Raw genomic sequence first — 56244 nt, 5'->3', positions numbered from 1 at the left:
ACGCCAAAACCAATTGGAATTGGCGCAAGCTTCCGGCGAATCCGACCTTGCTGATTTTGCCGCAATGGAAGTGCAGGCTTACAGCGACCGCGTCAAGACTTTGCAGCAAAACCTGGATGAAAACATCGCTGAACTCACTGGCCTTGAACACCGTTACGAGGAAATGAAGCATAAAGTGAAAGACATGAAAGTGAAACAGCTGCAATTGATGGGCAAGGAAAATGCAACACGTGCCCATCATCAGATGGATAAAGTACTGAGTCCTGAGCTCGTCGCCGAACGCATCGGTTCATTCGACGACATGGCTTCCTATATCACAACGCTGGGCGCTAAAGTTGAAGAACGCCACGAACGTTCAGCAATGGAACGCCGTCTTGAATCTTTAGAAAAAAATAGCGCAAACCACAAAGAAATTGTTTAAACTGAAATGAGAAGAAGCTTTTCTTCTTCTCATTTTTTCTGATACAAAGAAGGAGGCAAAAGCTATGCAGCATTTTTCAACAAACAGGCAAGCGTTTTTTCTGTTGAGCGCTTTATTATTGATATTCGTAGAAGCTGCCTTCTTTGGAAACGGCAGTGTGTTTTTGATTCTTCTTGGTATCGGAACCATCTATTATGCGTTGCGAAATAACGTGAAATACCGCCGTTCTTATTTTTGGACAGGTGCTTTTCTCATCGGGGTTTCCATCCTGTCGATGTGGAGTTTGCGGCTGATGGTTTTCGGACTGGCCATCTACCTCCTGCTTCGTTTATGGAAAGGCGAAGAGTGGCTGCAGACCGCGCCTCTTTACGGTTCTACTGATAAAGGATTAATCCAAAACAAAGTCATGTCCGCCCAAAGCACACCGATCGAGTCCTATGAATGGAAAGATATTCATGTACAAGGCTTTATCGGCGATATCCTGGTCGATACCACCCATACCGTATTGCCGAAAAAGACCTCATTAGTTTCCATTCGCCAAGGATTCGGGAAAGTCCAGGTTGTCGTGCCTTATGAAGTTCCTGTACGCGTCTTCTATTCGACACTTCTGGGAGAAGCCCGGTTTTTCACTGGAAACAAACAACGGATTGTGAATGGCACAATCCACGCGGAAGACGGCTATCCCGCAGATGAGGGCAGTAAAGTCGAATTGATCATTTCCGTCACTACATGGATGGGAGATGTCGAGGTGATCCGCAGATGAAACAGATTCTGCCCCGTAGCCTGTTTTTCATATTGTTATTCGCATTGATCGTCTTCAGCATCCTTTTTGCATTGCTCGGACTGCCAACGGTCAACAGCTGGTCCGTCTTGTGGGAAGATTTTATCGCTGGTTTGCCTTTGGGCATTTGGCTGCTTGTCTTGATGCTGGCGTTGTCTGTCGGCATCTCGTGGTGGACCGAGTCCTTATCACGGGCAAAAGTTCAGGAGATTGAAGAAATTTTCCAAGCCCTTCTGCGCAATGAAGACAAGACAGTCGTTCAGGCAGCTCAAATGAAAACCCTGCCGCGCAATTTATCCAGCTCCATCTTAAAGCTGCAGAAACTGTTGGAATCACAACGGAAAAGCCTGACACGCATCGCCAATGAACGGGCTGAAACACAGGATCAAATCATACAGGAACGCCTGATCATGGAACGCCAGCGGCTCGCCAGGGAATTGCATGATTCTGTATCGCAGCAGTTATTTGCCGCTTCCATGCTGCTGTCTTCCATGACTGAAAACGAAGATGTGCAGCCCGGCCTATTGCAGACGGAGAAGATGGTCCAGCAGGCACAACTTGAAATGCGTGCACTGCTTTTGCATTTGCGTCCTGCCGCCCTGCATGACAAGAGCCTGCGCCAGGGGCTGTTTGAACTGGTCAGTGAATTAAAGGAAAAAGTTTATTTTACAATCGAGCACAAACTGGAAGAAGTACCTCTACAAAAAGGCGCAGAAGACCACCTTTTCCGCATTGCACAGGAAACTTTATCAAATACACTGCGCCATTCCAAAGCGACCGAAGTCCATATCCTTTTTATTGAGCGCGATAATTTTGCGATTTTGCGCATTCAGGACAATGGCGTCGGTTTTGAAAGCGAACAATCCAAATCAACTTCTTACGGGTTGAAACATATCGAAGAACGCGCCATCGAAATCGGCGCGACCAGCAAAATTGTTTCCGTCCCTTCCGAAGGTACGATTGTAGAAGTAAAAGTTCCGATTGAAAGGAAGAAAGCCCATGATTCGCATCTTATTAGTGGATGACCACGAAATGGTCCGCATCGGTGTCTCAGCTTATCTCCAATCCCAGAAGGATATGGAAGTAGCCGGCGAAGCATCGAATGGCCAGGAAGCGGTTGAAATGGCATTGGAGCTGCGCCCAGACTTGATTTTGATGGACATGGTGATGCCCATCATGAATGGTGCGGAAGCGACAAAAGCCATTGTCGACCAATGGCCAGAAGCAAAGATCATGATCGTCACCAGTTTCCTCGACGACGATAAAGTTTACCCGGCTCTTCAAGCGGGAGCCGTCAGCTACATATTAAAAACTTCCAAAGCTTCACGAATTGCCGACTCCATTCGCGAAACGATGAACGGCACACCGGTTCTCGAACCGGAAGTGATGAGCAAAATGATGAAACAGATGCGCCATGAACGCGTCCTTCACGATGACTTGACCGAACGGGAAATGGAAATCCTTCTGCTGCTTGCAGGCGGCTTGACCAATCAGGAAATCGCGGATCAATTATTCATCGCCCTCAAAACCGTCAAAACCCATGTCAGCAACATCCTGGCCAAGTTGGAAGTCCATGACCGGACGCAAGCAGTCATTTATGCCTTCCAGCATAAGCTGATTTCTCCACCTAAATAAACCATGAATAAAGCCGGACAGCTTTTACGCTGTCCGGCTTCTTTACTTAGAGAAATATAATTTTTCTGCTGTTCTTTCAATGTCTATACTCCAGCGCCCAACTTTTTGAGTCATAGGCCAGCCCGACTATGCGGCAAACAGCACCGCTTCGCCGGTCTTTCTTATGCCCGGCAGAGGTCCGCAGGATGCGGATCATGTAAGCGTTGCGGCAGGAAGTCGCGCCTTTAGCTTACGTTCCTCAAATGGGCGCTTCGCTTTTCTATGTCCAGACTTCAGCGCCCAGCTCTTTGGGGCATAAGCCAACCCAGCTGCGTGGCAAAAAACGCCACACTGCTGGTCTGTCTTATGCCCGGCAGAGGTCCGCAGGATGCGGATCATGTAAGCGTTGCGACAGGAAGTCGCGCCTTTAGCTTACGTTCCTCAAATGGGCGCTTTCGCTTTTCTCATTATGCATTTAATTTGCGCAGTTCCACTCGGCGGATTTTTCCGGAAGCTGTTTTCGGCAGTTCATCCAGAAATTCAATGACACGCGGATACTTGTAAGGCGCCGTAATTTCTTTTACATGATCCTGCAGTTGCTTCGTCAAAGCGTCTTTGTCTTTAAAATTGTCCGGGTTGCGGAGTACCACGTAGGCTTTGACGATATTGCCACGGATTTCATCCGGAGCTGCTACGACGGCACATTCCTGAATGGCTTCATGTTTCATCAATGCATCTTCGACTTCGAAAGGCCCGATCGTATAGCCTGAACTGATGATGATGTCATCACTTCTTCCTTCAAACCAGAAATAGCCATCTTCATCGCGCGTCGCCTGATCGCCTGTCAAATACCAATCGCCGCGGAATGCCGCTTGCGTCCGCTCGGGATCCCGGTAATATTCCCGGAACAAAGCCGGACAATCGCGATGGACCGCGATATCTCCCACTTCTCCGACAGCTGTCGGATGTCCTTCATCATTGATGATGTCAACCGGATTGCCAGGCGTCGGTTTGCCCATCGATCCAGCTTTTACTTCCATATCTTGAAGCGTTCCAACCAGCAAGGTATTTTCCGTCTGGCCGTAGCCGTCACGGACGTTAATATGGAATGCCTGCTGAAAAGCTTCGATGACTTGACGGTTCAATGGTTCCCCCGCAGACACTGCAGACCTTAATGCCGGCAGCTTGTATGATGCTAAATTCTCCACTTTTGCTATGATCCGGTATTCTGTCGGCGTACAGCACAGGACATTAATGTTTTCTTTTTCCAACAATTCAAGGTATTTCAAGGCATCAAACGGCCCATTGTAAACAAAGGCCGTTGCCCCCAATGTAATCGTCGATAAGAACGGACTCCAAATCCACTTCTGCCAGCCTGGAGCGGCAGTTGCCCAAACCACGTCTCCACTTTGGACGCCCAGCCATTTTGTTGCCGCTGTCCGGACATGCGCATAGCCCCATCCATGGACGTGGACCACGCCTTTTGGATTGCCGGTGGTTCCGGATGTATAAGACAGGAAGGCCATATCTTCCCGGTGAGTCGGAACGGCGTCAAAATCCGGTGATTCCTTTTCTGCTAATTCCTCAAAAGACTGCCATCCTTCTTCTTTGCCCCCAACAATCAATTTATTGCTCAGTGCAGCCGCTTCTTCATCAATGGAATTGGTTTCCGCAGTGGTTTTGTAATGCGCCACGATTCCTTTAGCTCCTGAATGATGCATCCGGTAAATCAAATCCTTCTTTCGAAGCATCTCCGAACATGGAATCGCGACAATTCCAGCACGCAGACAAGCTAAATACGTGATATATGCTTCAGGAATCCGCGGAAGGATGATCAGCATCCGATCCCCTTTTTCAATGCCCAGCTTCAGTAAAGCTTGTGCGTATTGATTCATCTTGCCGACCAGTTCTTTATAACTCAGGTCTTCACGATTGCCTTCGCTGTCCAGCCAGCGAATCGCCAACCGGTCGCTTTCTTCTTTATATTTCTCCAATTCCGAAGTGATATTGTACTGCTCCGGAGCAATTAAATCTTTGAAATCCATATGTCAGCCTCCTATCTCTTTTTCTTCATGCCGGTGGAATGATCAGGTAATAGACACTCGCTAAGAAAACAAAGGCTGCCAAGGCTGCCAGATATGCCTTTTTAGCAGTGAAACTTTGCGTGGTTTTAATGATTTTCACACATACCAGATACATCCAGACAACACCAATTGCCAACAGCACATAGACCAATAGATGGCCATTCCCGGCTTCCGCCAAGTAAGGAGCACCGAGCAAGCCAGGCAATAAAGCGACGGGAGCCGCTCTGTTGATGTCCCGCAAAAGCCCTTTTCCGCCAAGTCCCTTGGAACCTGCCCAAAGCAGCAATGCCAAGCCGATTTTCGTGATGAAAGCCATCAACAGGCCAAACAGAATGAAAATTGCCGGCACAATGAAGTTTTGCAGCAGTGCAGAATCGAAACTTGCTATGTATGAGGCATTTGACGCGATTGAAATCGCGCCATAGCCTATGCCGACGATGAGCAGCAGCAGATTGCTCACCCATTGGGTTTTCGGCAATTCTAAAAATGACCGAAAAGATGAATCATTCAAAGCAACCATTTTCCCGACCATTTTGCTCACCCTTTCTTTCATTGTCTACATCCCCCAAGGCATCAATGCCCATATCGCAACAGCAGCAGAAACGACTACCGTAATTCCGGCACCTACCGTACTGTTATAGCGATACGACTTGATATCCTTCCATCCGTGGATGCGTTCAATCAATTCAATATCCGATTGCTTAGTCAATTTACTTTGCAGACCTGGCATGCGGTTCGTGATATAAGAAACGACAATCAGCAGGATAAAGCTGATCGGCACAGCAAGCATGGCACCGGACAAGCCCATACCGTCCGTCACTCCGTGTCCCGTCAAAACGATGCTCGGAAAGACGAAAGGAGACACGATGATGTAGATGGCTCCACCAACAACAGATGCTGCAATGGCTCCGAATTTATTGGCTTCTTTCCACCAAACTCCAACGATAATCAAAGGTGCATTCGTAACCCCTGCTAAACCGAATGCCCAGAGTATACTGACGACCAGGAAAGCTGGCGGTTGGATTGCCAGCAAGATACTGACCAATCCTCCGGCAAAAATTGCGATAAAACCGATTCGCAAACTTAAACGCTGAGGAATATTCGGCTTTAAGGTAGCGATAATGTCCTGTGAAATCAAGGCACCAATAGCCAGCAAGTTTCCGCTCAATGTTGAAAGCCCAGCAGAAATCGCCCCAGCAATAACAAGTGCCGTCACCCATTCCGGGTTGTAGACCAAGTTCAGGATGATCGTCAATTTATCAGCATCTCCATCTGAAATGACTAGGCCCTGAGTGGCGGTGGCATAAACACCAACGAAGCCCATGGCGTATGTGGCAGAGAAAACCAAACCTAGAATAAAGGCGAACCAGACCATCGCCGAACGCGCACTTTTCAGATTAGAAGCTGTGTAAACCCGCATCGCTAAGTGAGGAAGGCCCAAAGCTCCGATTGTCAGTGCCGGAATAATGGAGAAATACCATTTTGGTGAAAACTGGTAATCAAAGAACGTCGGCAAAGATTCGAGCATCGCTGGAACCATATCCGAATAGAACAGCGGCGGGAAATACCAGCCTGTTGCTCCCACTGCTTTCATGATGGCGCCAAGCGGCAAAATGAACATCAAGGCAATGATAACCATCTGAATCGCTGCGTTGTTTGTCGCTCCGGCCATTCCGCCGATTGTGATATAACCGACAATTATAATTCCAAAAACAAAAAGTCCGGTTAAATAAGGAATACCCAATAACGTTTCAAACGTAATGGCAATTCCGATCATCTGGCCGAGTGCATACATGATGGAAACCAAAATCATGAAAAGAGCCGCAATGATGGAAGCTGTCACTCCGTATCTGTCGCGGATAAAATGTGTAGGCGAGAAAGCGCCCATCCGGCGAAGGCTTGTCCCGTAAATAATTGTGATCAACGGTATTGCCAGAATCAGCTGAATCCACAACATGATGAATGGAACCTGGAGTTGGAGGATCAAGGCCGTAATGCCAAGGAAAGTCGCCAGACTCATGTAAGTTGCAGCCATCGCCAATCCGTTAGTAAAAGCTCCGACGTTTCCGCCGCCTGTGTAAAGATCTTTAGCAGATGAACTTTTTCGGTTGGAGACAAATCCCACGATATAGAACAATAAAAATGTTGCTCCCACGACTGCTAACCCTAAAATCGGATTGGATAATTGCCAGTTTTCTGTTTCCATCATCTACACATCCTTTACTTCGTCGGAAACTCCGAGCGCATCGTTTTCACTATCGATCTCATCATCGATGCGGTTACCGATTTTCCCAGCTACAATCGTCAAAAAGAAAACGCCGAACCATCCCATTAAGATCGGCACGATGTACATAACTGGAAAACCAAGCAACATAGCATCTACCGGGAAAATGGAAAAGACTAATCCTACGTTCCCCACTAAAATAAAGGCAGCTGTCATCCAAATGGTGAATTGGACTTCTTTTTTATACGCTTTCATCGTATCCCCCCATTTCATTTTGATTGTTCTAAGTCTCCCTACTGAGCGTTCGCTCAACTGCAGAATGCTGCTCTCCCATCAAATATTATTTAGGTAATAACTCCCTTGATTGTAACCGCTTGCATAAAAACAAGTCAACAGAATTTTTAAATTATTTAAATAACTATATCAGAAGTATTATTACTTTCCTAAAGGCTATTTCAACTCTCTTTCAAAGACTAATAACATATGTATAAACAGCATTAAATATGTATATTCTTGAGATATACAGATTTTTTCTGTATTTCAATATAATTTTTATTGTCTTATAAATAGTTGAATTAATTCCCATTAAATAATAAAACCGAATAATTATGCGGAAAAGCTTTTGAGAATAAAAAAAATCCCGAAGGGCAGCAATGGCCCTTCAGGGTTTTGATAATCAACTTATAGATTTGGTTTGTTGTTTTCCTTATCCATTTTGGCTTCCAGTTTCTCAAGCTGGCGCTTCGCAAATTCGCGGCCGCCAATACCGAAGGAAATGGCGAATGCTACGGCAAGCCCGGCGATGATGAACAAGAATGCCAAGTTCACAATATTGGTTGCGAAATTCAGCTGATCAAGAGTCATGAATACAGCAATGATGATAATTGCGTATTTGACAATGGCTCCAAGGAAGCGGTTGCCGGAAGCCTGCTTGATGTAATTTCCAAGCACGCTGCCCCCAATCAATCCGAGGCCCAGGATAATCAGTGAACTGATAAGCAATGGCAAGTAACCGATGATTGCTTCACCGATGCCGTTCAATACATCCAACTGCAGGACATTCATCGCCTCCACTGTAAAGAAGATGATGATGATCGCCTGCACCACTTTGCCGATGATATTCGCAATATCAAAGCTTGGCGTTTTGGTTTTATCAGGATTCAAGTAAGTCGAAAAACGGTTGATGCCTGTTCCATTCAAGAGGCTGATCAATAGATCGCCTACAAATTTAGCGATCAGGACACCCACCAAGATTAAGATGATCGCTACAAAAATATTCGGGATCATGTTCAATACTTGGTTAAGCATATTGACGATCGGCTCAGATATTGAACGAATATTCAAGGTTTCCAATGCAATCGTCAAGATAGGAATCAATACGATAACGAAAACTACATTTGCCAAAACGTTGGCCAATGTCGATTTATCGCCAGCATCCATTCTCGCTGTCCCTGTCGAAGCACCACCAGTTCTGTTGGTGAATTTGTTGAACCATTTATCGATATTGATCGCTGTCAAAAGGCTGAATACCAGATTTTTAACAAACTTGGCTACAAAGTAGCCGATGACCACAATAACGATGGCCATGAACAGATTTGGCAGGAATGCCAACAATTTGTCCATCATATTCGAGATTGGCTGTGCAACATTGTTCATGTCCAGGGCCTGCAGCACGCTTGGAATAAACAAGATAAAGATGAGGTAATAAAGAATTTTCCCTATAGAATCCAGTTTGCTGTCCGCATCTTCTTTTGTTTTAGCCATATGGCCTTTCACCATAGCTCGGTCTGCCCCTGCTTTTTTTAATCCTTTCGTAAAAATGGCCCGAACGATCGTCGCTACTATCCATGCGATGAGCAGTAATAATAATGCTCCCAGAACGTTTGGAATATAATCGATGATCGTGTTGCCGACTCCTCTGAAAGAATTTCCTACATCATTCATATACTCAACTCCTTTTTGTTTTTATGTATCCTTTCTACTATCCCCTTACCGCCCTCCTGGTAAACTCCTTCTCTAGCTGATCGGCAGCCAAAAGAAAAAACCATCCTTTTAAGGATGGTTTTCAGGAACAACGAAAGGACTTCTAAGAAGCAGGAACCCCTCTTCTATCGCCAATGGTCAAAATCAATATCCCACACAGAAGCAACCCGACTCCCAGCCACGACAGTCCGCTCAGCACTTCTCCGACAACCGCCACCCCTAAAACAGCAGCTGTCAGTGGCTCAGCCAATGACAAAGTGACTGCAGAAGAAGAAGGAATCTGCTTTAATCCAAAAGAAAAAAGCAGATAGGATAGACTGGTTGCACCAATCCCTAAATAGATGATCAGAGAAAAATTGAGCGGTATGGTTATGTAGCTTACATCAAACAGCAATAAAAATGGCAGCAGACAGCAAGCACTCAATGAAAAAATCACAGCGACTGCAGAAACAGTCTCCATCGCCTTGAGAACAGATTTACTTACCAGCGCATAAACTGCAAAAGAAAATCCAGCGCCCAAAGCCATAGCGATGCCCACCGGATCCACCAGTTGCTGGCCTTTATTGGCAAATAACAGCACGCAGCCGGTTAATGCCAGAAGCGTCGCACTTCCCCAGATTCGGTCAGGTTTTCGGTTTAAGGCTATCCACTCGATCAATCCTGTTAGTACAGGTGCGCTTCCGATGGTGACAACGGTGCCGATAGCAATTCCAGTCATCTGGACGGAAGAAAAAAATAAAGGTTGGAAAAGCGCCATACTGATGGCTGCAAGAATAGTGGCAGGCCATGGAATCGTCCGGACCGATAGTTTCCTGGCTACAATTACGAACAACAGTAAAGAAAAACCGCCAATTGCTAAACGAAAAGCGCCGATTGATAGCGGATGGACTGCTCCTTGAAAAAAAGACTGGGCTGTACCTGTGGTTCCCCATAAAATTGCAGCCAGCAAAACCAATAAATACGCCATATAATTCAACATCAACACCCCTATTTTTGAACTTCTTCTTCTAACATACCATGGCATCAATGGTTTGAGATAGCGGTCTTCTTCTATTATAATAAAAGAAAAGAGGAGGAGATCCCATGTATATGACAGTCCAGGAAACTGCCGCATTTTTATCCATGCCTGAAGAACAAGTCAATCGCTACGTATTGGAAGGCCGTATTCGCGCAGTCCATGATGGGGAGCAGTACATGATCAACACCTCTCAGTTCGGAACACATTTCCAACAGCTGGAACAGGCCAAGCAAGCGCTGGAGGAATGGCGAGCCACGCCGATTCCAGACGATGTGGATATCAAGGACGAGGATTAACCAAAAAAAACACCTGATGTGGGATTGGATTCCCGCCTCAGGTGCTTTTTCATCAAATCCCGCTTAGCGTGTAAGCTCTGGCACTAATAAGCTTTTTAATTTTTCTTCGATAAAGCCGCCCCATTTTTCAAATTCCACGAGAAAACCATCATGGCCAAAATCGGTTTCAATGATCTCCCAGCTCGCATCCTTTTGCTCTTCAAGCCAAGGAACCAGCAATTCACTCGGATACAGCAAGTCATGCGTAAATGATAGAGCATAAACCGGAACATCAAGAATGGTTTCTCCGATATCGTGTGTGTTCATTGCTTTCAGCAGCAACAGGTAGCTATTGGCATCAAACCGCCCTGCCAGCTTCTTCCCTTGGTAATTCAAATAAGACTGCACATTGAATTCTTCTCCGGCTTTGCTGCGTCCGAAGCGCTGATTGAACATGCTGCCGCTGCGATAAGTGACCATTCCGGCCATTCGCGCGATTTGAAATCCCTTCAGCTGATCTGAGCTTTCATAATTCCCTTCATTGAAATCCCTATCGTTTTCAATAGCTTGAATTCCAATATGGTTAAAGGCGAGGCCATAATCGCTGTAATAAGGAGTAACAGCCAATGGGAGAATGGCATCCACAAATTCAGGGTACAATTTTCCCCACTCCAAGGTCTTCATGCCTCCGAGCGAACCGCCCAACACTCCTGCAAGATGATTGATGCCTAGTTTCTTTAACGCATTATATTCTGCGCGAACCATATCACGTATCGTCAGGGTCGGGAACTTAGCACGGTATGGCTGCCCTGTTTCTGGATTAATAGACAATGGGCCTGTTGATCCGTGGCTGCCTCCCAACACGTTAAAAGTGATCACTTGAAAAACATCTGTATCCACCGGCTTGCCTGGTCCGATTAACCCTGCCCACCATCCCGGGTTTTCTTCGGATCCTATTGCATATTGATCGCCCGTCAATGCGTGGCAGACCAGCACAGTTGGAGCATTTTCATCTCCATGACGTTCGTATGCCAGCTCTACATGATTTATCGTCTTCGTTGAATCCAGGGTTAATGAGCCAATGGATACTGTCGCCATTCAAATCCCTCCTTAAACGTTTTCCAAAACTGCGGCCTGAATGGCCTGCTCCAAATCGGCGATTAAATCTTCCGGATTTTCCAAACCGACCGATAAGCGGATCAATTCTTCCGTTACACCCGACGATTTCAGCTCTTCATCATTTAACTGCTGATGTGTAGTTGAAGCCGGATGGATGATCAACGACTTGGCATCTCCTACGTTCGCAACATGGGACCAGAGAGCCACACTGTCGATTACTTTGCGGCCCGCCTGCCGTCCGCCTTTGATGCCGAAATTGACAATCGATCCGAAACCGTCATTTTTCAAGTATTTTTTAGCCAATTGATGTGATGGATGATCTTCAAATCCAAGGAAGTTGACCCATTCGATCTGCGGATGCTGCTTCAAGTAGTCTGCAACAATTTGAGCATTGCTGCTGTGTTTCGGAATACGCAGGTGCAAAGTCTCCAGTCCTTGGAGCAAGGCATGTGCACTTTCCGGGCTCAATGAAGGACCGAAGTCACGAAGCAGCTGGACACGCAGTTTTGTCGCAAATGCAGCATCCGGTACATCGATGCCATAACGCAATCCGTGATAGCTTTCATCCGGCTGTGTGTAATTCGGGAAACGTGGATTGTCCCAATTGAATTTTCCTGCATCCACCGCAACACCGCCGATGGTCGTGCCGTGTCCACCAATCCATTTTGTAGCGGAATGAATGACCACATCAGCACCGAACTCGATCGGGTTGCTGCCATATGGTGAAGCAAATGTATTGTCAATCAATAAGGGAAGCCCGTTTTCATGGGCGATTGCCGCTACTTTCTCTACATCAAAAACGTTCAGGCTCGGGTTGCCGATAATTTCTCCGAATACCGCTTTTGTCTTATCGGTGATTGCCGCTCTAAAGTTTTCAGGATTGGTTGCATCAACAAATATGGTTTTAATGCCGTAACGCGGCAACGTATTGGCGAATAAATTATAAGTGCCGCCGTACAGGTTGCTGTCCGCTACGATTTCGTCTCCTGCTTCAGCAATATTTAAAATGGAGAACGCAATTGCCGCCATTCCTGAAGATAATGCGACTGCAGCAGTCCCGCCTTCCAATAACGCCACGCGCTGTTCAAATACATCAACTGTCGGATTCATGATGCGTGAATAGATATTGCCGGTGTCTTTCAGGCCGAAAAGGTCTTGTGCATGCTGCGTATCTTTAAACACATAAGAAGTGGTTTTGTAGATCGGCACCCCTCTCGATCCTGTTGTTGGATCCGCCTGTTGTCCGCCATGCAGCAATAAAGTTTCTGGTTTTAAGTTTGTCATTTTCTATTCCCCCTAATTTTTTTATTCATGAAAATCACCGAAGAGGACAGCAAAAAGCCCCCTTCGCTAAGAAGAGGGCCGTAAATTACGGAGTTACCTCCTCTCATCTGTCAGAACCTATCGTTCGGTTCTGTAGGAATTAGCACCTTTCCAGACATGGTCGTCTGTTGGTTGCCGGGCATCACAGGGCCTATCCCTCCGCCACTCTTGATAAGAGTTATTAAATTTAGTTTTTAGTCTTGTTGAGAAGTATAAAAATTTTAACAAGGTTTGTCAACCCTATTAGTCAAAAAATTTTGAAACCTTGTTTCTTCCCAAACGTTATCTTCTAGTATAGAAGGAGGAATGAATATGCTTGGATGGGTTCTGCTGTTGTTTATCGCAGGCTATGGAATCGGTTGTTTGCACGGTTCCCTCGCAGCACAATTTTTATCTGGGGTGAATGTCAAAAAAGAAGGCGTCAAAAATTCCGGTGCTTCCAATGCCGCCATCGTGCTGGGTTGGAAATACGGTTTGCTGGTTGCTTTGATCGATATTATTAAAGGCTTTGCCGCTGTCGCAGCTTGTCGTTTTCTGCTGGAAAAGGGTGCCTTTTCCCCCGAAATCATTTGGACTTTTCTATTTATAATAGGTGCCGGTGTCGTATTCGGCCATAATTTCCCATTCTATATGAACTTCAATGGCGGCAAAGGCACGGCTTCGGTGATCGGTGTCATGCTGGCACTGGACTGGAAGCTCGGGCTGGTTGGCCTGGCACTGCTCATCGGTGTTTCGCTTGCGACCAATTATTTGGTCATTGGTGTACTGGTCCTTTACGCAGTCTATTTTGTTATCGCTTTCGGTCCTGCCGTCGGACCATGGCCATTGCTGACAGCTTGTGCCTTATTTGCTATGGCCATATGGAAACATAGCGAAAATATTATTCGAATAAAAAATGGAGAAGAGAAGAAAGTTTCCTCCATTTTCAAAAAGAAACCAACAAAACCAGTCTGAAAGCGGTTCCAAACTCATTATTCTCTTCATTTCAAAGATTGTGAAATAAATATCAATAATTCCCTTGACTTTTTTGTTATTTCACCATAAAGTAAGAACCACGAATCGAATAGCATACATCACTTTCTTATCAAGAGAAACCGAGGGACAGGCCCTAAGACGTTTCGGCAGCAGATTTGTTTAAAAGCAAAAACTGTGCCAACTCCTGCAGATGCTCTAAAGCATTTGGAAGATGAGAATTAGATGGTTTCAACAGGAGCCCTCTTTTTTCTTATGGATGAGAAAAAAGAGGGCTCCTTTTCCATTTTCTCAGAAGAATGTGAGACACCGTCGATTTAATAAGATCCATTACAGCATGAGGAGGTTCAATCACCATGATTCAATTCGAAGGCGTCGCCAAGACCTACCAATCCGGGAAACAAGAAATCCATGCCTTGAACGGGATTGATTTGACCGTCGAAACCGGCGAGATTTACGGAGTCATCGGCTTTAGCGGAGCCGGAAAGAGTTCATTGATCCGCACCGTGAACCTGCTTGAACGTCCTTCTGCAGGACGCGTCTTAATCCAAGGGAAAGACATTTCCACTCTATCCAGCAAAGAAATCCGAACCATCCGTAAGGACATCGGCATGATTTTCCAGCATTTCAATCTGTTGAGTTCAAAAACGGTTTACCATAATGTCGCGATGCCATTGCTGCTCGCTAAGACATCGAAAAATGAAATTGATGAACAAGTGAAGCAACTGCTGGACTTTGTCGGACTGGCCGATCAGGCACAAAAATATCCCGACCAGCTGTCAGGCGGACAAAAGCAACGCATCGGCATTGCCCGAGCGCTTGCAACCAACCCTTCCGTTCTGTTATGCGATGAGGCAACATCAGCGCTCGACCCCCAAACGACCAAGTCGATTTTGGACCTATTGCGCAAAATCAATAAAGAATACAATATCACCATCCTGCTCATTACTCATGAGATGGGAGTTATCCGGGAAATTTGCGATAAAGTGGCTGTGCTTGAAGCAGGAAAAGTGATCGAACAAGGCAGCGTCTTCGACATTTTCTCAAATCCGCAGCAGCCGACCACCCAACGGTTTGTCCGTTCTGTCATGAACGATGAACTTCCGGAAACCCTGCTTGCGCAAATCCGCAATGCCCAAAGCGATAACGCGATCTATCGACTGCAGTTTACAGGAAATTCCGTCGGCCAACCGTTCATGTCCCGTGTCTCGCGTGAATTTAAAGTTGACTTGAACGTGCTGTTCGGCAACATCACCGAGTTGCAAGGTGTTCCATATGGCAACTTGATCGTCGAATTTGCCGGCGAACCTAGCGAAATCCAATTGGCTTTGTCCTCTATCCGGAAAAGCAATATTGATATAGAGGAGGTCAATGATTATGTCCGTTAACTACGATCAGATTTTAGAAGCTTTATGGGAAACCATTTACATGACCGGCGCGGCATTCGGCTTTTCCCTATTGATCGGCTTCCCGCTTGGCATCCTGCTGGTGGTCACCCGCAAAGGCCATCTGCTGGAAAATGAACCGGTTTCCAAAGTATTGAATATCGTCATCAACATATTCCGCTCAGTTCCATTCATCATCTTGATGGTTGCCATCATTCCGTTGACTCGCCTGATCGTCGGCACGTCCATCGGAACTGCAGCCGCCATCGTCCCACTGGTCTTTTACGCAGGACCTTATATTGCAAGACTTATCGAAAACTCCTTGTTGGAAGTTGATAAAGGGGTCATCGAGGCAGCTCAAGCCATGGGAGCCACGCCGATGCAGATCATTTTCCGCTTCCTCATTCCTGAGGCTTTGAGTTCACTGGTTCTGGCCTTGACCATTGCGATTGTCGGCCTGATCGGAGCGTCCGCAATGGCAGGCGCTATCGGGGGCGGAGGCCTTGGCGATTTGGCCATCACTTACGGTTACCAACGATTCGATACGCTTGTGATGTTCATCACCGTCGCAATTCTCGTCGTACTCGTACAAGGCGTCCAATCGCTCGGCAATGTATTATCACGAACTGTCAGACGCAATTAAAAAATAAAAATAACCTAGAAAAAAACTGGAGGAATTACTCATGAAAAAAATTACAGCATCCGCATTATTGGCAGTTTCAGCTTTGGTCTTGGCAGCTTGCGGAGACGACAGCAGTTCAGAAGGAAACACGAAAGTGACGCTTGGCATCAGCGGTTCCGATACTACTATCTGGGATTACATTGCTGATAAGGCAGAAAAAGAAGGAATCGATTTGGAGATTCAAACCTTTTCTGATTATGTCGCGCCGAACCTGGCACTTGCCGAAGGCGAACTTGATTTGAATGCATTCCAAACTATTTCTTACTTTGATGAATTCGTCACAGAACACGATATCGACATTGTTCCGATCGGTTCTACGGTAATTGCGCCGATGGGCCTGTATTCCGATAAATATGAGTCGATTGACGAAATTCCTGAAGGCTCCCAAATCGCAATGCCGAACGAAGCCACCAATATGGGCCGTGCCCTGTTGCTGCTTGATGAAGCGGGATTGATCACGCTTTCTGAAGATGCCGGCCTTACCGGAACAGCAGAAGATATCATCGACAATCCAAAAAACATTGAAATCATGCCGATGGTTTCCGGCCATACCCCTCGTGCTTTGCCGGATGTCGCAGGATCGGTCATCAATAATGGTGTCGCAGTTGATGCCGGCTTGAATCCGACAGAAGATCCGATTGCCGGTGAAAGTGATACAGCTACCCCTTATATCAACTTGATTGCCGCAAATGCGGAAGATGCCGATAATGAAGCTTACTTGAAAATCGTTGAATTGTATCAGCAAGAAGACACAGCTGATTTCATCATCGAACATACAAAAGGGGCTCAGATTCCGACTGTCGTGACAGTTGATGAACTGGTCGATTACCAATAAAACAAAACCTAACTTAGGAGGAGTTCCAATGACACTTATCAAGGAAGCAGTCCAATCCATTTCCCAGTCCATCGATTCCAAGAGCGAGATTTACATTGAAACAAGCCAAGCGATCCACGCAAACCCGGAAATCGGCAACCAAGAGATTTTCGCCAGTTCGTTATTGATTAAACGGCTTGAAGACGCTGGATTTAATGTCGATAAAAGTGTCGCCGGGCATTACACTGCTTTTTTTGCCAGCAAGGAAAGCACACTTCCCGGTCCGACAATTGCTTATCTTGCCGAATATGATGCACTTCCTGGAATTGGCCACGCCTGCGGCCACAATATCATTGGAACAACCAGCGTTGCTGCGGCTATCGCACTCGCAGAAACCTTAGAGTCAACCGGCGGCCGTGTGGTTGTTCTTGGAACTCCTGCAGAGGAAGGCGGGCCAAACGGCAGCGCCAAAGGCAGTTTTGTCAAACACGGCCTGCTCGAAGGCATTGATGTTGCTTTGATGCTCCATCCTTCAGGGAATTCAGCTGTCACAGGCCCTTCTCTTGCAGTCGATCCCTTGGAATTCCATTTTTACGGCAAACCAGCCCATGCAGCCGGCTCGCCTGAAGAAGGCATCAATGCGTTGGATGCAGTGCTTCAATTGTTCAACAGCATCAATGCATTGCGCCAACAACTGCCATCTGACGCTCGGGTTCACGGAATCATCACCCATGGCGGCGATGCACCGAACATCATTCCGGAATACGCAGCTGCCCGTTTCTATATCCGCGGAGATTCCTGGAAGAAAACATCGGATACAGCCCGCAAGATCCGGGCGATTGCAGAAGGCGCTGCTCTGGCAACCGGTACGACCGTGAAAATCGAACGGTTCCAGAATGAAGTACGTGATTTGGTCATCACCCCTGCTTTGGATGCAGTTGTCCGCAGCGAACTCGAAGCACAAGGCGAGACGGTGGCAGATTCCCGCATTTCCGGCCTTGGTTCCACCGATGCCGGCAATATCAGCTACGAAGTCCCTACTGCCCATGGCTACATCAAAATCGGCCCTGAAAGTTTGATTGCCCACACCGAAGATTTCCGTGAAGCCGCTAAATCTGAGGATGGTGACAGAGCTTTGATCAAAGGCGCTAAAGCCTTGGCCCATACCGGCTATCGCCTTCTGACAGAAACTGTTCTTCTGGATCAGGTGAAAGCTGCACATGCCGAAGCCGTGAAAGCAAAACAAGAGAAGTAATGGAGCGATGTCCTGAAGGGGCATCGTTTTTTTATTTGTGTCCAGAGTTTTCATCATTTTCCTGCTTCATGCTAAAATATGATTAGCACTTAATTTAGGAGGAATTTTACATGTTGGAAACCTTGATCGAACGGCTGGTCCGTTATGCAAAAATTGATACACAATCTGATTTCAATAGCGAATCCACCCCTTCTACCGCAGGGCAATGGGACCTGCTTCATGAACTGGAAAAGGAAATGAAAACAATCGGACTTACGGACGTCGGCATGGATGAAGCCGGGTATCTGTTCGGTACACTGCCTGCCAATACAGATCGGGAAATTCCGGTCATCGGTTTCCTAGCACATGTTGATACCGCAACAGACTTTACCGGAAAAAACGTCAACCCTCAACGCATCGACAATTATGACGGCCAAGATATCCCGTTGAACGACAGCATTGCGATGACAGTATCGGATTTTCCGGCGCTTAAAAATTACGTCGGCCATACTTTGATTACCACAGACGGGACAACTCTTCTCGGTGCTGACAATAAAGCCGGGGTTGCTGAAATCATGACCGCTATGGAATATTTGAATGCCCATCCTGAAATTGAACACGGAACCATCCGTGTTGCTTTTACACCTGATGAGGAAATTGGACGCGGCCCCCATAAATTTGATGTGGAACGCTTTGATGCTAAGTATGCTTACACCATGGACGGCGGTCCTCTTGGCGAATTACAGTACGAAAGCTTTAATGCCGCAAGCGGCAAGTTGATTGTCCAAGGCAAAAGCGTCCATCCGGGATCTGCAAAAAACAAAATGGTGAATGCCCAAACAATCGCGATTCAATTCCAACAGGAAATGCCGAAAAACGAAGTTCCTGAATTGACCGAGAACTATGAAGGATTCATTCACTTGAACAACTTTATCGGCAATGTGGAAACAGCGGAATTGACTTACATCATCCGTGATTTCGACAAAGAAAAATTTGAAGACAAAAAACGGCATATGCAGGCAGTTGCCGAAAAACTCCAGCAGCAATACGGGGAAGAAGCTGTGCGTTTGGAAATCGAAGATCAATACTATAATATGCGTGAAAAAATCGAACCGGTCATGGAAATCGTCGATAATGCAGAACGTGCAATGACGGCATTGGGCATCAAACCGGATATTGTGCCTGTACGCGGCGGTACAGATGGCTCACAATTGTCCTACATGGGTCTTCCCACTCCGAACATTTTCACAGGTGGAGAGAACTATCATGGGAAATACGAATTCATTTCTGCTGAAAACATGGAAAAAGCAACGCAGGTCATCATTGAAATCGTGAAATCCGCTAAATAAAAACAGCATCAAAAGGGCGTATTGGACTGGATCCCATACGCCTTTTTTGATTTAGTTTTGTTTTTCTAAACTCCAACGCACAGTTGTTTGAACCATAACCCAACCTGGTCATGCTCCGCAGAGCTACAGAGGCGCTTCCGCTTTTCTTTGTCCAGCTTCATCGGCCAACTCCTCGGGACATAAGCTGTTTTGGCTGTGCGGCTGAAAACACGCCGCTTCGCCAATCCATCTTATGCCTGTCGGAGCTAAGCGGCCGAATCAGCTTTTCTTTATTGTCCAGCTCCAGCGCCTAGAACCTCGGGGTCTTAAGTCCGCTTGCCTGTGCGGCTGAAAACATGCCGCTTCGGCAAACTGCCTTAAGCCTGTCGGGGGTCCGCAGGATGCGGATCATATAAGCGTTGCGACAGGAAGTCGCGCATTTAGCTTACGTTCCCCAAACAGGCGCTTCCGCTTTTCTTAGATAATACTTCTTCCGTTTTGCGCCAGTGCGTAATGAATGCCGTGCTGCAAGGTTTGGAAACAGTTGAATTTCGACAGATCGATGGCCGACTCTGTAATGGTCATGCTCATCTTCGCTGAAATCCCTACCAATACCGTTTGTGTCCCGATCATGGCTGCTGTCAATCCGAGTTTTTCAATCAGCATCGCAGCAGGCTGCGTAAAATTGTTGTTTAATCCTGTCAGATCTAAAATCAAATACTTGGCTTTATGCGTCGGCAGGTTCTGCAAGGTTTTCACCAACAGCTCTTCTGCCCGCGCTTCATCATAACTGCCCAATAACGGAACCACTACAATGTCTTCAAGAACCGGGATGAGCGGGGATGAAATCTCTTTGATCATTTCATTTAGTTCCCGCGTTTTTTCATCCACCAACCGTTCCAGCTCATTGATTTTTTCCGCTTCTTTCAGACGGGACAGATGATGGATGTTCTTTTCAATCGTCTCTTCCGAAGGGAAATACTGAATAACGCTTTCTTCAAAACCGTCCAATTGATGATGGACAACTTTATACCAAATATTCTGTTTGAACAATGAGGAGAAAATACCTGCATAATGGGCAGGCAGAAAACTGCCTCCTTGCTCTTTCCCTTGCGCGATGTTAATGGTGTGCTCCCAACTGTTTTTCAGATGCACTTCAAGTGTCTGGGTTTCTTCGTTAAGTTCTTTAATTTCCGCTAATCCCCATCCTGCAGATGCATATGTATTGGTGATCAGGCCTGCAGCCTCTTCTATAGAAACGCCTTTCATGCCCTGGAAATATTCTCCCACTACAAGCCCTTGGCGAAATCCAGTTGATTCCAGTACGACGTTTGCCGCGTCTTTCCCTGAAATCTCTTCTATGGAATCAAAAAACATTTTCATTGCTGATGCAGTCCAAAAAAGAACAGATTCCTGTCCTTCAAATAAGAAACGGCCTTCAGCCAAATCCCATTCAAAATTCAAGCCGCCTACTGTTATTGCTGGTTTTATATCCATTTTGAAGCCCCTTTCGTTCATTGGTTCTATTTTACCACATTGGTTATATAGCTTATGGCCATCATGCTATTTTTTAATCTTCCCTTAAATTTTCTTTCCAATCCAGATAAATATTCTACTAAATCTCCATACTTGCTCATACAATAATACAGGAAACGCCAATAAGCTTCATGTTTTAAAAAATTTCATTAAAGGAATACAGAGAATAACACTAAAAGGAAGAGGTGCTTTACATGTCAGACAAAAAATCATTCGATCAGGAAGACCGCAAAACAAGAGACGGTGCTTCTATGGATAATCCAGAACAGTCAAAAACAGATAAAAAAAGCCTTTCCGAAATGCATGAAGAGGAAATGAATGTCGATACCATTCCGATTGAAGATTTAAAACAGGAACAGCAGGAAGAAAAAAATCCGCGTGCCACGAAGAATAATTCTTCCAGCGAAGAGAAGTTTCCTGAGTAATCAATATGAATTTTCGTAAAAGTGAATGCTTTCAAAAAAGACCGCTGAGGCTATGCTCAGCGGTCTTTTTATGCTATGCTTCTCATTTGAACAGGAGTGAATGAAGATGAAAAACTGGATTTATCCACTTATGGTAGTCATAGCAGCAAGCTGCTACGGTGTGCTTTCGACCATTATCAAAGTGGCTATGAAAAATGGATTTACTGCTGCAGAAGCAGTGACCGCTCAATACTTTATCGGGTTCGCATTAGCGGCTCTTTTATTTTTTGTTACACAACGCAAAATGCCTAGAATTAAAGGTTGGAAGATTTTGGTTCTGTCAGGCAGTTTTACAGCTGCTACCGGGATGGTTTATGCGCATTCGCTTAACTATCTGCCGGCTTCACTTGCTGTAGTTCTGCTGTTCCAATTTACTTGGATCGGCATGTTCCTTGATTGCATTGTCCACCGCAGATGGCTGAAACGGGCAGAAGTCATTTCCTTGATCTTTTTGTTTGCCGGTACCTTATTGGCAGCCGGCATTATCGGAACCGACTTGAGCGGCATTCCTTGGCAAGGATGGGTCTGGGGAATGGCTGCGGCTTTTTGTTTTTCAGCGTTCATGTTTGTCAACGGCAAGAAAATTGAAGGCATGGATACGTCAGCCCGCCTGTTTTATGTATCGCTCTTTGCTGCAATCGTTGTCGGCTTGTTCCAAACCCCTGAAATCGTTTGGAACGGGCAATTGTTCAATGAAGGCCTATGGGTTTACGGATTGTTGCTCGGATTTTTCGGTATCATCATGCCCATCTATTTCTTTTCCGTCGCGGTGCCGCATGTCGGTTCAGGAATTGCGTCCATATTGAGCGCCATGGAATTGCCGGTCGCTGTTATCGCATCGGTTCTTATCCTTAACGAAGTGCTATCACCTCTTCAAATTGTTGGGATTTTCATTATTTTAATCGGCATGGTGCTGCCAAGTGTATTTAATCGCACCCCCAAAATAGTTGAACAGATTTAGGCCTGCTGCCCGGCAGGCTTTTTTCACGTGTTTTTATTCCGTTTGATGTAATTCGCTTTATGTTTAGTTCGGACTCAAAAAGGAATAGATAAGTACAAAGACAAAAGGAGTGGTATGGATGAATCAGGAAGATGTTAAAAAAGCAGCATTGAAGATTTTGGAGGATAGCTATATCGGTACTTTAGCAACAATTAAAGGCAACAAACCCCATTCTCGCTATATGACTTTTTTTAATGATGATTTCACGCTCTATACGGCAACAAGTAAAAAGACACAAAAAGTAGATGAACTGGAAGCGAATCCGCATGCCCATATTCTTTTAGGCTATGACGGCGAAGGGGTCGGCGATACCTTCCTGGAAATCGAAGGCAGCATGTCCCTGAACGACGATCGCGAAATGATCGACAAAGTATGGAATGAGCATCTGGAAGGCTGGTTTGAAGGGCCCGACGATCCAAACTTGATTATTTTAGCCATCAAACCTGACCGTGTCCGTTTAATGAATAAAAAAGGACAAGAGCCGCAAGTGCTGGAATTGTAAATAAAAAACGGCTCAATTGTTTGAGCCGTTTTTTATGTTTGAAGAATTTCTCGAAGCCCTTCTTTGTTGAATAACAGATCTTCGAGTGTATATTCATCTAGGACACTCAGATAAGCGTGAAGAGCTTTGCCCAGAACACCGCGCAGACCGCAAATCGGCGAAATCGGGCAGCGGTTAGTCGCTGAATCAAAACATTCCACCAAATTGAAATCGTCTTCCATTCGCCTCACTACAGTTCCAACATTGATGTTTTGTGGAAGGTCGGCAAGGCGGATGCCGCCCCCTCTTCCTCTGACCGTCTGAATAAAACCGGCTTTGCCCAGTTCAAAGGTAACTTTCGTTAGATGGTTTTTTGATATATTATATGCTTCAGAAATTTCCTGTATCGTCGTCAGTTTATCTGGTTCCTTGGTGCCTAAATAAATCAAAACGCGTAATGAGAAGTCTGTATACATGGTCAATCTCATTCTTTTCACCTCTTCTGCATGTTCATTATAACGGCTTTTCAAGAAGTCTCAAAGTAATTGAACCTAATAGAATCTATCTGGAAAAGGAGTAGATCATTATGCTATCAGAAGAAACCCGCACAATTGTTAAATCCACTGTCCCCGTACTGGAGGAACATGGAGTAGCAATTACGACAAGGTTCTACAAGAACCTTTTTGAAGCCCATCCTGAATTGCTGAATATCTTTAACCATGCCAATCAAGCACAAGGCCGTCAGCAGACAGCACTGGCCAAAGCTGTTTATGCAGCTGCTGTCCATATCGATAACCTGGAAGAAATTCTTCCGGCAGTTGTCCAGATTGCCCATAAACATGTTTCTCTCGGTGTCTTGCCCGAACATTATCCAATTGTCGGTGAGTATTTGCTGAAAGCGATGAAGGAAGTTTTGGGTGATGCTGCAACTGATGAAATCATTGATGCTTGGGCAGAAGCTTACGGCGCCATTGCTGATGCTTTTATCGGTGTTGAAAAAGAGATGTATCAGCAAACCGCGGAACAGGAAAACGGTTGGAATTTCTTCAAGGATTTTATTGTCGCCCGGAAAGTGAAGGAAAGCGAAGTCATTACTTCCTTCTATTTGAAACCGGCTGACGGATCCAATGTGCCCCCTTACACACCCGGCCAATACATTTCTGTGCGGTTGGCGATGCCTGGTGAAGAATTTTTAGTGATTCGCCAGTACAGCCTATCACAAGCACCAAAGCCGGATGAATTCCGTATTTCCGTTAAACGCGAAAACGACAACGATCCGAATGGAGTTGTCTCCAACTACTTGCACAGCAGCATCAACGAGGGCGATCGCATTGAAGTGAGTGCACCTGCCGGCGTCTTCGTCCTCGATGCGACGAAGACATCACCCGTTGCATTTATCAGTGGTGGTGTAGGGATTACACCAATGATGAGTATGTTCGAAACTGTGGCAAATTCGACGCCTGCACGTCCAACCACGTTCCTTCATGGCGCACGGAATCCATTGCAGCAAGCATTTGATGACGATATCCAAGCATATGCCATGATGATGGACGATGCCCGTTACAAAACCGTCTACTCTGATGAGCCAAATGGTTTTATTACCCGGGAAATGCTCGAGGAATACGTCGATCCGGCAAGTGACGTCTATGTCTGCGGACCGGCGCCATTCATGGAAATCATGATTCGGGAACTGCACGGCATGGGCATTCCGGAAGAGCAGATCCATTATGAGTTCTTCGGCCCTGCAATGGATTTGAATACTAATAGTTAATGAAGATTCAGTGGCCTGGCTTATGCTGGGCTTTTTTTGTGTTTTCCAGAGGCTGAAGTTATTTCATAAAGTATTTCAATCGTTATGGAAAGTATTTTAATGCAATTAGAAAGTATTTCTGCCCAAATAGAAAGTATTTTTGGGAAATCGGAAAGTATAGCCAATAAATAGAAACGACCAATCCTTTTATGTAATTAAATATGAACAAATTCCTCTTCTCTCTTATGTCCGTCAAATCTACACGGGCGCTTCCACTTTTCCGTGTTGTGACTTTTCTGTGAAGTTAAATGTGTCTAAATTTTAAAGGTGTATTTTAAATATATCTTTAAAAAGGATATGGGCGTATAGTCAAGATATAGAAAACAAAAGGAGAGATTGAGCATGTTATCACAAGAGACAAGAACAATCATTAAATCCACAGTACCGGTATTGGAACAGCACGGAACAGCAATCACTACTGTATTCTACAAAAATATGTTTGAAGCGCATCCTGAACTTTTAAATATCTTTAATCACGCTAACCAGAAAAAAGGGCGTCAACAGGCTGCATTGGCAAACACGGTTTATGCCGCAGCCGTCCATATCGACAATTTGGAAGCCATTCTTCCAGCAGTTGTGCAAATCGCCAACAAACACGTAAGTTTAGGAATAAAACCTGAACATTATCCAATCGTCGGTGAATATTTGTTGAAAGCGATCAAAGAAGTATTGGGAGATGCCGCAACTGATGACATCATCAATGCCTGGGCAGAGGCTTACGGCGTCATCGCAGATGCCTTTATCGGCGTTGAAAAAGACATGTATGAAAAAATGGAAACGCAAGAAAACGGCTGGAGCTTCTTTAAAGAGTTCACTATTGTCCGCAAAGAGAAAGAAAGTGAAAACATCACTTCTTTCTATTTGAAGCCAGCTGATGGAAAAAATGTTCCGGCTTATCAGCCAGGCCAATACATCTCTGTCCGCATGTCCATTCCGGGTGAAGAGTATTTGTTCAACCGCCAGTACAGCCTTTCGCAAGCTGCACGGGAAGATGAGTTCCGCATTTCCGTGAAACGCGATGCGGACAACGATCCGAATGGCCGTGTATCCGTCTATCTCCACGACGAATTGAATGTCGGCGATTGCTTTGAAGTCAGCGCGCCTGCTGGAGAATTCGTCCTTGATACTAAAAAAGATACGCCGGTAGCATTTGTCAGCGGCGGTGTCGGCATCACACCGATGATGAGCATGTTCGAAACTGTGGCTACATTGACTCCCGAGCGTCCAACTGCTTTCCTTCATGCAGCGCGCAATGAAACCTTGCATGCTTTCGATAAAGATATCCAAAAATACGTTGCAGCTATGGATAATGCGAGCTATAAAACGCTTTATTCCGATCAGCCCCAAGGCTATATTACACGAGCGCTATTAGAAGAATATGTCGACATCACAGGCGATGTCTATGTATGCGGTCCCGTGCCTTTCATGGAAGCCATGATCCAAGAACTTCGGTCACTTGGCATGAAAGAAGAACAGATCCACTTTGAATTCTTCGGTCCAGCCGTAGCTTTGCAAACAGCATAATTCAACAACAAGCTGTCCGTTCATTCATCGGACAGCTTGTATATTCAAATTAAAAGGACCTGTCAAATTGACAGGTCCTTTTAACGATTATTTTATTGTTTTCATTTCATTTTGCGCAGCAGGTAAAGAAGATAAGGGGTTCCGATCAATGCCACGACCAAGCCGCTCGGAATGTCTTTCGGCGCAATCAGGATGCGTCCGACAAAGTCAGCCGTCACCAGCAGCAGACCACCAAGCAAGCCCGAAGCAAGCATCAGCGGCAAATGCCTGAAACCAACCAGGCGCCGGGCAATATGCGGAGCCACCAGCCCTACAAAGCCGATGGTGCCGACAATCGATACAGCAACCGTTGAAATGGCGACCCCGATAATCAGTGCCCACACGCGTGTAGACCGGATGTTTAGTCCCAGGCCAGCTGCAACATCATCACCAAAAGTCAGTGTATCCAGACTGCGCGTCAGATAAATGGCCGGCCACACGAAAATGGCCAACAAAATCAACGCGAATTGGACATCTTCCCACCCCTTGCCGTACGTACTTCCTGACAGCCATACCAATGCACTGGCCACTGCTAATTTCGCTTTGACAATAAAGACTTGTGTCGCTGCCGAGCCGAAAGCGGAAATGGCGATGCCCATCAAGGCAACCAGCATTGGCTGGAAATTATTCTTCCAGGCTGTTACAAGAATGATGCCAAGCGCCAGTGCCGCTCCGACAGTTGCACCAAGTGGCATGAATTCAGGCGGAATGGCTGGAAAAATGACCAATAGCAGCATCGCTCCGGCCCCTGCCATGGACGTAACCCCGAGCACACTGGCATCAGCCAATGGATTTCGCAGCACGCCTTGCAGTATGACGCCAGTGATTGCCAGCATCACTCCTACAATAAAGGAAGTCAAAACACGCGGCACCCGGAAATTCCAGACAACCGGCTCCATCCAGGCGAATGTCCAGGCAGAACCGTTAAAGCTTAAAGCCAATACGGTAATCCCTAAAATAATTACTACCAAAATCGGTACAATGAACTTCAAGCGGATTGGCTTCGTGGTGCCGCCCATTTGCCGCTCTCCGCGCTTCATCGATTTGGCCGTGCGCCATGCCAAATACAAAAGCCAAGGGCCACCGACCAATGCAGTCATCGCCCCTACCGGCACTTCCTGTCCAGGCTGGATCAATCTTCCCAACACGTCAGCACCGATTAAAAAGACACTGCCCCAAATAAAGGAATGGATGAAGATCTGGAGATGCCCGCGTATGCCCATCATCCGGACAATGTGAGGCGCCATCAGGCCGATAAAACCAATCGGCCCCACTACACTGACTGTCGCAGCCGCCAATACGATGGCGACGCCCCATGAGACAAGTTTCACCAACCGGACATTTTGCCCAAGGGAAGACGCAATGTCTTCTCCCAGCGATAAAATATCCATTGGTTTAGCCAACAACAACGCACCAATAAACATCAGCAGAATCACTGGTGCCGCAAATTTGACGCCTTCCCAATTCAATTGGACCAAGGTTCCTGAACCCCATAAGAACAAGCCATTAGTTTGATTTTCAAATAATAATTGAAGCGCTCCTGTAATCGAAGCAAAAAGCAGCGAGATGATCATCCCGGTCAACGCCACACGCACCGGTTCCATTTGTTTGCCGGCAAGTCCGACAACCATTAAAGAAGAGAGTACCGCCCCTAATAGAGCCGTGATGAACGGAAATCCACCGACCAAACCCGGAAAAAAAATGGTGGAAATAACAACAAAGAAAAATGCTCCGGCATTGATGCCCAATGTCCCCGGAGACGCCAATGGATTGTTCGTCAAGGTTTGAAGAACCGCTCCTGACACAGCTAAAGCTCCCCCAGCAAGCAAGCCGATGACAAGGCGCGGAAGCCGGAACGAGACCACAATGTCCTGAATTCTTCCCTCTGTCCAAACGCCTGTCAGCAATTCCTTAACGGTGTAATCAGCCTGTCCTTGTGTCAAATGGATAATAGACAGCGCAATAAGCAGGAAAAAGCCCGCTGTCAGAGAGACAGTGGACTTGTTCATTAATCTTCGGAGCATTAGTCAGTCACCAATACATCAGTGATTTGGTTCATCAATGTTTCAGCAGACAACGGTCCTCCATAAAGCCACGTATCCGCGCCTAAATCATACGTACGGCCTTCTTTGACAAAGGCAAGATTTTCCCAGACCGGGTTTCCTTTAAGCTGGTTTTCATAAATATTGTCTGTGTCAGGAACTGTATAGAGGTAGTTGGCATCTTCGTATTTCACCAATCCTTCTACATTGAATGTGCTGGAACCAAAGACTTCAAATTGATCCGGCTGATGGACATTATTCAGACCGATACGCTCTAAAATAATGGAAGCCATTGAGTTAGGCGTAAAGACACGAATTTCAGGAGCCTGTGCTCCGCTGTAGGCAAGCGTTAAAATAACATCTTTTGTTTTTAAGTTCGCCGCTTCAATTTCAGCAGCCTTTTCTTCATATTGCGCTTCCAGGTCAGTCAAAACCTGTTCGCCCTCGGCTGTCTTTCCTACCGCTTTAGCGATTTCAAGGAAAGTCGTTTCCATTTCCTGATACAGATCAATGCTTTCATCTTCAGGATAAGGATTGAAAATGACAGTTGGAGCAATCGTCTCCAATTGTTCGATCATTGCATCGTGGCGGAAGCTTACACCAATTATCAAGTCCGGTTCCAATGCAGCGATGGCTTCCAGATTCGGTTCCTGCCGCCCACCGACATCGACAACGGTTTCATCCAATTGCGGTTCGATGTTTACGTAATCCCCGTATTCCGCAATATCGGCCATTCCCGCCGGCTGGACACCGACTGCCAATAAATCTTCCGCATACGTCCATTCAAGAACAACTACTTTTTTAGCTGGCGCATCCAACGTCACTTCACCGTTGGTTCCTTGAATCGTCACTGGCTCCGCTTCTTTCGATGGCGTTGCTGTTTCTTCTTCAGTTGATGAACAAGCTGCTAATATAAGTATAAGAAATGCTGCTATGACCAGTAATAATCGCTGTTTCATTTTGTAATCCCCCAAGCGTTTTGATAACGATTCTCAATACGTCTTTATTCTAGGTCTATCTGTCACATTTGTAAAGTGTTTTCTAGCAAACGTAGTGAAAATTGTTCTCATTTGATAAGAATTTATGCTATAGTAACGGTAACGAAAATCCTATCAATGAGATTACAGCACTAGATATGGAGGAATTCTGCAATGACAACAGCGGTCAAAACCAACGATTTATCAATTGGCTATACCGATAATCTGCTTTTTGAAAATTTGAATTTATCGATTCCGCGCGGCGAGATTTCGGTATTTGTCGGCAGCAACGGCTGCGGCAAGTCAACGCTTCTTCGCTCGATTGCGCGTTTACTTAAACCTCAAGAAGGTTCTATATTATTGGAAGGCAAAGAAGTGCACAACATGTCTTCACGAGAAGTTGCGAAGAAGATGGGCATCCTTCCCCAATCACCGGTTTCACCGGAAGGTCTGACAGTACATGATTTGGTCAAACAAGGCCGTTACCCACATCAGTCGTGGCTAAAACGCTGGACTGAAGAAGATACGGAAAAAGTTGAAGCCGCTATGAAAGCGACTCGCGTCGATGAATTCCGCGACAAGCCAGTTGATGAATTGTCGGGTGGCCAGCGCCAGCGTGCTTGGATCGCGATGACGCTTGCACAGGACACAGAGATTATTCTATTGGACGAGCCGACTACTTATTTGGACATGACACATCAAATTGAAATTCTGGATTTGCTGTTCGAGCTGAATGAAACGCAGGGGCGCACCATTATTATGGTTCTTCATGACTTGAACCTGGCTTCCCGTTATGCGCATAATATTATCGCCATTAAAGACGGCGAAGTGTTCGGGCAGGGCACACCAGAAAACGTCATCAATTGTGACTTGGTGCGTTCGGTCTTCGGAATGGAATGCCAAGTATCCAAAGACCCATTATTCGGCACTCCCCACTGTGTTCCGTTCGGCAGAGGACGCTGCATCGTTCCTGAAATCCGGCAAGCATTGAGCAGTGCCCAATAATGGAGAAACTCGATCTTTTTCAAGTTCATCTCCGACCGAATGCTACTGGATTTATGACTTTATCTGAAGGTATGGAAAATCGTTCTCTTGAACTGATCGCAAAAGTTCGCCAAGAATCCGGAGCACCCACTGAAGCCGTAGCAACGTCTGTCTTCATGCGGCGCTTCGGTTTTTTCATGTCCGCTCAGCTCTATTTATTGGCACATCAGCAAGTATGGGCAGGCCCGCTCGATGAAATCCATTTGACTGACGCCGAATATGGCATTGCTTTCGAACTGGATGGGAAGTGGATGAGGCAGCGCCAGGAAGGCGACCTCGAAATGGTGTTAAAGGAATATGGATGGCCAGTTGTAGAGCAGTTCCGAAAAATCGGACCTGTTTCTAAACTGATTCTGTGGGAGAACATCTGGGGATATGTTATCTGGATGTATGGCATGGAAGATTCAGCACAGGCACAACAGGATCTCCAGGATTTATTGGCGGATTCATTTTGGCAGCCCGAAATGCGCAAATCGCATTTCAAGCAGTTTTTGGACGGACACAGTCTGGAACAGTCACAAGCCGAGTACAAACGTGTCACATGCTGCCTCTACAAAGAGTTGCCCGAAACAGACAAATGCCCTTATTGCCCTTTACGAAAATAAACGCCCTGCTGTTGAGCAGGGCGTTTCAGACTGTAGACAAAGTCTATTCAAAATGAATAACAGTGTACACCTCCAACCGGAGTGGCCACTTCGCTTTCCGTGGGCTCAGCTTCAGCCTTCTCGTCACTGGCGTTCCTGCGGGGTCTTCAGCTTTCGTCGCTGCGCTGCTCCCACAGGAGTCTTCGTGGCCAACCCGGTTGGAAGCGTCCCGCTTCAAAAAAGGGAGAGCAAGCTAGCCAGTCACATAAAAAATAGCTCAAATGAAACGAATCATCACATGACTGAAAGATCCGAAGCGCAAGGCGGCGACTCCTGCGGGATAGCGAAGTGTCGAAATCCACTCGGACCCGAGTCCGAGTTAGTTCGGCGCGAGCCCGCGGAAAGCGTCCGCCTGGAGCGCAGGATCTGGTGTAAACAAGATAAAATGAATAATTATTCTTTAAAAGATATCACTATTCTTTTGTCTACAAGCTGAAACGTCCTACTGTTGAGCAGGGCGTTTTCCTTTTGTATCTTTCAAGTCCTTATTTCAGAAACTCCAGCCGATTGCCGAACGGATCGAAAATAAAAAAACGTTCGACTCCGGGAATGCTGTCGTCTTCCCTCACTTCAACATCGTTTGCTGTCAAATAATCTTTCAGCTCAACGTAGCCGCTTACACGGAATGCAGGATGTGCTTTTTTTGCTGGCGCAAAAGGTTCTTCAACGCCCACATGCAATTGCTGCTCGCCGAACTGGAACCATACTCCGCCTCTTCCTTTAAGAGGCTCCGGTTTTTCAATTTCCAGCATGCCCAGAATGCCAGCGTAGAATTCTCTGGCGGCCGTTTCTTCGCCTGCAGGCGCCGCGACTTGTACGTGATCGATTCGTAAAATAGAAAATCCCATCTTATCACTCCCTCTCCACAAGTTTAGCTAATTTAATTTAAAAAGAATATGCAATTGTTTTTAAGATTTGCCATAAGATAATCCTATCACTTTGCAAACGATCTCATTTTGCCGTAGCATGAAAAATAAAGAGGTGATCCAGATGACACTTCCCCAACAAGCCCGCTATGCATTGAGCAACCAATCAGTAGCAGTGGACCGCCCCCTGCAACAACCGCTCAGCCAAGACATCCCGGCTATGATCGAAGAATTGAAAACTTGGTGCGGAACCGATAATGCCGGAGTAGCAGTATCTTTTTTCTTTCGCCAGTATTCCTTGTTTATCACTGCCCAATTCGGGCTGATTCATCAGTATGGCGGTTATTTTTCGGTTCCTTGGCGCGAACTGCAATTTGATCGTGTCCATAACTACGGTTTGCCGCTTTTGCAGACACATGTACAATCATCAGATTTCCAAATGATTGCACCACATGAAAGACATCAAGCATTTCACGAAATTCTCTACCGGCAAGTCGATGAGTTGCTGAATGAATTCAAGACATACATAAAAATATCCCCCATCACTTGCTGGGAGAATGTGCTGGGCTCAGTTCTATGGTTTTATGCCGGAATGGAGTCCCGGGATCCACGAAAAGCTGCCGAAGATATGGATTGGCTATTGGATTCCGCAAATTGGAAACCCGTCAAAACTTCTTATATGGCCAAGCTCCTTGGTGATAAATCGTTGCAGCAAGCCGTTTCCAAGCCCCTTCGCAAAACGTGCTGCTTATATAAAGAATTGCCGTCTTTTGATACCTGTACATTTTGTCCAAAACCTAATTAAAACACCTCAGCAAAATGCTGAGGTGTTTTAATTAGACTTCAAATACTTCATGAAGGATTTTACCGGGGTCGTTGTTGATCAAATTTTTATATACGCAGCTGGTCGGTTTCTTTTGCAGCGCTTTTGAAAATGATTTGGCATGTTCTGCTTCCCCAACCACATGGATTTCTTCCCATTTGCGTTCTTTCTTCAATTTCTCGATTTTGCTGCCCATGTCTTTGTAAAAGCGTTCGAGATTCTCTTTTAAGCGATGGTCCAACTCATCAACTGGGCTTCCGCCGCCGCTGCCGCCAATAACCGGACTGTTGCCGCCAGCTGCACCGCCGCCAGTCGAACCAGCTCCTGATCTTCCCTGAATACGGCCGGAACTGCGTACGCCTTTCTGTTCTGTCCATACTTCTAGTCCAGCATCAAACTCATAGAAGAATTCTTCGTTGATGATCCCCATTGAAGTATCAATTACACGGATTCCCTTAAAGCTGGGCAAAATGATGCCCGCGTAAGGATACGCTTTATACATATATCGAAGCTCTTCTAAAACTGGCTTAGTTTCCCAATGAAAACTTGTTTTAACTGGAACTTGCACATAGTGCACGGACCAGAGATCATTATGCGGTGATGCAAAAATAACGACACCCTTTTGGAGGTCGTTTTGGTTGTCCAAAATTTCCTTCTCCACTTTTTTTCTTAAGGTTTTATAAGCCTGCATTTCTTTTTCATCATTGGATGCTTTTAAATATTCGTCTAATCGTTTTAATCCATTTTTCAGATGGATTTTCCAAGCCCCGTTTTGGGCATTCAAATCAGCTGGATTGGTATTCAGATAAACACTTAACACGCAACGGTCTGGACATTCAAAACTTTTCAATTCCTGGATTTCGTCGTATAAAGTCATTCATTCATCATCCTCCTTATATTCCATGCTTGTTACTTGATTACCCTGAAGAACTTTATTTAAACGAATCTTCTGAATGATTATCAGAACAACGTTTAAAATCTTCGAGCAGTGGTAAATAGAAAGTACGACAAAAAACTATAAGGGAGTGTGTAATAGAATGGAAAACATCAACAAACAAGTTGAAGACAAATTAAAGAACACAGATGACAAGAAAAAAGAGCAGATCTTAGCTGACTTCTCCGTATTCATCAATTACTTAGGTGATAAGGTGGAAATTGGTGAGAAGATGGGCTTGAGTGAAGAACGCATCGCCCAGTTGGCCGAGAAAGTAGCTGGATATTTAGCTAAAAAAGAAGATCCGAAAAACAGTGAAGAATATTTATTGCAGCGCTTATGGCAGGTTGGCGATAAAGAACAGCAGCATATGCTCGCACACATGCTTGTGAAATTGGCGAAAGAGCAAAACTAAATCATAAAAAGGCCTTCCTCAATGGGAAGGCCTTTTTTCATAGAGTTTGAACATCAACAAGTAAACAAAACCGCTGGCAAGCGCAAGCAAGCCCAGCACACCAAACGTCCATGCAAAACCGAACCAGGCCGTCATCGGAATCGATAAAGGTGCAATCATCCGGCCAATTGTATACCGCAGACTCGCCGCTGCGAAATATTGGCCCCGCATGTCCTCTGGCGCCAATTTGGAAATGAAGTTCTGCTGCAGCCCGACCACCATCAATTCCGCAAAAGTAAAGACAGCCATCGCAACCACGAACATCCAGAACCAAGAAGTTAACGGGAACAGCCACATTGCCAATCCGTAGAATGCAGCCGAAGTGAAGAACACCCATTTCTCAGGGAACTTGGTCATCCACCGTGTGATAATCACCGTCAACAACGCCACAAACAATCCATTTTCAGCTAATAAAATACCAAAGGAAGTTTCTCCTGTGACGGACCACTCACGCCCAAAAAGTGAAGCCACCGTCTGGCTGTCGATCGTTTCTTTCAAGTAGACTGGAATCAGCAAGTCCAATTGCATAAAGGTCTGGGCTCCTAAAACTCCTGCGATGATGAACAATAAAAACAACCGGTCTTTAAAGATCAGTCCATACTCTTTAAATTGTTTCGAAATTGCTCCGACCCACCCTGTTGCCGTTTGGGATTGCCATTTTTCCACCATTGCCTGCGACAAAGTTTCTTTTGTCAATAACCTCAGCACTAGGCCTAACATCATCGAAATGGCTGTAACGGCCAACAACAATTCAAAACGGTAAGAAAAGAACAGCACGGCGCCGAAAAGCGGACCTACTACAACCGCAATATTCAAGGTTGTATAGAAAATGGCAAAAACATCACTGCGGTATTTTTCCGGTACAACATCCGCAATCATGGCTTGGCTAGCCGGCCAATAAAGAGATCCGCACATTCCAGCAAGCGTAAATGCCACAAATCCGAGTTCTGGAGATTGCAGCCAAGGTGAATTGGCAAATGCGAAAATCAGAAACGACAATCCTTGAGCGACGGAAGCCACCACCAGCATACGCCGGCGTCCAAAGCGATCCGCGCAATAGCCGCCCACCAGGTTTGCCGCCACAGAAAACACTTGGGAAATCACCAGCAGCAAACCCGCTGTCCCTTTGCCGAACTCTTCCGCAAAATATATCGCTAAAAACGGGAATACCATCCAATAACTTGTATTCATGAAAAATTCGCCTACAAGGCGAACTTTTAAACTTCGATCCCAATCCTTCAATCTCATTCCCGTTTCCCCACGTTCGTCTTTATGTCACCACTGTTTTGACAGAGGTGCTGTTACATCAGCTCCAATAATCGGTAGCTCAAGCAAATATCGATCATCAAGTCTTTTCGCTCTTTGGCGAATTGAATGGAGATCCGTTCTTTGTCGCGCTCAATAATTTTTCCCGCACCGAAAACACGATGCCGGACTTGGACTCCTTCACGCAAGTCATCTTCTGAATCGATGGCATTCGGATTATCCGGTACTTTTACTTTAATCGGTGTTTTGACAGCTGTGCGCTGTGGGCTCACTTGCCGTTTTTCAGGGATGATCAAGTTACGCACTTCCCCCACAAACCGAGATTCGCTGTCGTAGCTGATCAGTTCCAAATGATTTTTAGCCCTCGTCATTCCCACGTAAAACAGACGGCGCGCTTCTTCCAACGTATCAGGTGTTTCCGCATCTTCTTCTGTCGGAATGACGCCTTCCACTAAATCAATCATGTATACCCGTTCAAACTCCAAACCTTTAGAGCTATGGAAAGTCGACAAGGTCAGCATATCGTCGGTTTTTTCAACCTTAGCCTGCTGCGTCACCTGCTCCAATTGTTTCAAACGTTTCGCAAAAGCTGTCATGGATTCAAGCGGTTCTGCAATTTGTTCCAATGTCGTTAAAATCTGTGCCAAGTATGTCATTTTCATACCGAATTTTTCGGCTCGGCTTGCCAGCATCTGGTCATAGCCCATTTCGCTTCGAATCGTTCGGATAACTTTCAATGGCTTCATGCCATTCAGCGCAGCGAACCATTTTTTCTGCTCAGCCAAAATGCGTAACTGGTAATCTTTCAAAGTGATGGTCAAATTGATTTCATCAAAAGCATTCTTGCCTGTCGGTTTCATGCGGCTAAGCATCTTCAGCTGGCTGCCTGACCAGTAGGCATTGGTTTTCGAAGCGACTTTAGAATAGATGTCAATGCGTTCGGGCTTTAAGCTGAAGCGCATAAAATTCAGCATGTCTTCCACAATCCAATGAGAGAAAAAGCGGTTATCGGCATCTTTCATGTAAAAAGGGATACCTAAGCGTTCAAGCTCGCTCATCAGCAGCGTAGAAGATGAGTTGTTGCGGTAAAGAATGGCTACATCTCCGTAATCACTTAATTCCTTGAGCTCTTTCATCAGGTATTTGAACTGGGCCTCTTCAGAACTCAACCGCTTTAACACAATGGGATCGCCTTCGGGTTGCTTAGTGAACATATTTTTGTCATGGCGTTTTTTATTGGTTTTGATAAATTGGTTGGCGGTGTGGACAATGTTCTGGGAAGACCGGTAATTGCGTTCCATTTTCATAATATAAGCATCGGGATAAACTGTTCGGAACTTCAACAGATATGTCGGTTCGGCAGCTCTCCATGTATAAATGGACTGGTCATCATCGGCGACGACACAAAGGTTTTTATGGTGGGCCACCAGTTTTTCCACGATGGCATGCTGAATTAACGAAGTATCTTGGCTTTCATCCGTCATGACGTAATCCCAGCGATTCTGGTATTTTGCCAATAAGGTTTTATCCTTATCAAGTGCCTCAAAAGCCAGCGATAACATATCGTCAAAATCAACTAACCTTACGTCATAGTTTTCTTTAAAGGCTTCGTATGTTTTTAGAATTTCGATGGCTCCTGGAAAAGGTTCCTTCAGTTTGGCCCACTGTTTTCTGGGAAGCATTTTGTTTTTGACAAAACTGATAAAGGAAATCAATTCCTCCAATTGATCATCAGTGATCGGCTCGTCATTTTCAGTTTGGTACATTTCACGAAGCAACTTTTTCTTATGAAGGCCATTCGTTTCACTGCCTTCTATCATGACGTACCGTGACCCTGAAAAATAATCACGGGTAATCTGAAACGCTAAGCTATGGATCGTCGAAAAATCAATCGGCTGCAAAGTAGGGAAAAACCGTTTATACCGCTCGAGCATGTCATTTGCTGAGGCTTTACTGAAAGTAATGGCTTTGATCCGGTGCGGCGATACCCGTTTTTCTTCGATGAGGTAACCGATACGCATAATCATTGTCGTTGTCTTGCCAGATCCCGGGCAAGCGAGCAATAGCAACGGCCCTTCTGTTCGCTCTACCGCTTTTCGTTGTATCTTATTTAATTGGACTCCAAGTTCCTGTTTTTTGCGTTCAAAGAATTGGCTCATTGTAAGAGACTCCTTCATTTTTCAATACCCTTATATTAACACAAAAACGGACCCCAATTAACGGGTCCGTTTCTCTTCAAGCAGATGAAATACAATGTTTTTTTTAGTTTTAATGCCCGGCAAAACTGGACAGGCACTTCCGCTTTTCTTCATTGTCCAGACTCCGGCAGCCAGTCCCTCGAGTCGCTTCAGCCTTTCCAGCAATGGCACAGAACGCCATTACCGGCAAGGCTTCCAGCGCTTGTCGGGACTACACGGCTGCCTGCGCTTTTCTATTAAATAAAGTTCTTTTCGTCTGGTTTGCTGATTGGATCTGCGTTTCGTTTGTCTTTTCTGAATGCCGGGTCTTCGTAATGGCGGTCATCCAGTTCAACAGCCTTTTCTTCCCGTTCTTCTTCTATGACACGGGGTCCTTCTGATTCGAGCTTGTCTTCTTGAATTGCGGTTTTCTCATTTTCCGGCAGTTCAAACGCATCCTGTGCATCTGTATCGACGAAGAGCAGTAATTTGCCATTCTGCACGTCGCGGTAATAATGTTCGGATTCATTTTCATCAATGCCCATATCTGAAAATGCTTGATGGACTTTTTGATCACCAGTTAAGAATGTGGCAAATCGGTCTGCCCATCCACCTTCAGAGGCGTGGGCCTCTACATCTGACTTTCCTCTGACCAGCGACAATTGATTGTCGGATTTAGCCATAATATACATATCTTTTTCCAGATAACCGTCTTTTTTCAGTTCCTCGATTTTCTGGAGAACATTTTCTTCCGTATCATACGTTTCGATAATTCGATTTGGCATCATCATCGCTCCTTTAAGGGGTTACTGTATTTTACCCTCACTCAAGGAGTGCGAAACAATGCCTACTTTCCGGAAAGAATCTCACAAACCCGTCCGACTTGTCCGTCTTCCAGACGCACTTTGATGCCATGCGGATGAGTTGCCGAGTTGGTCAATAAATCTTTGACCACACCACGTGTTTTTTTACCAGAACGCTGATCCTGCTTTAAAATCACATTCACTTCAATCCCTGGTTTTACATCACTTCTTTTTTTACCGTCCATATCTATCCCTCCTTGCTTTCTTCTATCATACGCTATTCCTAACAGCTGAACAAAATTCTTCAAATCAAAACCAATAATGGCCATCAATCTTTTGCTCTGCCGTCACCCGCTCTTTGCGCCCTCAAACTTCCAAAAATCCATAATAAAAAGGCGGGGAATATCCCCCGCCTTCAAGCATTCCAGCGATTATAAACGATCGCGGTCTGTACGGTCTGTACGGTTTTTGCGCGTTAACTCATCATCCGTCAAATTGGTATCTTCATCGATATCCGCTTCTTCACGGCGTACAGTTTCATTGACAGTTTCCGTGTCCTGGACTTTGCGCTTGCCTACCACAATCTCTTCAGCAACTACGTCTTTTTTCGTTACTTCGACGCGTTCTTCTGTTACTGGAATGTGGATGTTTTCGCCTTCTTGATAAGCGTCTCCAGTTAAACCGGAATCTTTATCAAACGAATTTCCTGTCGTTTCTTCATTTACAGGCCGGCGTTCTACATAGACTTCTTCGCGTTCTACAGGCACTTCGATTGTTTGATTTTCTTCAACAACGTGTTTGCCGACATTTACTTCACCGGTTTGTACACGCTCTTTGTCAACATTCAAACGCTCTTCATGCAAGCGAAGTTTCTCTTCTTCCGTGCCTGTGCGGTTAAGGTCTGTATCTGTACGGTTCAAATCACGATTTGTGTCATCAAATCGGTCTGTGCGGTTGACGTCGTCCACCGTACGATCTGATCCTAATCCGAAGCCTGTGCCTGAATCTCTTCCGACACCTGCAGTTTCTGAGGTGCCACTGCTGAATTTATCGTCTTTTTTATTGTAGTAAACATCATTTTCTTCATTTGTGTCGACTGTTAAGCCGTCTCTTCCTACTGCCTCATCGTCTTTATGAGTTCTGGCTGATCCTAATCCAGAAGCTCCGGCAGCTCCAGCTGCGCCCATTGTGCCAGCTGCACCGCTTGTAGACGTATTGTCGTATGGTGCTTTGCCTTCATAGTTCGCGCCGTATTCACGGTCTACAAATAATAAGATTTTGCCGTTCTGTACTTCTTTGTAATAACGGTCAGCTTCTGCTTCATCTACACCCATTCCTGAGAATGCCTGGCGTGTAGGTTCATCACCTGACAAGAAGCCCATGAACTTATCCATCCAGTTTCCTTCAGATGATTTGTAATCTACATCTGTGCGTCCCCGGACCATTGAAATTTGATCTTTGTCCCGTGCCATTACGTACATATCTTCTTCGCGGGAACCTTGTGCTTTCAGTTCCTCGATTTTTCTTAATACTTCCGTTTCGCTGTCGAACGTTCCCATAAATTTATTGTTGGCCATTTTCTATTCCTCCAATTTTTTATGCGTATTTTGAAAATGCTTGCTTAGTTTAGAAAATACCCGACAGGACTTTTCTTAAACATGTTGATATTTAAGAATTTAATTTCCGTAAACTTTTTCTCTTAGTCGATTTGTCTGTTCCAGTGGCGATGGGCGGTAATCACTTCAACGAAAGATGAAGCAAATTCGGATCCAGCAGTTGCTGCGACTACCCCCGGCTGGTTTTCGATATGTGCTGCTTCCAGCCATTGCTGGCCATCGTGTGTAGCACCAATCGGTTTGTAATGATCAAATGCTTCACCGATATAGCGTGCTGCTTCCTTGGCGAATTTTCTGCTGACATCCGGACCGCCTACTGCATAAATGGCATCATACAGCACCGGATCTGTGGTATTGAAAGTATGGTCGGCGGTGATTCCCTTGCCGCCCGTACCTTTCAGTTCGCCTTGCATTTCACTGACCACTTCGTACTGCACACCTTTCGCCTGCAGCTCTTTAAGGACATTCAACACTTCTTCTTCGTTAAAGCCATTATCAATCAGTACACCCACTTTACGAGTCGCCGGAGATTTTACTGTATTTTCCAGGCTAAGTGCCGGCGAGGCCTTTGTGACATTCGAACCTCCGCTTGCCGGAGGTGCAACTCCAATGTTTTTGGCCACTGCCTGTGCCATTTCCAAGTTGACGTTAGTGAACATCTCAACAGCACCTTCACGAATCCAAGATTCCTGGCATTTTCCAAGTTCAAAACTGAACGCCTCAATAATATGCTCTTTCTCTGGGGAAGTCATACTGTTCCAGAACATTGTGGCTTGAGAAAAATGATCGTTAAAACTTTCACTGCGCGCACGTACTTTGCGTCCATCCACTTTCTCCTGATAATGAGAATAGCCGCCTTCCGCTTCGCTTACTGGAGCAGGTGTACTGTTGGTGAATGAACTTTTTTGATAAGAAACCCGTCCCTTATTGATCGTTTGGCGTCCGACACCATCCCGTTGGTTATTATGGAAAGGGCAAACCGGCCGATTGATCGGAAGTTCATGGAAATTCGGACCGTTCAACCGAAGGAGTTGAGTGTCTGTATAGGAGAACAGACGTCCTTGAAGCAACGGATCGTTTGAAAAATCAATTCCCGGCACTACATGTCCAGGATGGAATGCCACTTGTTCAGTTTCCGCAAAGACATTATCCACATTGCGGTTCAGCGTCATTTTACCGATGATTTGGATTGGAATTTCTTCCTGCGGCCACAATTTCGTAGCATCCAGCAAATCAAAATCAAACTTGTATTCATCGTCCTCAGGTACAATCTGAACACCCAACTCCCATTCTGGGAAATCCCCTTGCTCAATGGAATCGTATAAGTCCCGGCGATTGAAATCCGGATCTTTTCCGGCGATTTTCTGTGCTTCGTCCCATACGAGCGAATGAGTGCCCAGTGTTGATTTCCAATTGAATTTGACAAAATGCGACTTGCCTTCTGCATTGACGAAACGGAAAGCATGTACACCAAAGCCGTCCATCATACGGAAACTGCGCGGAATCGCGCGATCAGACATCAGCCACATCATCATATGAGCCGTTTCCTGATTATTGATGACGAAATCCCATAAGGTATCATGTGCACTGGCTGCCTGCGGCATTTCGTTATGCGGCTCCGGTTTCACAGCGTGGACAAAGTCTGGAAACTTGATGGCATCCTGGATAAAGAACACCGGCATGTTATTGCCGACCAAATCATAATTTCCTTCTTCTGTGTAAAACTTCGTCGCAAACCCTCTTACGTCCCTGACGGTTTCTGCAGAGCCCTTTGACCCGGCAACAGTGGAAAACCGTACGAAAACAGGCGTTTTCTTGCCTTTTTCAGAAAGGAACTTGGCTTTCGTCAAATGCTCTAAGGAATCATATGCTTCAAAGACACCATGGGCTGCATAGCCTCTAGCATGAACTACGCGCTCAGGAATGCGTTCATGGTCAAAATGCGTCATTTTTTCCCGGAAATGGAAATCCTCCATCAAAGTGGGGCCCCGTTCTCCAGCCTTCAATGAAAACTCGTCTTCGGCCATTTTCAGCCCCTGATTGGTCGTCAGGCTTTTTCCGGAATCATCTGTCCGATATTGCTCCAATTGTTCATCTTTGCTGTTTTCATTCACTTCAGGACTTTTCGCCATTTTGCCACTCCTTTTGTTTTTATATTCTTTCTTTTACTACCCTGTCTTCTTTCGCAGCACACCTCAATTTAGATTTTCTCCAATAAAAAACTCCACAAGCTTGGAGAGCCTGCGGAGTTCCTTATTAAAAAATGCTTAAATCCCATTCTTTTGATATTTGCCGCAGCATCATCGTTCCTGCTGCACTGTTTCCCTGCACATCAATCGCGGGGCCATAGACACCAATTCCCGCTCCTGCACGGAATTCATAAGTCTGTGAATGAAGTTTGGGAGGAACAGCAGCCATAATGCCTCCTGATACACCACTTTTTGCCGGAATCCCGACATGCGCTGCAAAATTCCCAGAAGAGTTGTACATGCCGCATGTCACCATTAGCACCTTCGCCACTTGAGCAATTTCTTCCGAAAAATGTTTTACTTTCGTGATTGGATTGTATCCGTCATAAGCGATGATCAAGCCGATCAGCGCCAAATCCTTGGTGCTCACTTTAATGGCGCATTGGCGAATATAAATATCCAACGCTTCTTCCACTTCAAGATCCAGAAATTTAGCTTCCTTCAAATAATAAGCGAGTGCCCGGTTACGGTGGGATGATTGCCATTCCGAATCGTACACTTCCTTATCCAATTCCAACGGATGGCCGACCAGTTCTTCCAGAAAATGCAGGAGATACTCATATTTCTTTTGGCTTGTTTGTCCCGGAAGCAAGGCTGATATCGTAATAGCTCCCGCATTGATAAACGGATTGAAGGGCTTGTTCGGCCGGTGGATTTCAAATGGGATAATCGAGTTGAATGCTTCTCCGGTCGGTTCGACATCCACCCGTTCCAGTACAAATTCCAAACCGTAATGGCAGCTCAATGCGATGAATGTCAATGCTTTTGAAATGCTCTGGAGGGTAAATTCTTTATCCGTATCCCCCGCGCAATAATAGTTTCCTTCATCATCAACCATGCAGATCCCCAGTTGGCTCGGATCTTCTTTCCCTAGTGCCGGTATGTATTGGGCAGTCGTCCCCAATACAGCATGGCCTTTGTTTTCTTGAACCCAAGCTTCTAATTGTTCTTGAATATGCGGATTGGTTTGCATTGCCATCCCTCCTTAAGTTACTTTCTTCCTATCATGAATGAAAGCAACAGCCTTTGTCAAAAGCCACTGGCCTGCATAGAGAACACGTCAACCAATAGATGTGTCCTTAACCAAAGACAAACTGCACCTCAAGTGATGGTTCACTCAAGGTGCAGTTTGTCATAAAAGATTTTATTAAAGCTTATCGTACCATTCTTTAGCGGCTTCCACTTCAGGCATCGTCAATTGATGGCCAAAGTCTTCCCAATGCAATTGGACGTCCGCCCCTGCGCCAGCCAATAATTTTTCCAGGTCTGTTGACTCTTCTGCCGGACAGATCGGGTCGTTGGTGCCTGCCGCAATAAACACCGGTACACCCGTTAAATTCGGCAATTCGGCATCACGATTCGGCACCATCGGGTGATGCAAAATAGCCCCTTTCAGCGAATCCGCATACGTAAACAGCAAGTTTGCTGCAATATTGGCACCATTTGAATAGCCGATGGCAATAACGTTGCGGCGATTAAAACCATGTTCTTCAGACGCTTGACCAATAAATTCATGCAGTTCTTCTGTACGGATTTTTAAATCCTCCATATCGAAGACACCCTCTGACAAGCGTTTGAAAAAGCGCGGCATGCCGTTTTCCGACACATTTCCACGAACACTCAATACAGCCGCTTCCGGATCAATATGAGCGGCAATGGCCAATAAGTCGTTTTCGTTTCCACCTGTTCCGTGAAGCATAAGAAAAGTCGGTTTTTCAGGATTGCTGCCTTGTTGAAAAATATGTTTCATTAGTTGAGAACCTCCAATTATAATGTCGATAAGTCGAAATGAAGAAGCAAATTTCTGTAGTTTGAAACGTATTAGCATTTAGTTTACTTAAGAGTTCTATGCCTTTTTTCTATTCCCTAATTAATTTAACCAGAAACTTATCTCGAATTCAAGATAATAATACCATAAATCTTTTCTTCCTTCAAAAGAAAAGGCCCATAGCACGAATGTGCATGGGCCTCTTGCTGTTATCAGGCTTCAGACTGCAGCATGTCCTCTAAATTTTCTTTGGAGAATAAATAGTTCTCATTGCAGAAATGGCATTGTGCTTCCGCTTGGCCGTCGGTCACGATCATATCTTCGATTTCTGCAGCGCCCAAGCCTTGAATCGCTCTGGAAATCCGGTCTCTTGAGCATTGGCACTGAAATTGGACAGGCATTTCTTCGAGCACTTTAACATTGCCTGCACCCAATACTTCATTTAAGATATCTTCCGGCGTCATTCCCTGCCGCACCATATTGGAAATGGTCGGAATGGTTTTCAGACGCTCCTCGATATCCGTGATGACTTTTTCTTCTGTCCCGGGAAGCAATTGGATGATGAATCCGCCAGAAGCTTGGATGGTGTTGTCAGGATTGACGATAACGCCAACACCGACAGAAGAAGGTATCTGCTCAGAAGTAACGATATAATGGGTAAAATCCTCGCCGAGTTCACCGGACACCAAAGGAACTTGCCCTACAAATGGCTGAAGCAAGCCAATATCTTTGGAAACTGCCAACGTGCCTTCCGTACCGACCGCTCTTCTGACATCCAGTTTGCCTTGCTCGTTCAAATCAAAATGGGTCAAAGGATTGGATACGTATCCACGGACTTCCCCTTTGGCGTTTGCATCCACCAGAATTGTTCCGATTGGACCTCCTCCATTTATTCGGATCGTCAATTTTTCTTCGCCTTTCATCATGGCACCCAGCATGACACTCGCTGTCATGGAACGGCCAAGTGCAGCAGAGGCAGTCGGCCATGTATAATGGCGGCGCTGCGCTTCTCCAACAGTTTCAGTTGTGCGTGCCGCATAGGCGCGCACTTGCCCATCAAAGGCTAAGGCTTTCACTAAGTAATCGTTCATTTTGTTCTCCCTTTCTCTATCAAGCTTTCTACTCTTGGATGGCTTGTTTTTTTGCACGGACTTTGTCCGGAGTGATGTCATCGCCTAACGGGTCAATGACCGTCATATTGGTGACGGTGGATTCAATCTGTCCGCGAATGGACCGCAAATAGTCTTCACGCAATACTTGGCGCTCGACTTTTTCTGCATTGGTCAATCCTTCTTCACGTGCTTTTTTCGCTAATTGATTAATGCGCGGCAAGATGGCAATCATTTTCTTCTCCTCTTTCCCTTTTTGTTCCGCTTTAACGGGCAATGGATCAACCAACAATCAGCAGGGGTTAAAGAACCTGTCTGAAGTTTCTCTATCCGACCAGCTTTTGTGCCAGCCATTCGTTTAATTTTCTCGTTTTTTCCTGAAAACGCTGTTCATTCATTTTCTCAGAAAGCAAAGCAATGGTTTCCTGTTCCATCCGGAGGCGCCAGGCATTTTCTGCGTCAAGCATCAAATCCGTCAACAGACAGCAACGCTCCGGTTCCTCCAGTTCAAGCAAATCACCGAGCACGCCACTTGGAGAATACAGTGCCTGCTGTCCCTCAATCGCTTCATATATATCAAAAACACTGATGTTTTCCGGTTTTTTATTAAGTTTAAACCCGCCTTTAACTCCTGGCACAGAAGTGATCAAGCCTGCACTGACCAGTTTTCTCAACAGCTTCTGAAAATAGGTCGGAGAAGTGCCGAGCTGTTGGCTGATGGCTTCACCCGGAAGCACCGCTTTATCAGGAAGCATATTCAATAATAAAATCGCATATACCGATTGTTCTACACCTGGTTTCATGTGCACCCAAATCACCCTCTTTCAATTAAGGATAAAATTTATCCTCGTTATCCACAATAAACTATCTCGAATTAAAAGTAAATAAATATGCCTGCTTATTCCGGAAATAGAAAAAGGGGCTGTCCTATAAGTCTCTAAAATAAAACAGCGGGAGAGAAAGAAAACCTTTTTCTCTCCGCTGTTTTTTGATGGGGGAATACGTTTTCTGAGAACCGCTGGCTGATGGGAATGGAGGCGGCGACTCCAGCGGGAACAGCGCGAGCTGGAGCCACTGGACTGAGCGCAGCGAGGGAAACGGCAGAAGCCGTGCCCGCGGAACGCGTCCGCCGCAATGGACATCTGCCGGGTCTTTCGGGAACGACAAAAGGGCTGCCACCAAAAGTCATTTTCATGACCTTTTGGGACAGCCCCCTTTGATATGGAATGGATAAAAATTAGCCAGCTGCAGAACCAGCTAAACAATGCCCGATATAGCACCATAGACAAGCGCCAGTAGAATGACCATTGCCGGATGGATCTTCCTGATTTCCAACAGCCAGTAGCTGATGATGATCAGGATAACTGTCTGGACAGTGCCTGAAGTATCGACAGAAGTCATGAAAAACTGTAATGTCATAGCACCGAGCAGCACGGCGATGACCGGTCGGACCAACCTCGTAATATTTTTGACTTTCGGCGAATCTTTGTATTTCAACAAGGTCACCATCAACAGCACCATCAGAATAAGAGAAGGCGCAACTGAAGCGAATAAAGCAACGATCGCCCCCAAAACGCCGCCTTCCATATAGCCGATATAGCCTGCCATTTTCGTAGCGATCGGACCCGGCAACGCATTGCCCAAAGCCAAGACTTCACCGAATTCCTGGGTGGTCATCCACCCGTAGCGGTCCACCACTTCTTTTTCCACCAGTGGAATCGAAGCTGGGCCTCCGCCATATCCTAAAATGCCCGGAATAAAAAATGCCAAGAAAATGTACCAGTAAATCATTTCGACCTTTCCCCTTTCTTAAAGGAAGTTAAGGAAAGAATCAAAATTCCCATTATCACGATAGCCGGATGGATATTCAATACTTCTAATAGAACGATGGCGATTCCCGTAAACAGAATCGCTCGGCCAATCCCCAAAGCTTGGCCAGATTTCTGAAAGAAATCCCATGTCATCACTGCCAGCATGACCCCGACAACCGGTACGACAGCGGCGGACATGCTGTTGACCCAATCCAGCTCTTTATACTTCTGCAAGATGCCCAACAGAAGAATCATCAACACCACTGTCGGAATAACGGATGCGGCCAAGGCAATAAGGCAGCCAATCACTCCGTTGACCCGGTAGCCGATATAACCCGCCATCTTTGTGGCAATCGGTCCTGGCATGGTGTTCCCCAAGGCTAAGGTATCGCCGAATTCATCTTCTGTCATCCATTTATAATTGACCACGGCTTCACGGTGAAAAAGCGGAATTGCAGCAGGTCCACCACCAAACCCCAATAGGCCGACACGAAAAAAAGCGGCAAAAAGATCTTTGTTTGTTTTTAATTTGGATTGTCCCATTTCTTTTCCTCCACTTTTCAAAGCCTACCAGGCGGCCACTGCACCATCCGTACGTGATTCGGTGCCGCCGGCCAAGACACCTGTCTCAGGATTGCGCCAAATGATTTGTCCTCTTCCGAAACTGCCGCCATCGGTCGCTACTTGAATTTGATGGCCTTTGCGGGATAAAGCCTGTGCCAGGTAATTCGGGAAAGTCGGTTCCACAAGAACAATTTTCCCTTCCATCCATTGCCACCTGGGGGCATCAAGAGCCGCTTGAGGATTCATCAAATAGTCGATGGTATTGGTGACTACCTGGAAATGGCCTTGTGGCTGCATATAGCCGCCCATTACACCAAATGGCCCTACAGCTTTCCCTTCTTTTGTCAGGAACCCTGGAATGATGGTATGGAAGGTCCGCTTGCCTCCAGCTATTACATTCGGATGTTCAGGATCCAATGAAAAATCCGCCCCGCGGTTCTGCAGGCTGATGCCGGTTTCCGGAATGACGATACCTGAGCCAAAGCCCATGTAATTGCTTTGGATATAGGAGATCATATTGCCTTCTTCGTCTGCTGCCGACAAATAAACCGTTCCGCCTTTCGGCAATTCATAAGGTTCGGGGTCACAGGCATTTTCGCCGATCGTCTTGGCCCGTGCTGCTGCATACTCTTTCGACAAAAGGTGTTCCGTACTGACCGGCATATTTTCCGGCTCAGTTATAAACGCTTTTCCATCTGTAAATGCCAGTTTCATGGCCTCAATCTGTTCATGATACGTATCAGCAGATTGCCATTTCGGCTCTCCCAATTCTTTAAAGATATTCAAAGCCATCAAAGCGACCATACCTTGGCCATTGGGCGGAATCTCCCATACATCATAGCCTCGATAATTTGTTGAAACCGGCTCCACCCACTCCGGCTTGAATGCTTTTAAATCTTCTTTTGCTAAAAATCCTTCATGCTTTTTCATGAAGTCATCAATTTTGTCAGCGATTGCGCCTTCATAGAAAGAACGTGCATCGGTTTGCCCGATTTCAATCAATGTACGCGCATGTCCAGGAGACGACCATATTTCACCGATTTCAGGTGCACGGCCGTTCGGTGCAAAGGTATCGAACCATCCTTTATATTCTTCGTTCGTAAATGTATTTTTGTATTTGGAATAAGCGGCTTTCCAGTACTTCCCGAGAATCGGCGTCAATGGATAGCCTTCCTCCGCATAACGGATTGCAGGCTTTAATGCATCCGCCAACGACAATTTACCGAATTTCCGTGATAATTCAGCCCAAGCAGCTGGCACCCCTGGTACCGTTATGGGCACCAAACCGAATGTCGGCATTTTCTCGAAACCGAGCGCTTTGACTGCTTCTGGAGAAATGCTTTTCGGTGCAGGCCCCGAGCTGTTCAAGCCATGTAATTTATCTTTTACCCAGACCAATGCGAAAGCATCTCCCCCAATGCCATTCGAAGTCGGTTCCACAACTGTCAAAGCGGCAGCGGTTGCTATCGCTGCATCAATGGCGTTCCCACCATTTTGCATAATTTCAATACCGGCCTGTGCTGCAAGCGGCTGAGAAGTCGCCACCATTCCTTTTTTTGAAAATACGGTTTGTCTTTGTGATGCAAACGGATTATGTAAATAGTCCATTCTAATCCTCCCTTTCTCCCAATATCCCTTTTATGCCCCACCATCAAGCAGAACCTTTATTCCACTATTCGGTGTAAATCTATTCGATCGAAATCCACAGACAGCCCACTTTTTGGCCTGCCTGTGAATAAGCTTTATTTCACTATAACAAAGCAAGAATAACCCCAAGTATAAAGTATCCAGTAGTATATTTCCACTCGATAAACTAAAAATACGGAATATTCCCATTTAAAAAACCCAGTAACTTCCTGCTTTCAAAGCAAAACCCTGCTGACCGCTAATGCGGTCAGCAGGGCTCTATCTTATCAACAGTCAGTTTCTTAAACCGAACACTGTACACTCGATTCCCGGAGCCACTTCAACTTTCCGCTGTTCCTGAAAACCGAATGCTTGATATAAGGCAATCGCCGGTTTATTGGCAGTTCCCGTGCTGACGATGAACTCATAGCCTTTATAGCGCTTCAGTAAATATTCCAACAGCCTTTTGCCGATGCCTCTGCGGAAATATGCCGGATTTACGATAAGTCGGTGAATATCCACAAGTCCGTCCACCATTTTATACGATACTACTCCCATCAGTTCTTCCTCCTGGAAACCGACAAATAATTCCCCGCTGTTTTGAATATCGATAGCCGTTTCATGAAGTTGAGGAATTTCGTAAAAATCCATAAGCTCAGCTTCTATGCCGTAGGCAGGAAGTTGGATTTCCAATATCTCCTGGGCCACCTGCTTATTGCGGTGATTGATTTCTCCAATCATGTATTTCTCCTCCAGCTGATTTAATCAAGCCATGAGCTTCTATGCCTGTGTGTTTTATTTTTGAAGAAAATCGATCAATTCATCAAAACGGGCTGTAGCATCCTGATATCCTTGCTGATATAAAACTTCCAGCTTTTCCTGATCGCGTTCAATCCCTCGGATCCCATACAAATTCATTGGCCGAATCACCATTGCCAAACCTTCCTGCTCCAATTGATCAATAAAATCCATTGTTTCGTTGTAATAAAGGTGGCGGCTTTCCATTTTCTTTGCGATAGCCGGATATTGGCGGACAAAAGCAGGCAAGATGCGTGCAAATCGGCTCCTCTTTTTGCGGTAGCCTTTTTCTCTCGTCAACACAATGATTGGTTTGGTGACACCATCGGATAAAGCTTTTCGGATGGGAAGCGGATCTGCAATGCTGCCATCCATCAATAATTTCCCCGCGAACTCCACCGGTTTTGACATTAAAGGCAAAGAACTGGAAGCTCTCACAATCGTCAATACATCTTCTGGCCGATTTTGTTTTTCAAAATAAACCGCTTCTCCTGTCAGGCAATCCGTTGCCCCTACGACAAATTCTTCTGTCGCATTATTAAAGCGTTCATAATCAAAAGGCACGAGGCTGTTCGGAATTTCATTAAAGATTAAATCCATCCCGAACAATTCCCGTTTCACCAATAAATTTTTAACCGATATATATTCCGGATGGTTCACATAGCCGATGGTCACTTCCCGGTTCCGCCCGTTTTGCCTGGAAATATAGGATGCAGCATGGCAAGCGCCCGCTGACACCCCAATGACGTAATCGACAAAAATCTCTTCCTCCAACAACTTTTCGAGGACTCCTCCTGTATAAACACCACGCATGCCACCGCCTTCCAGGATCAATCCACTTTTCATCTGAATCCCCCCTGCTGGTTGAATCAACCACAGGCTCCGGTCAACTCAACCGACTTTTTCAATCAATTCCGGTTTATTGTTTTTTGGAGAATTGACTTCTTCCGAAACACGGTATGCTTCCATTTCATCAGCTTTATAGGGCTTCAATAGGCCTTTCAATGTTTCGACGTCCTCCACATTTGGATCCAGCCACATTTCCTCTTCTTCTTTCGTTAAAATAACCGGCATGCGGTCATGAATCGATTTCATCAATGAATTGGCCTCTGTTGTCAAAATGGAACACGTATTGACCGTCTTGCCATCGCGCGCTTTCCACGATTCCCATAAAGCGGCAAAAGCAAAAGGTTCTCCGTTTTTCAATTTGATGCGCATCGGGATTTTTTCACCGTCTTTACGCTGCCATTCGTAGAAAGAGTCTGCAACTACCAGACAGCGCTTCTTTTTAAAGGCATTACGGAAACTTGGCTTTTCCGCCACTGTCTCTGATCGCGCATTGATCATTTTAGAGCCGATTTTTTCGTCCTTTGCCCAAGGCGGAATCAGTCCCCACCTGAGTGAACCCAGTCGGTTTTTATGGCCATCGTTGATAATCGCAATGATTTGCTGGGAAGGAGCCACATTATAGCTTGGTGTGTATTCACCTTCATCTACAGCCATTTTTTCAACATTAAAACGGTCAATCAAAATCGCATAATCAGTGAATAATGAATACCTTCCACACACATTCATCACGCCTTTCTCTGTATGTTTTCTACTTTTAATATACCAGAAATAGTGGCTCTCTTCTTTTCAATTGCCTTGTTTACCCGAAGTATTCAGATAATATCAAACCTTTTTAAAAGACCTGAAACTGTCCATTTTCTTGTCCATACGTCTTGCAGTTTCGATAGATTTTTTCAGTTATCTTTATTCCTTTAAATCGATAGCCCTAAGCCTTTGCATCCATTAAGACTCAAAATCCAAGGAAAATACGTTACAGCCCCTTAAATGGCTAAATAGTGTTATAATAGAAGAACAACGAGTTATATTAGGAGGAATTACATGGCTACTGCACGCGAAATGAGTCTGGTCAACAAGGATTTTCTGGTTGAAGAATTAGGGCTGAAACAACAAGGAAACTCAACTATCTTTATGAATGAAGATTGTTTTGTATTATCCCCATCTGTTCAGCGATATGAAAAAGGTTTTGACGTCAGTGAATTCAATTTGGCAAAGTTCGATCCTGAACGCCAACAAGGCTTTTTGCTCGTACGGTACATGGACACCTTTTTAATGGCGAAGCTTGAAAGCTTCACGAAAAAAATGATGCTTCCTGAACTCCAAATTAAAAAGAAAAACACGAAACCTCATTGGAAGTTCACAGTTGCTGAAAATCCAGCTTACCATATCGTCAATACACAGAATAAGGAACTGCGTTACCGTTTGCAGGAGCCTACAAAAAAACAGATTGCATCTTTCTTCAAGAAAATATAATCTTTTCCCGCTGCCGGAGTGCATGCGGGTTTTTTTATTCCACTTTTAGTCAGTAAATGATAAAGAACTCCCACTAGTTGAAGTTTCTCTTTATTCTTCTATCCTTTGTATGGATTTTCTGCTTAACATGTTAATATGAAGAATATTATGAATTTCTTGGGGTGGCAACCTTTTAAAATACAGTTGCTGTACAAGGAAAGTGATTATCGATTGGAAGTGACCCATGGCTACTCAACGATATACCGTAAAAGACCGCCAGTTTTGGAAAATCATCATCAGCCTTTTGTTTGCATCTTTGTTTATTTTTGCGAACATGTATGCTGTTCAGCCTTTGCTCCCTGTTTTTGTGGACGAATTTCAAGTGTCTGTTTCGACAGCCAGTTTAGCTTTATCATTGACCATCATCGGATTGATCCTGGGATTGATTGTTCTCGGATTTTTTTCTGACCGCAATGGCCGGAAATCTTACATCATCTATTCTCTATTGGGATCAGCTATCCCTTTTTTCATTATTCCGCTGACAGATTCCTTTGCGGTGCTGTTGATTCTTCGCTTTATTCAAGGATTCGCGCTGGCCGGTGTACCAGCCGCCGCTCTTGCCTACATCAGTGAGGAAATCGATCGCAAGAATATCGCGTATGCAACCGCTTTGTATATTTCCAGCAACGCGCTGGGTGGCATGCTCGGCCGTGTCCTGACAGGCTACCTGACTGACCACTTTTCTTGGCAACTCTCATTCTACGCCTTTGCTGTCACAGGTCTTCTTTTATTTGCAGCAGTGGTGTACTTGCTGCCGCCATCACAGAATTTCAAGTCCAGTCACTTAAGTTTTGCAAAAGATATTGAAGGGTTCCTATTCCATTTAAAGAATCCCGCACTTCTCGTCGTTTTTGGGCTTGGTGCCATATTGCAGGTATCCTTTACGGGCATTTGGACATATCTTCCTTTCCATCTGGAAGCCCCTCCCTATTCGATGTCGCTGCAGGCCATCTCTTATTTATTCTTTGCCTATGGAATTGGTGTCATTGGCTCTCCGCTAGCCGGCCGGGCTGCCGAGAAATTCGGCCTGCGCAATGTCCGGCTGGCTGGGGTCTTTATCTTATCCGCCGGCATTTTCATGACACTCAGCCCTTATCTCTGGATGATTGTTGTCGGCCTCTGTGTAACCTGCTTGGGATTCTTCACTTCCCATTCCCTGACAGCCGCCTCTGTCGGCCAGCAGGCTGCCCACCATAAAGGAAGTGCCTCCAGTTTGTATTTGGTTTCTTATTACATTGGGGTGGCAGCCGGAAGCTCCTTGCTGAGCCCGTTGTGGACAGCTGCCGGATGGAGTGGATTGGTTCTCTTCACTGCAATTTTACCGCTCCTATACATAACGTTCATTACCCTATTCAGAAAAAAAGCAGGCTCCACCGCGAGGTGAGCCTGCTTTTTGCTGTCTTTTTGGAATGTTTCTTTACTCAAGGAATTCCGCTGGAATTGATAGCAGATCAAGTCCCCAAACGAGCGGCAGGAAGTAGAAAACCGCAAGTCCGACAAAGAAAATACCGAATATATTTAAGGCCAAGCCTGCTTTTGCCATATCGGCAATCCGCAAATACCCAGAGCCGAAGACGACCGCATTTGGCGGTGTCGCAACCGGCAACATGAATGCACAGGACGCAGCAACAGCTGCAGTGACCATCAAAGCATAAGGATGGATGCTGAGCGCTACAGCCAGTGACGCCATAATCGGGAACATCATAGAAGCCGTTGCCGTATTGGACGTAATTTCAGTCAAGAACAAGACAAGTGCAGCGACTACCAGAACGATGATCAGGACATTGACGCCCTGCAAGCCGATCAATTGGCTTCCGATCCATTCAGACAGACCCGAGTTCGTAAAGCCAGCAGCGATGGCCAGCCCTCCACCGAACAGCAGCAAAATGCCCCAAGGCAGTTTAACAGCCGTTGCCCAATCCAATAAATGATCCCCTTTTCTATTCTTGGAAGGAACAATGAACAAGATCATGGCCGCAATCAATCCGACCATCGCGTCCGTCACTTCCAAGTCAGGCGCAAAAGCATCTAGGATGAACGAGCGGCTGATCCAAGCAAGTGCTACCGCTATAAAGACGACAAATACTGCTTTTTCTTCGTATGAAGCAGCGCCCAAATCGGTTTTCTGCTGGCGTATCACTTCGCTTCCGCCAGGCAGGTGCTTTAATTTTTGCGGGTAAGCAAATTTCACTAGATATACCCAAGCAACCAAAATAAAAATCCATGCTAACGGAACACCAAATAGCATCCATTGTGCAAATGTAATTTCAATGCCATAAATTTCATTGACCGCCCCTGCCAATAACGTGTTCGGCGGTGTTCCGATCAATGTCGCAATTCCGCCGAGTGAGGCAGAGTAGGCAATTCCGAGCATCAATGCCTTACCAAAACCAAAGTTCTCTTTTGAAGTATCGATGGAAGGGTCGTCTTTTAAGGCATCCGATACTTGATAGATGATGGCCAAACCAATCGGCACCATCATCATGGCAGTGGCCGTATTGGAAATCCACATGGATAGGAATCCGGTAGCCACCATGAAGCCCAGTACAATTCGTTCAGTATTGGTTCCGATGATTGAAATGATGGTAAGGGCAATGCGCTTATGCAAGTTCCATTTTTCCATCGTCAGGGCAATCATGAAGCCGCCCATAAAGAGGAAGATTGTATCATTTCCATAGGCAGATGTCGTGGAGCTGACATCCAGACCACCGGTCATTGGAAACAGAATAATCGGCAGAAGCGAAGTGGCCGGAATCGGAATCGCTTCCGTAATCCACCAAGTGGCAATCCAAATTGTACTTGCCAAAATGGCTTTTGCTTCAGGCGGTAAACCTTCGGGATTAACAAAGATTAAAGTTAAGACAAAAAGAAGCGGCCCCAAAAATAAGCCAATTAACTGCGGTGTGTTGTAACTACGCTTTTTTTTGCGTTCGTCATAAGATCCGGCATCCTCAGCCCGATCACGGCCTTCCGGTATGCCCGCTCCTGGGTTAGTAAATAAACGGAACGTGTCTTTTGCCTGGTCATGTTTTTCCCACATCCAGTTCCATGTAGCAGAAATCATACTATCCCTCCACTTTCTTAAAAAAAAGAATTATTCAACAATTACTGTCATAATTGTATAGGTTTATATGTTCGCAAACAAGCGGATAAATGACAAAATCGAACCACTTTGAAAAATGGACACAAAAAAGGGCTGGGAACAATGCATCCCTGCCCTTTATCTTTCGAATTTCTCAATCGTTTTTAGCGGTGTATTATTGATTTTCTGATTCGCCAATTGGATTTCGTTCATCTCCAACTCCAGTATTGCTGTGAGCTCCACTTTTCTCCATACTTTTTCCATCTTCCCGTGATTCTTGATCAATGCTTTCAAACTCTTCACGCTGCCGCCGATTCTGTTTCGTTTGCGGATTCGCGTCTCTTGAGAAATCATTTTTAGCCATACCATCATTCCTCCCATAAGTAGTTACCCCTCTACTTCCCTTCTAACATAAAGTAAAACGTTTTATAGAGGGATAAAAACTCCATAGCCAAAGTAGACAGACAAAAGTGATAAAAGAGCGAAAACCAGGTATTCGGAAGTGCCGCCAGTCGTAGCAGTCACAGGAAAACGGACATTCCACTTGAAGGGAAAGAACAGTTTTACTCCTCTTTTTGTCGCCATATCCAAGACAATATGGCTGGCCATACCGACAAGCAGGCCTGCTGAAATGGCTTCCACTGGCATGAAGTTATTCAGCAGAACCGCGAATAATACCAAAAACAGCAGGCTGTGGGTGAATGTCCGATGTCCGAATAGACCATTGATCAACTTGGAAAGAACAGGCAACGCACGGCCAATTTTGCTGCTGCCATGGCAGATATCCGGGATCACCGACCCGATGACGCCTGCCCCGAGCAATAGCACCGGTTCATAATTCGTAATTTGTGCAAAGGCAAGGCTTGCTGTTATGCCGCCTAGGATGTGTGTCTTGCCTGTCATGCTTTCTTCTCTCCTTTAATAGTGCTATTTTTATTATACTAAAAAGTTGTGTATGCTGAAGACAAGGGAATTAATTATTTAAGTTAAGCTACTCACTTAAATAGGTATTATTCTGCTGTAGTTATTCCTCAAATCAGCTCCTGAAAACCAAATACTCGTGGAGCGATTGCTTAAGAATCTCTTTCCGTGTACAGGTTTGAGCATTCATTCTTAATTTCA

At 45.5% G+C, this 56244-nt stretch carries 58 protein-coding genes and 2 riboswitches (1 of these 60 cut by a window edge); of the genes, 24 read left to right on the top strand and 34 right to left on the bottom strand.

Going from position 1 to position 56244, the window contains the following annotated elements:
- The 4 genes from QMA01_RS10660 to QMA01_RS10645 all read left to right on the top strand — a co-directional run.
- Nucleotides 1-421, top strand: the 3' portion of a protein-coding gene (locus tag QMA01_RS10660) for a PspA/IM30 family protein (protein WP_191713451.1). 218 nt of this gene lie to the left of the window's left edge; the window shows 421 of its 639 coding nt (coding positions 219-639); the start codon falls outside the window, past its left edge; the stop codon is at nucleotides 419-421.
- A gap of 64 nt (nucleotides 422-485) precedes the next feature.
- A complete protein-coding gene (liaF, locus tag QMA01_RS10655) occupies nucleotides 486-1184 on the top strand; it encodes a cell wall-active antibiotics response protein LiaF (RefSeq protein WP_191713450.1) in 699 nt (232 codons plus the stop codon).
- Entirely contained in the window at nucleotides 1181-2227 is a 1047-nt protein-coding gene (locus tag QMA01_RS10650) for a sensor histidine kinase (RefSeq protein ID WP_290183949.1), read from the top strand. Before liaF ends, QMA01_RS10650 begins: the two co-directional genes overlap by 4 nt.
- The gene (locus tag QMA01_RS10645) at nucleotides 2202-2837 is read left to right on the top strand and encodes a response regulator transcription factor (RefSeq protein WP_191713448.1); all 636 of its coding nucleotides are present in this window, start codon (nucleotides 2202-2204) and stop codon (nucleotides 2835-2837) included. Before QMA01_RS10650 ends, QMA01_RS10645 begins: the two co-directional genes overlap by 26 nt.
- A 446-nt stretch (nucleotides 2838-3283) precedes the next feature.
- Here QMA01_RS10645 and mbcS read toward each other — a convergent pair whose 3' ends face one another.
- The 6 genes from mbcS to QMA01_RS10615 form a co-directional block, all read right to left on the bottom strand.
- On the bottom strand, nucleotides 3284-4861 hold the full coding sequence (mbcS, locus tag QMA01_RS10640; protein WP_290214949.1) for an acyl-CoA synthetase MbcS: 1578 nt from the start codon (nucleotides 4859-4861) through the stop codon (nucleotides 3284-3286).
- A 25-nt stretch (nucleotides 4862-4886) separates the two neighbouring features.
- Entirely contained in the window at nucleotides 4887-5453 is a 567-nt protein-coding gene (locus QMA01_RS10635; RefSeq protein WP_290214948.1) for a hypothetical protein, read from the bottom strand.
- Between the two features lie 3 nt (nucleotides 5454-5456).
- Complete coding sequence (locus tag QMA01_RS10630) at nucleotides 5457-7109, bottom strand: solute symporter family protein (RefSeq protein ID WP_225218436.1); 1653 nt, start codon at nucleotides 7107-7109, stop codon at nucleotides 5457-5459.
- Nucleotides 7110-7379, bottom strand: a complete 270-nt coding sequence (locus QMA01_RS10625) for a hypothetical protein (protein ID WP_191715059.1) — start codon at nucleotides 7377-7379, stop codon at nucleotides 7110-7112.
- A gap of 426 nt (nucleotides 7380-7805) precedes the next feature.
- Complete coding sequence (locus tag QMA01_RS10620; RefSeq protein ID WP_290214947.1) at nucleotides 7806-9068, bottom strand: mechanosensitive ion channel; 1263 nt, start codon at nucleotides 9066-9068, stop codon at nucleotides 7806-7808.
- Between the two features lie 142 nt (nucleotides 9069-9210).
- Entirely contained in the window at nucleotides 9211-10086 is an 876-nt protein-coding gene (locus tag QMA01_RS10615) for a DMT family transporter (RefSeq protein ID WP_290214946.1), read from the bottom strand.
- Between the two features lie 104 nt (nucleotides 10087-10190).
- Here QMA01_RS10615 and QMA01_RS10610 point away from each other — a divergent pair, with 104 nt between their 5' ends.
- The gene (locus QMA01_RS10610) at nucleotides 10191-10421 is read left to right on the top strand and encodes a helix-turn-helix domain-containing protein (RefSeq protein WP_191715056.1); all 231 of its coding nucleotides are present in this window, start codon (nucleotides 10191-10193) and stop codon (nucleotides 10419-10421) included.
- Between the two features lie 63 nt (nucleotides 10422-10484).
- On the opposite strand, the gene metX is transcribed toward QMA01_RS10610, so the two are convergent.
- Both metX and QMA01_RS10600 read right to left on the bottom strand, forming a co-directional pair.
- A complete protein-coding gene (gene metX / locus QMA01_RS10605; protein WP_191715055.1) occupies nucleotides 10485-11498 on the bottom strand; it encodes a homoserine O-acetyltransferase MetX in 1014 nt (337 codons plus the stop codon).
- A gap of 12 nt (nucleotides 11499-11510) precedes the next feature.
- A complete protein-coding gene (locus tag QMA01_RS10600) occupies nucleotides 11511-12803 on the bottom strand; it encodes an O-acetylhomoserine aminocarboxypropyltransferase/cysteine synthase family protein (RefSeq protein ID WP_191715054.1) in 1293 nt (430 codons plus the stop codon).
- Between the two features lie 100 nt (nucleotides 12804-12903).
- A riboswitch (SAM riboswitch) is annotated at nucleotides 12904-13020 on the bottom strand.
- A 134-nt stretch (nucleotides 13021-13154) separates the two neighbouring features.
- Between QMA01_RS10600 and QMA01_RS10595 the strand changes: the two genes are divergently transcribed.
- From QMA01_RS10595 to pepT, 6 genes are all read left to right on the top strand, one after another.
- A complete protein-coding gene (locus tag QMA01_RS10595; RefSeq protein WP_191715053.1) occupies nucleotides 13155-13796 on the top strand; it encodes a glycerol-3-phosphate acyltransferase in 642 nt (213 codons plus the stop codon).
- A gap of 124 nt (nucleotides 13797-13920) precedes the next feature.
- A riboswitch (SAM riboswitch) is annotated at nucleotides 13921-14035 on the top strand.
- Between the two features lie 135 nt (nucleotides 14036-14170).
- Complete coding sequence (locus QMA01_RS10590; protein WP_290183942.1) at nucleotides 14171-15202, top strand: methionine ABC transporter ATP-binding protein; 1032 nt, start codon at nucleotides 14171-14173, stop codon at nucleotides 15200-15202.
- Nucleotides 15192-15842 carry a methionine ABC transporter permease gene (locus tag QMA01_RS10585; RefSeq protein WP_191715051.1) on the top strand — a complete coding sequence of 217 codons (651 nt, stop codon included), beginning with the start codon at nucleotides 15192-15194 and terminating at the stop codon, nucleotides 15840-15842. Before QMA01_RS10590 ends, QMA01_RS10585 begins: the two co-directional genes overlap by 11 nt.
- 40 nt (nucleotides 15843-15882) lie before the next feature.
- Nucleotides 15883-16716 carry a MetQ/NlpA family ABC transporter substrate-binding protein gene (locus tag QMA01_RS10580; protein WP_191715050.1) on the top strand — a complete coding sequence of 278 codons (834 nt, stop codon included), beginning with the start codon at nucleotides 15883-15885 and terminating at the stop codon, nucleotides 16714-16716.
- 28 nt (nucleotides 16717-16744) lie between these two features.
- On the top strand, nucleotides 16745-17950 hold the full coding sequence (locus QMA01_RS10575; protein WP_290214945.1) for a M20 family metallopeptidase: 1206 nt from the start codon (nucleotides 16745-16747) through the stop codon (nucleotides 17948-17950).
- 110 nt (nucleotides 17951-18060) lie between these two features.
- Nucleotides 18061-19278 carry a peptidase T gene (gene pepT / locus QMA01_RS10570; RefSeq protein WP_290214944.1) on the top strand — a complete coding sequence of 406 codons (1218 nt, stop codon included), beginning with the start codon at nucleotides 18061-18063 and terminating at the stop codon, nucleotides 19276-19278.
- Nucleotides 19279-19734: 456 nt separating this feature from the next.
- Here pepT and QMA01_RS10565 read toward each other — a convergent pair whose 3' ends face one another.
- A complete protein-coding gene (locus QMA01_RS10565) occupies nucleotides 19735-20754 on the bottom strand; it encodes an STAS domain-containing protein (RefSeq protein WP_290214943.1) in 1020 nt (339 codons plus the stop codon).
- A 233-nt stretch (nucleotides 20755-20987) separates the two neighbouring features.
- Here QMA01_RS10565 and QMA01_RS10560 point away from each other — a divergent pair, with 233 nt between their 5' ends.
- The 3 genes from QMA01_RS10560 to QMA01_RS10550 all read left to right on the top strand — a co-directional run bounded on the left by QMA01_RS10560 (nucleotide 20988) and on the right by QMA01_RS10550 (nucleotide 22759).
- Complete coding sequence (locus QMA01_RS10560; protein WP_290214942.1) at nucleotides 20988-21218, top strand: hypothetical protein; 231 nt, start codon at nucleotides 20988-20990, stop codon at nucleotides 21216-21218.
- Between the two features lie 106 nt (nucleotides 21219-21324).
- The gene (locus QMA01_RS10555; protein WP_290214941.1) at nucleotides 21325-22218 is read left to right on the top strand and encodes an EamA family transporter; all 894 of its coding nucleotides are present in this window, start codon (nucleotides 21325-21327) and stop codon (nucleotides 22216-22218) included.
- Between the two features lie 118 nt (nucleotides 22219-22336).
- The gene (locus QMA01_RS10550; protein ID WP_191715044.1) at nucleotides 22337-22759 is read left to right on the top strand and encodes a pyridoxamine 5'-phosphate oxidase family protein; all 423 of its coding nucleotides are present in this window, start codon (nucleotides 22337-22339) and stop codon (nucleotides 22757-22759) included.
- Nucleotides 22760-22791: 32 nt separating this feature from the next.
- Here QMA01_RS10550 and QMA01_RS10545 read toward each other — a convergent pair whose 3' ends face one another.
- Nucleotides 22792-23226, bottom strand: a complete 435-nt coding sequence (locus QMA01_RS10545) for an RrF2 family transcriptional regulator (RefSeq protein WP_191715043.1) — start codon at nucleotides 23224-23226, stop codon at nucleotides 22792-22794.
- 98 nt (nucleotides 23227-23324) lie between these two features.
- Between QMA01_RS10545 and hmpA (QMA01_RS10540) the strand changes: the two genes are divergently transcribed.
- Together hmpA (QMA01_RS10540) and hmpA (QMA01_RS10535) are read left to right on the top strand one after the other, a co-directional pair.
- Entirely contained in the window at nucleotides 23325-24509 is a 1185-nt protein-coding gene (gene hmpA, locus QMA01_RS10540; protein ID WP_290214940.1) for an NO-inducible flavohemoprotein, read from the top strand.
- Between the two features lie 381 nt (nucleotides 24510-24890).
- Nucleotides 24891-26072 (top strand): NO-inducible flavohemoprotein, encoded by a 1182-nt coding sequence (gene hmpA / locus QMA01_RS10535; RefSeq protein ID WP_290214939.1) that lies wholly within the window; start codon nucleotides 24891-24893, stop codon nucleotides 26070-26072.
- A gap of 101 nt (nucleotides 26073-26173) precedes the next feature.
- On the opposite strand, the gene QMA01_RS10530 is transcribed toward hmpA (QMA01_RS10535), so the two are convergent.
- Together QMA01_RS10530 and QMA01_RS10525 are read right to left on the bottom strand one after the other, a co-directional pair.
- Complete coding sequence (locus tag QMA01_RS10530) at nucleotides 26174-28135, bottom strand: iron ABC transporter permease (protein ID WP_290214938.1); 1962 nt, start codon at nucleotides 28133-28135, stop codon at nucleotides 26174-26176.
- On the bottom strand, nucleotides 28135-29112 hold the full coding sequence (locus QMA01_RS10525; RefSeq protein WP_191715040.1) for an ABC transporter substrate-binding protein: 978 nt from the start codon (nucleotides 29110-29112) through the stop codon (nucleotides 28135-28137). The genes QMA01_RS10530 and QMA01_RS10525 overlap by 1 nt, the downstream gene beginning before the upstream one ends.
- A 192-nt stretch (nucleotides 29113-29304) precedes the next feature.
- Here QMA01_RS10525 and QMA01_RS10520 point away from each other — a divergent pair, with 192 nt between their 5' ends.
- Both QMA01_RS10520 and QMA01_RS10515 read left to right on the top strand, forming a co-directional pair.
- A complete protein-coding gene (locus QMA01_RS10520) occupies nucleotides 29305-30135 on the top strand; it encodes an ABC transporter ATP-binding protein (RefSeq protein WP_191715039.1) in 831 nt (276 codons plus the stop codon).
- Nucleotides 30135-30779 (top strand): hypothetical protein, encoded by a 645-nt coding sequence (locus tag QMA01_RS10515; RefSeq protein ID WP_191715038.1) that lies wholly within the window; start codon nucleotides 30135-30137, stop codon nucleotides 30777-30779. Before QMA01_RS10520 ends, QMA01_RS10515 begins: the two co-directional genes overlap by 1 nt.
- Before the next feature lie 524 nt (nucleotides 30780-31303).
- Here the strand turns inward: QMA01_RS10515 and QMA01_RS10510 are convergent.
- On the bottom strand, nucleotides 31304-31666 hold the full coding sequence (locus tag QMA01_RS10510; RefSeq protein WP_290214937.1) for a VOC family protein: 363 nt from the start codon (nucleotides 31664-31666) through the stop codon (nucleotides 31304-31306).
- A gap of 142 nt (nucleotides 31667-31808) precedes the next feature.
- Between QMA01_RS10510 and QMA01_RS10505 the strand changes: the two genes are divergently transcribed.
- Nucleotides 31809-32489, top strand: coding sequence for a (2Fe-2S)-binding protein (locus QMA01_RS10505; protein WP_290214936.1), 681 nt, complete (start codon nucleotides 31809-31811; stop codon nucleotides 32487-32489).
- Between the two features lie 31 nt (nucleotides 32490-32520).
- On the opposite strand, the gene QMA01_RS10500 is transcribed toward QMA01_RS10505, so the two are convergent.
- Nucleotides 32521-33384, bottom strand: a complete 864-nt coding sequence (locus QMA01_RS10500) for a VLRF1 family aeRF1-type release factor (protein WP_191715035.1) — start codon at nucleotides 33382-33384, stop codon at nucleotides 32521-32523.
- A gap of 160 nt (nucleotides 33385-33544) precedes the next feature.
- Between QMA01_RS10500 and QMA01_RS10495 the strand changes: the two genes are divergently transcribed.
- On the top strand, nucleotides 33545-33856 hold the full coding sequence (locus QMA01_RS10495) for a DUF3243 domain-containing protein (protein ID WP_191715034.1): 312 nt from the start codon (nucleotides 33545-33547) through the stop codon (nucleotides 33854-33856).
- Between the two features lie 18 nt (nucleotides 33857-33874).
- Here the strand turns inward: QMA01_RS10495 and QMA01_RS10490 are convergent, their stop codons facing one another.
- Nucleotides 33875-35143: an MDR family MFS transporter gene (locus QMA01_RS10490; protein ID WP_290214935.1), complete on the bottom strand. Its 1269-nt coding sequence runs from the start codon at nucleotides 35141-35143 to the stop codon at nucleotides 33875-33877.
- A 53-nt stretch (nucleotides 35144-35196) separates the two neighbouring features.
- Nucleotides 35197-37320, bottom strand: a complete 2124-nt coding sequence (locus QMA01_RS10485) for an ATP-dependent helicase (RefSeq protein WP_290214934.1) — start codon at nucleotides 37318-37320, stop codon at nucleotides 35197-35199.
- 94 nt (nucleotides 37321-37414) lie between these two features.
- Here QMA01_RS10485 and QMA01_RS10480 point away from each other — a divergent pair, with 94 nt between their 5' ends.
- A complete protein-coding gene (locus QMA01_RS10480) occupies nucleotides 37415-37603 on the top strand; it encodes a hypothetical protein (protein ID WP_290214933.1) in 189 nt (62 codons plus the stop codon).
- Here the strand turns inward: QMA01_RS10480 and QMA01_RS10475 are convergent.
- The 9 genes from QMA01_RS10475 to QMA01_RS10435 form a co-directional block, all read right to left on the bottom strand.
- Complete coding sequence (locus QMA01_RS10475) at nucleotides 37596-38123, bottom strand: YflT domain-containing protein (protein WP_191715031.1); 528 nt, start codon at nucleotides 38121-38123, stop codon at nucleotides 37596-37598. The genes QMA01_RS10480 and QMA01_RS10475 overlap by 8 nt on opposite strands.
- Before the next feature lie 62 nt (nucleotides 38124-38185).
- Nucleotides 38186-38386: a YwbE family protein gene (locus tag QMA01_RS10470; protein ID WP_191715030.1), complete on the bottom strand. Its 201-nt coding sequence runs from the start codon at nucleotides 38384-38386 to the stop codon at nucleotides 38186-38188.
- A 186-nt stretch (nucleotides 38387-38572) separates the two neighbouring features.
- The gene (locus tag QMA01_RS10465) at nucleotides 38573-39718 is read right to left on the bottom strand and encodes a DUF2382 domain-containing protein (RefSeq protein ID WP_203338953.1); all 1146 of its coding nucleotides are present in this window, start codon (nucleotides 39716-39718) and stop codon (nucleotides 38573-38575) included.
- Between the two features lie 122 nt (nucleotides 39719-39840).
- Nucleotides 39841-41889: a catalase gene (locus QMA01_RS10460; protein WP_290214932.1), complete on the bottom strand. Its 2049-nt coding sequence runs from the start codon at nucleotides 41887-41889 to the stop codon at nucleotides 39841-39843.
- 124 nt (nucleotides 41890-42013) lie between these two features.
- Entirely contained in the window at nucleotides 42014-42979 is a 966-nt protein-coding gene (locus tag QMA01_RS10455) for a glutaminase (protein ID WP_290183927.1), read from the bottom strand.
- 174 nt (nucleotides 42980-43153) lie between these two features.
- The gene (locus QMA01_RS10450; protein ID WP_191715026.1) at nucleotides 43154-43756 is read right to left on the bottom strand and encodes an alpha/beta hydrolase; all 603 of its coding nucleotides are present in this window, start codon (nucleotides 43754-43756) and stop codon (nucleotides 43154-43156) included.
- Between the two features lie 230 nt (nucleotides 43757-43986).
- Nucleotides 43987-44865: an Hsp33 family molecular chaperone HslO gene (gene hslO, locus QMA01_RS10445; RefSeq protein WP_191715025.1), complete on the bottom strand. Its 879-nt coding sequence runs from the start codon at nucleotides 44863-44865 to the stop codon at nucleotides 43987-43989.
- Between the two features lie 28 nt (nucleotides 44866-44893).
- On the bottom strand, nucleotides 44894-45118 hold the full coding sequence (locus tag QMA01_RS10440; protein WP_203338949.1) for a DUF896 domain-containing protein: 225 nt from the start codon (nucleotides 45116-45118) through the stop codon (nucleotides 44894-44896).
- Nucleotides 45119-45209: 91 nt separating this feature from the next.
- On the bottom strand, nucleotides 45210-45692 hold the full coding sequence (locus tag QMA01_RS10435; protein WP_191715023.1) for an RrF2 family transcriptional regulator: 483 nt from the start codon (nucleotides 45690-45692) through the stop codon (nucleotides 45210-45212).
- 216 nt (nucleotides 45693-45908) lie between these two features.
- Here QMA01_RS10435 and QMA01_RS10430 point away from each other — a divergent pair, with 216 nt between their 5' ends.
- On the top strand, nucleotides 45909-46103 hold the full coding sequence (locus QMA01_RS10430) for a hypothetical protein (RefSeq protein WP_290214931.1): 195 nt from the start codon (nucleotides 45909-45911) through the stop codon (nucleotides 46101-46103).
- 37 nt (nucleotides 46104-46140) lie between these two features.
- On the opposite strand, the gene QMA01_RS10425 is transcribed toward QMA01_RS10430, so the two are convergent.
- The 6 genes from QMA01_RS10425 to QMA01_RS10400 form a co-directional block, all read right to left on the bottom strand.
- Nucleotides 46141-46674: a chromate transporter gene (locus QMA01_RS10425; RefSeq protein ID WP_191715021.1), complete on the bottom strand. Its 534-nt coding sequence runs from the start codon at nucleotides 46672-46674 to the stop codon at nucleotides 46141-46143.
- Complete coding sequence (locus tag QMA01_RS10420) at nucleotides 46671-47237, bottom strand: chromate transporter (protein WP_191715020.1); 567 nt, start codon at nucleotides 47235-47237, stop codon at nucleotides 46671-46673. The genes QMA01_RS10425 and QMA01_RS10420 overlap by 4 nt, the downstream gene beginning before the upstream one ends.
- Nucleotides 47238-47261: 24 nt before the next feature.
- Nucleotides 47262-48866, bottom strand: a complete 1605-nt coding sequence (locus QMA01_RS10415; RefSeq protein ID WP_290214930.1) for a gamma-glutamyltransferase family protein — start codon at nucleotides 48864-48866, stop codon at nucleotides 47262-47264.
- A 312-nt stretch (nucleotides 48867-49178) separates the two neighbouring features.
- Nucleotides 49179-49625, bottom strand: coding sequence for a GNAT family N-acetyltransferase (locus QMA01_RS10410; protein ID WP_191715018.1), 447 nt, complete (start codon nucleotides 49623-49625; stop codon nucleotides 49179-49181).
- A 54-nt stretch (nucleotides 49626-49679) separates the two neighbouring features.
- Entirely contained in the window at nucleotides 49680-50534 is an 855-nt protein-coding gene (locus tag QMA01_RS10405; protein WP_290214998.1) for a patatin-like phospholipase family protein, read from the bottom strand.
- 39 nt (nucleotides 50535-50573) lie between these two features.
- Entirely contained in the window at nucleotides 50574-51251 is a 678-nt protein-coding gene (locus tag QMA01_RS10400; RefSeq protein ID WP_290214997.1) for an SOS response-associated peptidase, read from the bottom strand.
- A gap of 318 nt (nucleotides 51252-51569) precedes the next feature.
- On the opposite strand from QMA01_RS10400, the gene QMA01_RS10395 reads away from it, so the two are divergent.
- Both QMA01_RS10395 and QMA01_RS10390 read left to right on the top strand, forming a co-directional pair.
- Nucleotides 51570-52001: a hypothetical protein gene (locus QMA01_RS10395; RefSeq protein ID WP_191715016.1), complete on the top strand. Its 432-nt coding sequence runs from the start codon at nucleotides 51570-51572 to the stop codon at nucleotides 51999-52001.
- Nucleotides 52002-52224: 223 nt separating this feature from the next.
- Nucleotides 52225-53424 carry an MFS transporter gene (locus QMA01_RS10390; RefSeq protein ID WP_191715015.1) on the top strand — a complete coding sequence of 400 codons (1200 nt, stop codon included), beginning with the start codon at nucleotides 52225-52227 and terminating at the stop codon, nucleotides 53422-53424.
- 33 nt (nucleotides 53425-53457) lie between these two features.
- Here QMA01_RS10390 and QMA01_RS10385 read toward each other — a convergent pair whose 3' ends face one another.
- The 3 genes from QMA01_RS10385 to QMA01_RS10375 form a co-directional block, all read right to left on the bottom strand.
- Complete coding sequence (locus QMA01_RS10385) at nucleotides 53458-55104, bottom strand: SLC13 family permease (RefSeq protein WP_290214929.1); 1647 nt, start codon at nucleotides 55102-55104, stop codon at nucleotides 53458-53460.
- Between the two features lie 156 nt (nucleotides 55105-55260).
- Nucleotides 55261-55503: a hypothetical protein gene (locus tag QMA01_RS10380; RefSeq protein WP_191715013.1), complete on the bottom strand. Its 243-nt coding sequence runs from the start codon at nucleotides 55501-55503 to the stop codon at nucleotides 55261-55263.
- A 45-nt stretch (nucleotides 55504-55548) separates the two neighbouring features.
- Entirely contained in the window at nucleotides 55549-56025 is a 477-nt protein-coding gene (locus QMA01_RS10375; protein WP_191715012.1) for a metal-dependent hydrolase, read from the bottom strand.
- Nucleotides 56026-56244: the final 219 nt, after the last annotated feature.

Origin of the sequence: Planococcus notacanthi, from assembly GCF_030407825.1 — a bacterium.
GTDB classification, from domain to species: Bacteria; Bacillota; Bacilli; order Bacillales_A; family Planococcaceae; genus Planococcus; species Planococcus notacanthi.
This window is presented reverse-complemented; position numbering and strand designations above follow the sequence as displayed.

Excerpts from the sequence above, each read along its gene's own strand:
- QMA01_RS10495 (WP_191715034.1), top strand. The coding sequence starts at position 33,545 with ATGGAAAACATCAACAAACAAGTTGAAGACAAATTAAAGAACACAGAT.
- metX (WP_191715055.1), bottom strand. The coding sequence starts at position 11,498 with ATGGCGACAGTATCCATTGGCTCATTAACCCTGGATTCAACGAAGACG.
- QMA01_RS10470 (WP_191715030.1), bottom strand. The coding sequence starts at position 38,386 with ATGGACGGTAAAAAAAGAAGTGATGTAAAACCAGGGATTGAAGTGAAT.
- QMA01_RS10460 (WP_290214932.1), bottom strand. The coding sequence starts at position 41,889 with ATGGCGAAAAGTCCTGAAGTGAATGAAAACAGCAAAGATGAACAATTG.
- QMA01_RS10545 (WP_191715043.1), bottom strand. The coding sequence starts at position 23,226 with ATGAGATTGACCATGTATACAGACTTCTCATTACGCGTTTTGATTTAT.
- QMA01_RS10415 (WP_290214930.1), bottom strand. The coding sequence starts at position 48,866 with ATGGACTATTTACATAATCCGTTTGCATCACAAAGACAAACCGTATTT.
- QMA01_RS10530 (WP_290214938.1), bottom strand. The coding sequence starts at position 28,135 with ATGCTCCGAAGATTAATGAACAAGTCCACTGTCTCTCTGACAGCGGGC.
- QMA01_RS10395 (WP_191715016.1), top strand. The coding sequence starts at position 51,570 with ATGGCTACTGCACGCGAAATGAGTCTGGTCAACAAGGATTTTCTGGTT.
- QMA01_RS10550 (WP_191715044.1), top strand. The coding sequence starts at position 22,337 with ATGAATCAGGAAGATGTTAAAAAAGCAGCATTGAAGATTTTGGAGGAT.
- QMA01_RS10410 (WP_191715018.1), bottom strand. The coding sequence starts at position 49,625 with ATGATTGGAGAAATCAATCACCGCAATAAGCAGGTGGCCCAGGAGATA.
- QMA01_RS10520 (WP_191715039.1), top strand. The coding sequence starts at position 29,305 with ATGACAACAGCGGTCAAAACCAACGATTTATCAATTGGCTATACCGAT.
- QMA01_RS10525 (WP_191715040.1), bottom strand. The coding sequence starts at position 29,112 with ATGAAACAGCGATTATTACTGGTCATAGCAGCATTTCTTATACTTATA.
- QMA01_RS10590 (WP_290183942.1), top strand. The coding sequence starts at position 14,171 with ATGATTCAATTCGAAGGCGTCGCCAAGACCTACCAATCCGGGAAACAA.
- QMA01_RS10430 (WP_290214931.1), top strand. The coding sequence starts at position 45,909 with ATGGGAATGGAGGCGGCGACTCCAGCGGGAACAGCGCGAGCTGGAGCC.
- QMA01_RS10610 (WP_191715056.1), top strand. The coding sequence starts at position 10,191 with ATGTATATGACAGTCCAGGAAACTGCCGCATTTTTATCCATGCCTGAA.
- hslO (WP_191715025.1), bottom strand. The coding sequence starts at position 44,865 with ATGAACGATTACTTAGTGAAAGCCTTAGCCTTTGATGGGCAAGTGCGC.
- hmpA (WP_290214939.1), top strand. The coding sequence starts at position 24,891 with ATGTTATCACAAGAGACAAGAACAATCATTAAATCCACAGTACCGGTA.
- QMA01_RS10565 (WP_290214943.1), bottom strand. The coding sequence starts at position 20,754 with ATGGATATAAAACCAGCAATAACAGTAGGCGGCTTGAATTTTGAATGG.
- QMA01_RS10375 (WP_191715012.1), bottom strand. The coding sequence starts at position 56,025 with ATGACAGGCAAGACACACATCCTAGGCGGCATAACAGCAAGCCTTGCC.
- QMA01_RS10575 (WP_290214945.1), top strand. The coding sequence starts at position 16,745 with ATGACACTTATCAAGGAAGCAGTCCAATCCATTTCCCAGTCCATCGAT.
- QMA01_RS10600 (WP_191715054.1), bottom strand. The coding sequence starts at position 12,803 with ATGACAAACTTAAAACCAGAAACTTTATTGCTGCATGGCGGACAACAG.
- QMA01_RS10630 (WP_225218436.1), bottom strand. The coding sequence starts at position 7,109 with ATGATGGAAACAGAAAACTGGCAATTATCCAATCCGATTTTAGGGTTA.
- QMA01_RS10465 (WP_203338953.1), bottom strand. The coding sequence starts at position 39,718 with ATGGCCAACAATAAATTTATGGGAACGTTCGACAGCGAAACGGAAGTA.
- QMA01_RS10505 (WP_290214936.1), top strand. The coding sequence starts at position 31,809 with ATGACACTTCCCCAACAAGCCCGCTATGCATTGAGCAACCAATCAGTA.
- QMA01_RS10645 (WP_191713448.1), top strand. The coding sequence starts at position 2,202 with ATGATTCGCATCTTATTAGTGGATGACCACGAAATGGTCCGCATCGGT.
- QMA01_RS10620 (WP_290214947.1), bottom strand. The coding sequence starts at position 9,068 with ATGAATGATGTAGGAAATTCTTTCAGAGGAGTCGGCAACACGATCATC.
- QMA01_RS10380 (WP_191715013.1), bottom strand. The coding sequence starts at position 55,503 with ATGGGAGGAATGATGGTATGGCTAAAAATGATTTCTCAAGAGACGCGA.
- QMA01_RS10455 (WP_290183927.1), bottom strand. The coding sequence starts at position 42,979 with ATGCAAACCAATCCGCATATTCAAGAACAATTAGAAGCTTGGGTTCAA.
- QMA01_RS10635 (WP_290214948.1), bottom strand. The coding sequence starts at position 5,453 with ATGAAAGAAAGGGTGAGCAAAATGGTCGGGAAAATGGTTGCTTTGAAT.
- QMA01_RS10650 (WP_290183949.1), top strand. The coding sequence starts at position 1,181 with ATGAAACAGATTCTGCCCCGTAGCCTGTTTTTCATATTGTTATTCGCA.
- QMA01_RS10510 (WP_290214937.1), bottom strand. The coding sequence starts at position 31,666 with ATGGGATTTTCTATTTTACGAATCGATCACGTACAAGTCGCGGCGCCT.
- QMA01_RS10585 (WP_191715051.1), top strand. The coding sequence starts at position 15,192 with ATGTCCGTTAACTACGATCAGATTTTAGAAGCTTTATGGGAAACCATT.
- mbcS (WP_290214949.1), bottom strand. The coding sequence starts at position 4,861 with ATGGATTTCAAAGATTTAATTGCTCCGGAGCAGTACAATATCACTTCG.
- QMA01_RS10555 (WP_290214941.1), top strand. The coding sequence starts at position 21,325 with ATGAAAAACTGGATTTATCCACTTATGGTAGTCATAGCAGCAAGCTGC.
- hmpA (WP_290214940.1), top strand. The coding sequence starts at position 23,325 with ATGCTATCAGAAGAAACCCGCACAATTGTTAAATCCACTGTCCCCGTA.
- QMA01_RS10475 (WP_191715031.1), bottom strand. The coding sequence starts at position 38,123 with ATGCCAAATCGAATTATCGAAACGTATGATACGGAAGAAAATGTTCTC.
- QMA01_RS10615 (WP_290214946.1), bottom strand. The coding sequence starts at position 10,086 with ATGTTGAATTATATGGCGTATTTATTGGTTTTGCTGGCTGCAATTTTA.
- QMA01_RS10515 (WP_191715038.1), top strand. The coding sequence starts at position 30,135 with ATGGAGAAACTCGATCTTTTTCAAGTTCATCTCCGACCGAATGCTACT.
- liaF (WP_191713450.1), top strand. The coding sequence starts at position 486 with ATGCAGCATTTTTCAACAAACAGGCAAGCGTTTTTTCTGTTGAGCGCT.
- QMA01_RS10425 (WP_191715021.1), bottom strand. The coding sequence starts at position 46,674 with ATGATTTACTGGTACATTTTCTTGGCATTTTTTATTCCGGGCATTTTA.
- QMA01_RS10500 (WP_191715035.1), bottom strand. The coding sequence starts at position 33,384 with ATGACTTTATACGACGAAATCCAGGAATTGAAAAGTTTTGAATGTCCA.
- QMA01_RS10420 (WP_191715020.1), bottom strand. The coding sequence starts at position 47,237 with ATGGGACAATCCAAATTAAAAACAAACAAAGATCTTTTTGCCGCTTTT.
- QMA01_RS10625 (WP_191715059.1), bottom strand. The coding sequence starts at position 7,379 with ATGAAAGCGTATAAAAAAGAAGTCCAATTCACCATTTGGATGACAGCT.
- QMA01_RS10490 (WP_290214935.1), bottom strand. The coding sequence starts at position 35,143 with ATGAGATTGAAGGATTGGGATCGAAGTTTAAAAGTTCGCCTTGTAGGC.
- QMA01_RS10485 (WP_290214934.1), bottom strand. The coding sequence starts at position 37,320 with ATGAGCCAATTCTTTGAACGCAAAAAACAGGAACTTGGAGTCCAATTA.
- QMA01_RS10390 (WP_191715015.1), top strand. The coding sequence starts at position 52,225 with ATGGCTACTCAACGATATACCGTAAAAGACCGCCAGTTTTGGAAAATC.
- QMA01_RS10595 (WP_191715053.1), top strand. The coding sequence starts at position 13,155 with ATGCTTGGATGGGTTCTGCTGTTGTTTATCGCAGGCTATGGAATCGGT.
- QMA01_RS10450 (WP_191715026.1), bottom strand. The coding sequence starts at position 43,756 with ATGAAACATATTTTTCAACAAGGCAGCAATCCTGAAAAACCGACTTTT.
- QMA01_RS10385 (WP_290214929.1), bottom strand. The coding sequence starts at position 55,104 with ATGATTTCTGCTACATGGAACTGGATGTGGGAAAAACATGACCAGGCA.
- QMA01_RS10560 (WP_290214942.1), top strand. The coding sequence starts at position 20,988 with ATGTCAGACAAAAAATCATTCGATCAGGAAGACCGCAAAACAAGAGAC.
- pepT (WP_290214944.1), top strand. The coding sequence starts at position 18,061 with ATGTTGGAAACCTTGATCGAACGGCTGGTCCGTTATGCAAAAATTGAT.
- QMA01_RS10440 (WP_203338949.1), bottom strand. The coding sequence starts at position 45,118 with ATGATTGCCATCTTGCCGCGCATTAATCAATTAGCGAAAAAAGCACGT.
- QMA01_RS10480 (WP_290214933.1), top strand. The coding sequence starts at position 37,415 with ATGTTTTTTTTAGTTTTAATGCCCGGCAAAACTGGACAGGCACTTCCG.
- QMA01_RS10580 (WP_191715050.1), top strand. The coding sequence starts at position 15,883 with ATGAAAAAAATTACAGCATCCGCATTATTGGCAGTTTCAGCTTTGGTC.